Genomic DNA, 49,316 nt, shown 5'->3' with positions numbered 1-49,316 from the left:
CCCGACGCTGCCGCGTCCACCGCAAGCCCGGCTCGCGAACATGACGACCACACGACCGCCCCTCAAGGATGAGCCGGGATGGCCGACACATACGTCAATTCCGAATTTCGGTAAAGTGGAATATTTTCGCGAGAAGGGCTTGACGCAGCGGCAAAACAGGGTCGATGTCTTGCCTGGCAGGCGCCGGGCGGCAGGCGCGAGATGCCCCGCAACATCTGTTTACATCCAGCAACATTCCGGCTGCCGAAAGGCCACGATCGCGCGGCTAGTGGGTCCTGTTCGTCGTACCCTTCCGAAGGCCATGGGCACCGCACGTCCCCGCGGCAAGGCTCATGGATCTCAGCCGATTTGATGCCGTCACACTTGTTCGTCGCAGTTGCCACGCCACCCGCAGAGGAGAACCATCACCCGACGCCGCCCCCACTGCGCGCCGCCCTGTCGCGCGCCGGATCGGCCTGCGTCGCGCTGATGTTGGGTGCCACATTGGTCGGCTGCGCCGTCGGGCCGGATTATGCCGGGCCTCCCAGGCTGGACATGCCGTCGCACTGGAGCGCGCAACCCACGTCCCGGCGGCAAACCGGCACGCTCGATCGCTGGTGGCTGCGCCTGCGTGACCCCCTGCTCAACCGTCTGATCGAACAGGCCGTCGAAGCCAACCCCGATGTCGCCAAGGCCAAGGCGGTCGTGCGCGAGGCGCGCGCAACGGTGCAGCAGACCGGCGCCGGCATGCTTCCCTCCGTCAGCGGCTCGGCCTCGGTGACCGACAACAAGACCAGCGCGGGCTCCGCCTCCGCCGTCGTCGACACAGCGCCCTACACGCTGCACCAGGCGAGCTTCGATTCGAGCTGGGAGCTCGACCTGTTCGGCGGCACGCAACGGAGCATCGAAGCAGCGGTGCGTGGGCAGCAATCGGCAGAGGAAGATCTGCGCGACAGCCTCGTCACGCTGATCGGCGACGTTGCCGCCTATTACGTGGAGGCGCGCGGCTACCAGGCGCGGATCGCGCTGGCGCGGCGAACATCGATCTCGCAGCGCGACACCGAAAAGCTCACCCGCAGCAAATACGAGGCCGGCAGCGGCAACGCCGTCGATCTCGCCAAGGCGACGGCACAAGCGGCGAGCACGGAAGCGAACGTTCCGACCTATCAGGCGGCGCTTGCGGCCGACATTCACCGGCTCGGCATCCTGCTCGGACGGCCGCCCGATGGCGTCGCTTCGCTGATGGCAACGTCCGCGCCCGTGCCCGCACCGCGCATGCCGTTGCCCACGGGCCTGCCCGCCGATCTCCTCATGAGCCGCCCCGACGTCGCCAGCGCCGAGCGCAAGCTCGCCCAGGCCACCGCCAAGATCGGCGCCGCCGAGGCCGACCGCTATCCCGCGGTGTCGCTGACCGGCTCGGTCGGCACCTCTGCGCTGCGCGCCGGCGACCTCGCAAAATATTCCAGCGTGAGCTGGTCGGTGGGGCCCTCGGTCACGGTGCCGGTGTTCGACGCGGGCAAGCGCCTGGCGACGGTCAAGATCGCGGAGGCGCAACGCGACCAGGCGTTCGCGACGTTCCACTCGACCCTGCTCACCGCGCTTGAAGACGTCGAGAACGCGCTGGTGTCGATTTCGCAGGAGCGTGTTCGCGGGGTCAAGTTGGCCGAGGCGGCGAAGAACTATCGCGAGGCCGCCCGGCTGTCGCGATCGCTGTTCGAGACCGGCAGCGCGAGCTTCATCGACGTGCTGGACGCCGAACGCTCGCTTTATTCGGCTGAGGATTCGCTGATCCAGAGCAAGGTGTCCGCGGCCAAGGACTACATTTCCCTCGCGAAGGCGCTCGGCGGCGGCTGGTCCGATCCGGTCGACATATCGACGCCGATCATCGTGGACACCAATACAGGACCACACTTCCGGGAGACGGTGAAGTGACTGATATCATCACCGCCAAGCGCGTGAAGATTGCCGCCGCGGTGGTTGCCGTCGTGGCAACCGGGGTGGTCGCCGCCATGCGCTTTCCGGCGACGTCGAGCAAGGCGCAGTCCTACATCACTGCGCCGGTCACCGTCAGCGATCTGCGCGAGGAGGTGCTCGCCAGCGGCACGCTCAAGCCGACGCGCCTGACCGCCGTCGGCGCGCAGGTATCGGGCCGGATCACCGCCCTCAATGTCCGCGTCGGCGACACGGTCAAGGCCGGCGACGTCATCGCCCAGATCGACCCTGTCACCAAGCAGAACGATCTGCGCAATTCGGAAGCTTCGCTCAAGAACTACCGCGCTCAGAAACTCGAGAAGGAAGCCGCGTTGGTGCTGGCGGAAGCCAACCTCGCGCGCCAGCAGGCGACGCTGGCGCAGCGTGCCACCTCGCGCAGCGATTTCGACAGCGCGGATTCGACGGTGCGGCAGACCCGTGCCCAGATTGCCGCGCTCGAAGCCCTGATCGTGGGAGCCGAAGCCAGCGTCGAGACGGCGCGCGTCAACCTCGACTACACCAGGATCACCGCACCCATCGACGGCACGGTGCTCGCCACCGTGGTACAGGAGGGACAGACGGTCAATGCGGTGCAGTCCGCCCCGACCATCGTCGTGCTTGGCCAACTCGAGACCATGACGGTGCGGGCGGAGATCTCCGAGGCCGACATCGTCAAGGTCAAGCCGGGACAACCGCTCTACTTCACCATCCTCGGCGACCAGGATCACCGCTACGAGGCCAGGCTGGAGCAGATCGAGCCGGCCCCCGAATCGATCAAGAGCGACGCCAGCTTCTCCTCGACCACCACGTCGAGCTCGAGCTCGAGTTCATCGAGCTCCACCAGCACTGCCATCTACTACATCGGCGTCTTCAACGTCCCCAACAAGGATCTTTCGCTGCGGACTTACATGACCGCCGAGGTGCACATCATCACCGGTGAGGCCAAGCGCGTGAAGGTCATCCCCGCGCTCGCGCTGATGCGGAAATCCGACGGCCGCAGCACCGTCCGCACCCTCGACGCGTCGGGTGACGTGCACGAGCGCGAGGTCAAGACCGGACTTAATGACCGCACTACGGTCGAGATCAGGTCCGGCCTCGATGAGGGCGACCGGGTCGTCACCGGAGAAGCCAGCGAGCAGACCGCATCGCGCGGCATGCCCGGCGGCCCGCCCGGAGGTCCCTGAGATGGCCGACCCCATCATTGCGCTCGAGAACGTCCGGCGTGAGTTCAGGGCCGGCGACAGCAGCGTGGTCGCGCTCGACGATCTCTCGCTGAGCATCCAGCCCGGCGAGATGGTGGCGATCATCGGCTCGTCGGGCTCCGGCAAATCGACGCTGCTCAACATCCTCGGCTGCCTCGACCGCCCGACCTCCGGCACCTATCGCGTCGCCGGCAAGACCGTCTCCGAGCTCGATGCGGACGCGCTGGCAGCGCTGCGCCGCGAGCATTTCGGCTTCATCTTCCAGCGCTATCATCTGCTCGGCGACCTCTCGGCTGCCGAGAACGTCGAGATCCCCGCCATCTATGCCGGGATGAAGGCCAGGGAGCGCCGCGCGCGCGCCGAAAAGCTGCTGGCGAGGTTGGGCGTGAACGACCGGCGCGGCCATCGCCCGAACCAGCTGTCGGGCGGCCAGCAGCAGCGCGTCTCGATCGCACGCGCGCTGATCAACGGCGCGGAGGTCATCCTGGCAGACGAGCCGACCGGCGCGCTCGACCGCCGCAGCGGCGAGGAAGTCCTCAAGATTCTGAAGGAGCTGCACCGCGAGGGGCGGACGATCATCATCGTCACCCATGATGCCGACGTCGCGGCAAGGGCGGAGCGCATCATCGAACTGCGGGACGGCAGGATCGCAGCCGACCGCCGAACCGAGACCGCGGACAGGTCCGAACCGCCGCCTCCGGTCTCGCGGAGTTCGCGGGAGAGCGGTCACGGCTGGCCGGGTGCATTGCGGCGCCTGCGGGAAGCCTCGCGGATGGCGCTGGTGGCGATGGCCGCACACCGGCTGCGCGCGTTCCTGACCATGCTCGGAATCATCATCGGCATCGCCGCGGTGTCGTCCGTGGTCGCGCTCGGCAACGCCTCCCAGCGCAAGGTGCTGTCCGACATATCGAACCTCGGCACCAACACGATCGAGGTGTTTCCGGGAAGGGACTTCGGCGATGCGCGCGCCGGCAAGATCAAGACGCTCGTCCTCGGCGATGCCCGCGCGCTCGGCCAGCAGAGTTTCATTGCCGGGGTCACACCGACGGTCTCGACCAGCACGACGGTCCGCTACCGCGGCAACGAATCGAACGTGCTGGTCAACGGCGTCGGCGAGAGCTACTTTCTGGTCAAGGGCGCCAAGCTCGCGAAAGGGCGGCTGTTCGACGCCGATGCGGTTCGCAACATCGAGCGGCAGGTCGTCATCGACGACAACACCCGCAAGACCTTCTTCGCCGACGACCAGACCGCAGGGATAGGTCGCGTCATCTGGCTCGGCAAGGTGCCCTGCCGCATCGTCGGCGTCATTGCCCAGCAGCAGGGCGGGTTCGGCTCGAACCAGAACCTCTCTGTGTATCTTCCCTACACCACCGTACAGGCCCAGTTCACCGGCGACCGCGCGCTGCGCAGCATCCTGCTCCGGATCAGCGACGAGATCTCGACCACGCTGGCCCAGGATGCGGTCACCACGCTCTTGACGCAGCGGCACAATACGAGGGATTTCGTCATCCTCAACACCGACGACATCCGCCGCACCATCACCAGCACGACACAGACCCTGGCCTTCCTCGTGGCCGCGATCGCGGTGATCTCGCTGGTCGTCGGCGGCATCGGCGTGATGAACATCATGCTGGTGTCGGTCTCCGAGCGGATCGGCGAGATCGGCGTGCGCATGGCGGTGGGCGCAAGGCGCAGCGACATTCTCCAGCAGTTCCTGGTGGAGGCGACGCTGATCTCGTCGATCGGCGGCATCGCCGGCATCCTGATCGCGCTCCTGCTCGGCACGGCGATCAATTTCGCGATCCCGGGGTTTCAGGTCACCTATTCGATGTTCTCGATCGGGGCGGCGTTCCTGACCTCGACGGGTATCGGGGTCGCCTTCGGTTTCTTCCCCGCGCGCCGCGCCGCTTTCCTCGACCCCGTAGTGGCTTTGAGCCGTGACTAATTCTAGGATTGCACCATGACCGTAGTTCTTCGGACGAGACAATCGTCCGCAAATCGACCAACGATCGGTACCCCCGATGCGATATCAGCCATGACCAACGGCACGCAGAACATCCTGATCGTCGAAGACGACCGGCAAACCCGTGACCTCATCTCGCGCTATCTGAGCGAGCATTCGTTCTCGGCCGGCGCGGTCACCAACGGCAAGGAGATGGACCGCTACCTCTCGCAGAACAAGGTCGATTTGATCGTGCTCGACCTGATGCTGCCGGGAGAGGACGGCCTCAGCCTGTGCCGCCGCGTGCGCATGGAATCCATGACGCCGATCATCATCCTCACGGCGAAGGGCGAGGACCTCGACCGGATCCTCGGCCTCGAGATGGGTGCCGACGACTATCTGCCGAAACCGTTCAACCCGCGCGAGCTGGTTGCCAGGATCAACGCCGTGCTGCGCCGGCAATCGAGCGAGCGTGCGACCAGCTCCACGGCGACGCGGCTCAAATTCCAGGGGTGGACGATCGATCTTCGCCTGCGGGAATTGCGCGACCCCGAGGGCGCGCAGGTGCCGCTGACCAGCGCCGAGTTCGATCTGCTGCAGGCTTTCTGCGAACGGGCCGGCCGCATCCTGACCCGTGACAATCTCCTGAGCATGACGCGCGGCCGTCCCGGCGGCAGCTTTGGCCGCAGCATCGACGTGCTGGTCAGCCGACTGCGCCGCAAGCTCGACCGCACGGAGGAGACGTCCATCATCAAGACCGTCCGCACCGGCGGCTACGTCTTCACGCCGGTGGTGGAGGAAGCATGAGCCGCACCGCCGGCATCCTGGCGCTGTTCAGCTTCAGGCGGATCAGCGGCCAGATCGCGGCCCTGGTCCTGGTCTCGCTGGTCCTGATCCACGTCCTGATCGCCGGGTATTTCCTGCTCAGCCGTCCGAAGCTCTTGACCGATGCGCCGGTCGAGCAATTCGAGCTGATCGCCCAGATCATCGGCAATACGCCCAAGGCTGAGCGCGCGGTCGTCCTCGATAGCATCAGCCGGACCTTTCCGGCGCTCAAGCTGCAATTGCGGGAAGACGTTTCTACTTCCGTTACTCCGCTGCCGGCACGGACACCCATGGCCATCCCGTCAGCGCTTGGCGGCCGGGCCGAATTCATTCCCGGCACCGGCGCGCAGCAGGACCGGGTCTGGTTCTACCTCGCGGGCGACGACGTGCTCGAGGCAACGATCGGATGGTCCAAGATGCCGGCCTTCGTCAGCGGCCTCTGGACCTCCACGCTGCTGTTCCTGGTGGCGAGCGTCACGCTGCTCGGCATATGGGCCGGCCGCGCCCTGTCCTCGCCTCTGTTGGCTTTCGCGCGCGCGGCGGAGAATTTCAGCCTGAACCGGTCCTCGCCGCCGTTGCCGGAAAACGGGCCGGAGGAGATCAAGTCCGCGGCCAGGGCGCTGAACCGGATGCGCGAGCGCATCACGGCGCTGATGAACGAGCGAAACCGCATGCTCGCCGCCATCAGCCATGACCTGCGCACGCCGATCACGCGGTTGCGGCTGCGCTCGGAATATATCGAGGACGCGGCCCAGCGCATGCAGACCGTGCGCGATCTCGACCAGATGCAGTCGATGCTGGAGTCGGTGCTCTCCTTGTTGCGCAGTGAAAGTCCGGTCAAGCCGACGCTGGTGGACGTCGCCGCGCTGCTGCAGATGGTCTGCGAGCAGTTCTCCGATTGCGGCTATGCGGTGAGCTATTCGGGCCCCGACCGGGCGGCGTTCGTCCTGCGGCCGGACGAAATCATCCGCGCGGTCACCAACCTCGTGCAGAACGCGACGCGCTTCGGAACCGAAGTCGAGGTCACATTGTTGACGTCGGGGAACCGGCTCGTGATCGACGTCTGCGACAATGGACCTGGCATTCCCGACGAGAGGAAGGCGGCGATGCTGGAGCCCTTCGTACGCGGCGAGGACGCCCGGACCATGGACGAGACGGCGGGATTTGGCCTCGGCCTCTCGATCGCCCAGGCGATCGTGACCGCGCATGATGGAACGCTTCAACTGCTCGACAACGAGCCGAAGGGCCTGCGCGTCCGCTTGCAGCTTTCGAGGGCCGCCCGCGACGATCCGAGTCCCGCCCGGCCATAAAGCCGCGGCATTCGTCGGGTTACTCCTCCCGCCCCGCCATTGCTTTCCCCTGGAGTTCTCATGTCCTCTGCCGACCGGCCGGCCACGCGCCTTGCGACCCGGCTCGCCTTCCTCGTCGCCGGCTTCGGCATCGCGTGCTGGGCGCCGCTGGTGCCGTTCGCGAAAACGCGGCTCGCGGTCGACGACGGCGTGCTCGGACTGCTGCTGCTCAGCCTCGGCGTCGGCTCGGTCCTCGCGATGCTGCTGACCGGCGTCGTCAGCGCCCGCTACGGCAGCAGGCCGGTCGTCGTTGCGGGCGGGTTCGGTCTCGCGCTCGTGCTGCCGCTGCTCGCGATCGCAAGCTCTCCCATGTCGCTGGCAATGGCGCTGTTTGCGTTCGGCGCCGCGCTCGGCTCGATCGACGTCGCCATGAACATCCATGCCGTGGAGGTGGAGCGGGCCGCGGCACGCCCGCTGATGTCCGGCTTCCACGCATTGTTCAGCATCGGCGGCTTCGCCGGATCCGCGCTGATGACGGCGCTGCTGTCGCTGCAACTCGGCGCGCTCGCCTGCACGCTGATCTGCTCCGTCCTGATTCTGATCGCGATGTTCGTCACCTGGCCGCGCCTGCTTCGCTCCGTTCAGGTGCAGGAGGGGCCATTGTTCGTGCTGCCGCACGGATCGGTGCTGCTGCTTGCGCTGCTCGGCGCCATCACCTTCCTCGTCGAAGGCGCGATGCTCGATTGGGGCGCGCTGCTGGTGATCGGCGCGGGGCTCGTTACCGAAGCGCAAGGCGGAGCCGGCTACATCGTGTTCTCGATCGCGATGACGATCGGCCGGCTCGGCGGCGACGCGGTGGTGGCGCGCATCGGGGACCGCGCGACGTTGCTCTGGGGCAGCCTCATCGCGATCGCGGGCTTCGTGGTCCTGCTCACCGCGCCCGTTGCCGCGGTCGCCATCGGCGGATTCCTGCTGATCGGCCTCGGCGCGTCGAACCTCGTGCCGGTGCTGTTTCGCCGGGCGGCGCGGCAGACGGTGATGCCGACCGGGCTTGCGGTCGCCGCGATCACCACTGCGGGCTATGCAGGGATCCTGATCGGCCCTGCCGGCGTCGGCTTCGTCGCACGGCTTGGCGGATTGCCATTGGCGTTCTGGCTGCTGGCCGCATTGATGGGCCTCGTCACGTTGTCGGCGCGGATCGTCACGGCCGAGCAGCGCGAGGGATCGCGTGTCGATGCGTGAGCGGGCCTTGCCGCCGCCTACACCGGATCGAACGCGCGGATCGGCGGCAGATTGCCCGTGAACTTCTCCACCTCGACGGTCGTCAACTGACCGGTGCAGCCCTGCGCCAGGGATGAGGTGCCGATATCGCGGGTGAGCACGTTCGGATTGCCGTGAACGCAGAGCGGCGCCTCGTCTTCGGGATCCATCGGATCGTACCAGGCGCCCGTGGGCAGCTGGACCACGCCGGGCGCGATGCCGTCGGTGACGTGGACCGCGGCGAGGCATGCGCCGCGCTCGTTGAACAGGCGGATGATGTCGCCGTCCTCGATGCCGCGTGCATCCGCATCGACCGGGTTCATGCGCGCGACCTCGCGGCCGCGGTGCTTGGCGGCGAGCGAATGCCCGCCGAAATCGAGCTGGCTGTGCAGGCGCGTCACCGGCTGGTTGGCGACGAGGAAGCACGGCGCTCCCGGCCTGGGCAGATCGGTCTTGTCGAGCCAGACCGGATGGCCGGGACAATCCGGATCGCCATGGGCCGCAATCTTCGCCGAATATATCTCGATGCGTCCGCTCGGCGTCGGCAGCGCGTGATTGACGGGATCCTCCCGGAAGCGGCGCAGCCTGCCGCCGTCGTCGGGCTGCTGCGGCACGACCAGGCTGCCGCGTCGCCAGAACTCGTCGAAGCCGGGCGCCTCCAGGCCACGCCTGGCAAGCGAGGCGCGGGTCGGCTCATAGAGATGTTCGAGCCACTGGCGTGAGGTGCGGCCTTCCGTAAATGGCTCGCGCGCCCCGAGACGCTCGGCGAGGTCGGCAAAGATGTCGTAGTCGTCGCGCGAAAGGCCAAACGGCTCGGCGATCCGGTGCATGGCCACCATCAGGGGATCGTTGGTGGAATAGCCGATGTCTTCGCGCTCCAGCGTCATCGTCGCCGGCAGCACGATGTCGGCGTGACGGGCGGTGGCGGTCCAGGCGAGTTCGTGCACGACCAGCGTGTCGACTTTCGCAAACGCCTTGCGCAGGCGGTTGAGGTCCTGATGATGATGGAACGGGTTGCCGCCGGCCCAGTAGACGAGGCGAATGTCCGGATAGGTGCGCGTCTCGCCATTGTAGCGATACGTCGTGCCCGGATTGAGCAGCATGTCGGCGATGCGCGCCACCGGGATGAAATCGGAAACGCCATTGCGGCCCTGGCCCAGCGTCGGAGCCGGCACGTCGTTGACGCGGCGGCCGTAATAGCCGATCGCGCCCAGCGAATAGGCGTAGCCGCCGCCGGCAAGACCGATCTGTCCGAGCGCCGCCGCCAGCACCATGCCCATCCACACCGGCTGCTCGCCATGCTCGGCACGCTGGAGCGAATGGGAGACGGTGATGAGCGCGCGCTTGCCGGCAAGACGCCGCGCCAGCTTGCGGATCGTGTCCGCCTCGAGCCCGCAGATCGCGGCGGCCCATTCGGCGTGCTTGGCCTGCCCGTCGCTCTCGCCGGTGAGATAGCGCAGGAAGACCGGCCAGCCCTCGGTGTAACGATCGAGGAAGGCCTGGTCGTGGAGGTTTTCCGCGACGAGCGTGTGGACGATGCCCAGCATCAGCGCCGTGTCGGTGCCGGGCAGGCAGGTCATCCATTCGGCGCCGGCCTCGACCGGCAGGTCGTCGCGGAGCGGGCTGACCAGGACGAACTCGCAGCCGCGCCGGCGCGCCGCCGCCATCGCGCCGCGCTCGACATGCTTGCTGATCGAGCCGCCGGCGACCATGGAGTTCTTCAACGCCATGCCGCCGAACGCCAGCACGATCTCGGTGCTGCCGGCGATCTGCTCCCAGGTGACGTTGCGCCTGGTGATGTCCTCATAGCCGGCGAGGATCTGCGGCAACAGCACCGAGGACGCACCGGAGGAATAGGTGTTGACCGAACGCACATAGCCGCCCATCGCGATGTTGAGGAAGCGATGCACCTGGCTCTGGGCGTGATGAAAGCGACCGGCACTCGACCAGCCATAGGAGCCGCCGAACACGGCGCCCGGCCCGCGCGTGTCGCGGATGCGCGTCAGTTCGTCCCCCAGGAGATCGAGCGCCTTCTCCCAGCTGACGGAGACGAACTCGTCGCGGCCGCGGCGATCGTCCGGGCCGGGCCCCCGCTCCAGCCAGCCGCGGCGGATCGCGGGCTGGGCGATGCGCGCCTGGTGGCGGAGCGCGCCGGGGAAATTGTCTATGATGCCGTTCGGATCGGGATCGCCCGCATAGGCCCTGACCTCCAGCCCGGCCGCACCCTGACGCGCGGAGAACACCCCCCAATGCGAGGTGTGCGGCTTGAAGCCGTCCGACAGGTCGAGACCGGGGTCGGGGAAGCCAATCGTATCGTCCATCGTCTGATCCTCGTTCCGGCGCCGCTCTGGAGTCGGGCGGTAATACACCGATCCGCTGCGGACGTCGTCGAGATCAGGGTTGACGTAAACGCCGACCTGCCTTGCGCACGAGGAGCCGCGGACTGCTTCACCGCATCGACGACGGGAGCACGCCGAACGGCAATCCAGCTCGATACCCGCCGCGCACCTGCGCTCGGCTGAACCAAGGCGTCAGGCCGCCGGGATCGGCATCATCCACGTGCGCAGCAATCGACCAGCAGGTCCCAGATCCGCTGCGTCTCTGCTCTCTTGTGGGCTCCGGGCACCTTCTCTGCGCTCGACCGCTCAAGAGCGGCGATGTTGTGGGTTTGGCGAGGCACGATCCAGCGCTCCGTGAGCGGGTCGTACCACTTTCCGATGTTCATCTCAGTCACGTCGGTCGGCTCACAAATCGGACACGGTTGGGCAATGCGCCTCCCGGAGCTTCATTCGAGGCCGCTCGGAGGCGTGCGACCCATTTCACCAATCAGGAGCTCGCGCGATCGTTCCTGCGATGCTGCGTCAGGCTGGCGGGGCCGGATGAAGCGTGCGCGGGTGCCGCTCGTGCAGCAACCGGGCGAGCTCCTCACGCTCCGTCGGGCGCCCCTTCATGGCGGTCTCGAACAACGCTTCCTGGATGTCGCGGGGCATGTCGCCCCACACGTCCATCGCCGCACGTCCGAGCAGCCCCGCAAGATGATCCACTCCATCGCTCATTCGGCTCTCCCGATCTGCACACAGGATGGAACAGCCACGGCCGCACGGCGTTCCACCGCCATCATAGTGAAAAGGAGACGGCTTTTATGGGATTCTTCACCAAGGACATCAAATCGATGGAAGACCTGCTGCTGCACGGGCTCCAGGACATCTATTACGCGGAGCAGCAGATCCTGAAGGCGCTGCCGAAGATGATCGATAAGGCGACCAACAGGGACCTCGTCGCCGGGCTGAAAGCCCATCTGGAAGAGACCACCAAGCAGGTCGAGCGCCTCGACAAGGTGTTCGCGAAACTCGGCAAGGAGCCGAGCGGCACTCATTGTCCGGCCATCGACGGCCTCATCAAGGAAGCCGACGAGACCGCCGGCGAGATCGAGGACAAGGCCGTGCTGGATGCCGCGATCGTGGCGAACGCACAGGCCGTGGAGCACTACGAAATTTGCCGCTACGGCACGCTGATCGCCTGGGCCGAGGAGCTCGGCCACGACGACATCGTGCGCTTCCTCACCACCAACCTGAACGAAGAGAAGGCCGCCAACACCAAGCTGAACACGGTGGCGCTGCGCAAGGGCGTCAACGCCAAGGCGTCGACCGCGGCGTGATCGAGACTCTGCTTGAGACCTGGCGGCTCGCTCGCGGCGCCTCCAGGTTCTCATTTGCATCGCGAACGGAAACGTTCGATCAGATGAACGGCTTGCCGCCGGTGACGGGCAAGGAAGTTTAGCTCGAGCACCACTGACAAGATGATAAGGTCCCGAAGCTCGGTCTCGTGAACCGGGACAACCGCATAGTGCCTGACGTTACCGGTGCAGCAGCCTACGAGGTCCGATCATGGACCGAGAAGACCACTACCGGCCGGTGTCGGTTGCGCTCGAAATCCGAGTGCTGACGCGGGGGCAATCGGCCCTGCGCTTTTCCTCGTTCTCTTCATCCGCACAATCGACCCCGCCATTGGCGCTTGGAATTCCAGAGCTGCCACCGGTTGCGGAAGGCCCGTTGGCGCTTCCTCCGCCACCTCGGGGCCCGATGCTACCGCCGGATCCGCCGCCGGAGGTCCCTGCGGGACGGGATGACGTAGCGGGGCGACCGCCGGGCGCCCCCCCACCACCGCCTGACGCCCCGCCGCTGGAGCCTCCCGGCCCTGCCTCGGAAGACCGATCGTTATCGAAGAACGACCGCCCATTGTCGCTCTGCGACCTTGCATGCAGGCCGCCCGAACTTGCGATGGCTGTTGAAGTCAGGGACGTGGATAGAAGCAGGGTCATCGCGGGGGGTGTTACGACCGCAAATCTTCCGCATGTTTTCAAAAACGCCCGCCGGTCGTCGTCTTCGTTGCCGTCCCGGGTCACGATGCGCTCTCCTGGATTTAAAATTTAATTTCCAGCATTATATATTAAATAGGCTTTCAGCCAAGAATTTTCTTCACCCCGGCGGGAAATTCCGGAACGCGCGCGGCGACGGCTCGCGCGCAATTTCCCTGCCCTTTCCTCGACTTCCGAACGTTGCCGCCCGGATTTGAGTGACGATCCGCAACCTGACGCGTTCAATCCATACTTAATCCGGACAAGCGCAGGCTCGGTTGCGTCCGTGAAAGCCCGACCTCAGGGCATCCAGCCCCGATCAGGACGAGTTGGCGGCCGCCACAACAGCCAAGCCGTCAAGGTGGGCGGCTCAACCTCTCGAGGTTTGCCGAGGTCGAACGGGGCCTGACGCAACATGCCTGACGCGACATGGTTGAGCATCTGGCACCCGAGCGACCGTGCTTGCGTGCTCCGGAAGGCGCGAAAGCGTCGTCAATTCAGCCGGCTGGATACCGATGCTGCCCGATTGAACCCCGGCTCGCGAGACACCGCATGCAAACTCGGCCTGCAAAATCGCCAATGCCGCGAGGACTTTGCGAGGCCGCGCCGCACTGCGGAAATGCGGGTTCCCGCGTAAAATCCAAGACCGCGAGTTCCGAGAATGGAACCTTCTTGCGAGAGCGCCCGATGGATTGGATCGGCCAATTTCCTCAGGGAAACGTCATCGACGCCCCGATCTCCGACCTTGATATTATGGTCGACAGCGAATTAAATCGTTGCCGTCTCCATCACGAACGATATATTGGACGCTCACGATTTAAATCTAACATTCGACGGAATTTCGGTGAAAGGGAGGCCATCATAAGAGTTCGCCTCCGAGAGGGAGGACAAAGGTAATACTATCCATCGAAGCGAAGCTGGGATTCCAGCACGAGAATGGCTGCGTTTCGCAGTCCTGTAGCGCCGATGAAAACCGGTCACCCAGGTTGGAGCTGCATCTTCGTCAATTCAGCAACTTCAATGCGCGGTCACGGGAGGCATCGTTGGCAATGAGTAGGTGGTCACATGTATTCTTCGATTGTTTTGCGTGAAACTCATCAGGCTCTGATCGTTCAATTTGCCGAATTGCAGAACTTGCGTAGTCGCGTGTTGAAGGCCGAGCAGCGATTGCTTTCGCCCAGGCGACGAGCCCACAGGCGGAGAGCGCCAGGGAATCGACCGCCCGATCGGAGGCACGGGATGATCCGTTAACACCGAGCACCGCATTGCACACTGGCGCCGCCGCGCGAGTGGATCGTGCTTGCCGGACCCGGGCTCGACCTGATAATCCCCCTGCTGTTTTGGTTGGGGGGAGTTGGGACGGCTTCGATGGGGAACGACGACTGGGCATCCATGACCACAGCCGAGCTGTGGGGACTTTACGATGAGGTCACGGCTGTTCTTAGTCGAAGGATGACTGCGGAAAAAGCCAAGCTCGAAGAGAGGCTTCGCAGGATCGAGGGAACGGCCGCTCCGGCCCAGACCCAGGAACGTCCGCGCCGCCCCTACCCCCCGGTACTACCTAAATACCAGAACCCCAAGAATCCGTCCGAAACTTGGTCGGGGCGCGGCAAGCAGCCGCGATGGCTGAAGGCTCAGCTTCGAGCCGGCAAGAAGCTGAACGATCTCCTGATTGACCGCGCATCAGGACAAAGGCGCCGCCGAACCGGCTGAGCCTGCAATTGACCTAAGCCTGCATTGACCGACCGGCGTTCGTCGCCAGCGGGCAGGCTCTTCCTTTGCCTCCAGGCTCGACCTTTAACGGCTAACGTCCTGTTTCCCGTTAGGGCTGCCGTCATTTCCCCGGTTGCCGAAGCCATTGTTGCCCCGCACAGACCGTCCGCCGGAACCGGCAATGGCCGCAGAGGTCAACGAGGTGGAAAGCAACAGCGTCATCGCCGGAGGGGTTACGGCTGCGAACTTTCCGCAGCTCTTCAGGAATTCACGCCGATCTTCATTCTCGGTATCGAGCTGAGCCATCGACATCACCCTCCATGATCCAGCCATTTTCATGTTAACGCGCGCCAGCGCGTCGCGCAACTTAAATTGGTTAATTTTTACCCAAGTTATTTAATTTGACATTTTAGCTCCAGAATTTAATATGACATTCAATGAGAGGGCCGGTGGCTTGGGGCGAAAAGCAGCACAAGCCGCGGCAATCGGAGTCCGCGGAATTGCGTCGATTTCCAGCTTCACTCGTCGCGCGGCGGCCTTACCGAGGCGGCGCAGTGCGCAACGAATATGACAGTGGAATCCGGGCACCTGCCGCCTGCTCGCGCCTTCCTTGCATCCAATTTACGACACGACGACGCGCCGCGGTGTGGGCTATTGGGCCGCGAGGGCGGCAAGCTCATGGATCGGCGAATGAGCTGGCAGGATCGTCTTCGTGCACTCAGACCCGGCCCGCTCCGCAACGTGCTCCGGCAACGCATGATCGGATATCCGGAGCCCAGCGGTCGAAAGCCTCATGAAGCCGGCGTCTTCCAGCGACAACAACGGGATCAATCAATGACCGGGAGCGGAACAACCGTCGCGCAATTGCGATCCGGCGACGCGGATACGAGAGCTCCCCGCAAGCCAGGCTTCTCGTCTGTTCGGTTGCGAGCGCTGATGAAGCTCGCCGTCGCGGAGACGGGATTGGACATGTCGGGAATGACTGTGCTGACCGAAGCCGCGACCGGTGCTTATGCCGTGACCCCAGTCCTCGCTGCAATGGCCGGAGCCAAGCACGTCTACGCGTTCGCGAAACCGAGCCGCCACGGGACAGTGTCCGACGCCAAGAGGGAGACTTTGGAGTTGGCAATCCCCCTGGGCGTCGCTGATCGTATCGAGATCGTGGAGAAGATCGGTCCAGAGGTGCTTCACGAGGTCGACATCGTCACCAACAGTGGCCATCTTCGGCCTCTTACAGCTGCGCTGATCGCCCAGCTGCGCGACGACTGCGCGATCGCCTTGATGTTCGAGGCCTGGGAATTTCGTCGTGAGGACCTGGATATCGAAGCGTGCGCACGGCGCAAGATCCCGGTGGTCGGCGTCAACGAGCGGCACCCCGCCGTCAATGTCTTCTCGTTCCTCGGCCCGCTCGCCGTGAAGCAGTTGCACGACTGCGGTCTGGCCGTCCTCGGCAACAGGATCGCCCTGCTCTGCGACAATGACTTTCTTGCTCCGCTGCACGCCGGGTTGGCAAGCCTTGGGGCAAACGTCGAGACGTTCAACAGCGTTGCGGCGGTTCATCCAGGCGAATGGGATGCCTTCGTCGTCGCCTTGCAACCAGCGGACGCGCCGCGCGTCGGCCAGGCGGAGGCTGCCCATCTGGCCGCATGCGCGTCAGCCGGCACCGTCGTCGTGCAGTTCTGGGGCGACATCGATCGAGCGGCGCTGGCCGTGAATGAACTTGCGGTCTGGCCCACACTATCCGTCGGACAGGGCCATATGGGCATTCTGCTGTCGGAGATTGGTCCCGAGGCGATCGTACGATTGCAGACTGGCGGGTTGCGCGCGGCCGAATGGGTGCGCCGCGGCGGTGCCATTGCGCGGGATGGTTTCGCCCAGCTCGTACCATGGCAGGGGTGACATGACAGAGCGGCCGCAGCCCGATGTCGTGCTCCTCGCGGACGGACCGACGGGCTTCACGGCGCTTCGCTCGTTGGCAGCGCGGTGCCGCGTGGTCCAGATCTTCCGAAAACCGGGCCAGCCCGATACGGAGGAGTTGAGGGCTTTTGCGCAAGCCCGCGCCATCCCGCTCACGGAAATGCAGGAATTGGCCCAACTTCAGAACGTCATCGCGGACGCACGCCCGGCGGCCGTCGTGATTTCCTCGTTCGATCGGATCATCCCGCCGCACATTCTTGCATCGTGTCGCTTCGTCAACGTGCACTATTCGCTTCTGCCGCAATATCGCGGTCGCGCCAACGTCAACTGGGCACTCATCAATGGCGAGACGACTGCCGGGATCAGCATTCACCTCGTGATCCCGGATCTTGATGGCGGCAATCTGCTGTTTCAGCAGGCGATCCCGATCGGCGCGAACGACACGGTGACCTCGCTCTACGAGCGCCTCAACGCAATCCAGGAACGTGAGCTCGGCAGGGTCGTCATCGAAGCGATTGCCGGCTACCAGGGGACGTCTCAGAATGCCGACCACACCTCCTACGGCTGCGCTCGTGTTCCGGACGATGGAGAGATAGACTGGCGGCAGCCGACCGATATCATCGATCGGCTGATCCGCGCCCTGACGCCACCATTTCCCGGCGCCTTCACCCACCTTGACGGACAGCGGCTCACCATCGCCAACGCGTCGCCGCGGCTTGACGCTCCCCGCTTTATCGGCCGCGTACCAGGCCGGATCGCAGGGCGGTCACCTTCCGAGGGCTGGGTGGATGTGTTGACCGGCGACGGCGTCCTGCGCATCTTCAGCGTCCTTGCTCCCGACTCCGGGCGGCCGTGTGCTGCCGCTTCCGTCATCGGATCGACACGTGCGACCCTCGGGCTGTCGCGCCTCGACCTTCTTCGCCGGATCGTCGCGCTTGAAGACAGGATAGCTTCGCTCGAGCGGCTCAAATAAGCTCATGAGTAGGCGCAAGCCTTCCGGCAAGCCAAGGCTCAACACACCAGCCCTGATACGTTACACCCCTTCGCGCCCAACCGTGGCCCAGAGCCCGCCACGACCCGGGCTTTGCACGCGAAGCCAGCGATAGGGCGTCCGCGACCACGGCTTGACTTGTGGCGTGAGATTGTCGAGCACGAAGTCGCCGCTACTCGTGCGCACGAGCAGCACCAGATGATGTTCGCCGGAACCAATAGCCACTTCGCTCAACAGGAGGACGCGGGACGGCCAGCCGCGCCGGAGCAATTCGTGGCGCTTGCTCACGGCGTAATCGTTGCAATCGCCACGAGCGGGATTGATGGTCCATGCCTCCCCCTCTAGACCGTGCTCGTTGCGAGCCGGCTCTATCGCCAGATTGACGGTGCGATTGATCTCCCGCAGGTCTGTCCATCGCTTTTCGGTCAGCCGTATCGGCCCGCCGCGGAAGGAGCCCCGCGGGCGACATTCGGCCTCATAGCGCAGGCAGAACATCGTGTAAGTAAGGGGTGGAAGAACCGGGCGCCCGAGCTCGATGCGTGCAAGGTTCGCTTGGGGCCCCCTTGCCATGGGGAGCAATGCCGCTCGCGCCCACTGAACGCCCCCGATCACGATCAACATGGCTACCGCAATCGCCGGGCCCGAGGTTCGCTGCATCTGCCGATCCCCCTTCGAACGCCACACAGTGTCGGCCGGCCCGGCGCGGGCGCGCCCGCCAGCCCACAAAACCATTTAATTTATTTAACTCTGTTTTATTTAAATGGCAACGCCATTAAATAGGCCATCGCTGGAGACACGGCAGTCACGCCGGTAGCGCCTTGCAGACACGAATGGGGAAGGATGGATGCAGCGAAACCGCGATCGGCGCCGCTTGCTTCTGATGTGGAGGTGCGTCGAAACGCGGCGGGGCACAGGCCTCGCGCCGCGGAGTGGCGGATGATTATTCTATGCGCGTATAATTTATCGTTGATTTAATAATTTACTGGAGCGAGAAAGCGCCAGCGGGCTTTCTCGGGCAGGACCGATCACATGCCAGTCGAGCTACTCGTCATTCTGGGAGCTGAAGCTTCGATACTCGGCTTCGTGGTCGCAATGAGCCTTCACGCCAGGCGCATGGATGTCCTGAGCGGACGATCGTTCGAGCATCCCATCGTCTCTCCTGCCGGCAACGAGCATCCAGCGCGGTCGAGCCATCGAAGGGCGCGCGATCTACTACAGTTGATCGGGAGGACGATCTCATCACGTTCCTTCCACCCGATTTCCAGCGGCCCGTTGATGACCAGCATGCTGCGGCCAATCCTTCAAACCAGATCGCAGACACCGGCCCGGGTTGAGACAGGCCCCAGTCGGACCGGCAGGCCCACGCCCTTTGCCTGCGACCGCCCGGCCGAGCCGTCAGGGCCTGGTCGCAACACCGACGCCCAGGGGAAAGGCGCCGGTCCCGAACACATGCAGTCGAGCGCTGCAGCCATCCTGCACCAACTCAACGCTCCTTGAACGCGCGCCCCGCCTGATCCTGCAGCGGCTTGAGCAAGTATGAGAGCGCGGTCCGACCTGCCGTCTTGATGAAGACCTCGACCGGCATGCCGGGCAGCAGCTTGGCCGAGCCGAGTTTCGCCAGCTCTTCCGGCTTCAGCAGGACGCGGCCCGTGTAGTAACTGGTGCCGGCGCGCTGATCCTGCGTGATGTCTGCCGAGACCATGCTGACCTCCCCGTCGATTTCGGGCGTGGTCTTCTGGTTGAACGCTGCGAACCGCATGGTCGCTGTCTGCCCGACATAGACCTGATCGATGTCGCGCGGTGCGATCTTGACCTCGACCGCGAGCGAGTCCGCGTCAGGCACGATCAGCATGATCTGCTCGCCGGGCGAGATGACCCCCCCGACGGTGTGGACGCTAAGCTCGTGGACGCGGCCGGATTGCGGTGCCCTGATATCGATTCGGTTCAGCTGATCGACCGCCGCGGTTTTGCGTTCGCCCAGCTCGGAGAGTTTCGACCGCGTTTCTATCAGGTCCTTGCCGACCTCCGTCCGCAGATCCTGGTCGATCTGAATGATCTGAAGCCCGATTTCGGAGATCTTGCCCTTGGACTGCGCGATCATTCCTGCGAGCTGGCTGCGCTCGCCTTCGATGCGGGCGGAGTCGCGCTCGAGGGAGTTGAGCCGCGTGATCGGCACCAGATTCTTCTGCCAGAGGCTGCGCACGCCCTCCAGCTCCTGCCGAATGAATTCGACTTCCTTCTGCTTTGCCTCGGTCTGCCCCGTATAGCCCTTGATCTCGTTTTCCAGCTGCGCGCTCTTCTCCTGCAACTGCGCCTTCTGGCCGCTCCTCGCCTGACGACGAAGGTCGAACAGCTTCCGCTCCGCCGTCATCGCACGGCTCGCCTCGGAGTTGTTCTCCCTGGCGCGGTCGAGCAGCACCTTGGGAAACACGACCTGCTCGGCACCATCGCGCTCGGCCTCGAGCCGAGCCTGCCGCGCGAGCAGCTCATCGATGCTATTGGTGACGATCGTCGCATTCGCGAGCGTCTGGGTCTCGTCGAGGCGGATCAAGACGTCGCCTGCATTGACCCGATCGCCCTGGCGCACGCGCAACTCGCCCACGATCCCACCGGTGGCGTGCTGGACCTTCTTGACGCTCGAATCCACCACGACCACGCCTTGGGCGATCACCGCGCCGGACAATTGGCTCGTCGTCGCCCAACCGCCGATCCCGAACGTCACCACACCGAACATGATCATACCGACGAGCATGTAACGCTGGATGGATTGCATCGCCGGTGACACCTGGCTGCTCATCGGCCGCCTCCATGGGCTTCCGCCACGACCTTGAGCGGTACGGGATTCCGCAAGACCTTCCTGAGGACCTCCTCTCTCTTGCCGAAAGACTGAACCTTGCCTTCCCCGAGGCACAGGACATGATCGACGGCTTCAAGCGCCTTCGGGCGATGGGCGACAACGACGACGATCCCGCCGCGGCGACGCACGTTCAGGATCGCCTCTGTCAACGCCTCCTCGCCGTCGGCGTCGAGATTGGAGGAGGGCTCATCGAGCACGACCAGGAACGGTTTGCCGTAGAAGGCACGCGCGAGCCCGATACGCTGCCGCTGCCCTGCCGACAGCGCCAGCCCACCCTCGCCGATCTTCGTGCTGTAGCCGTCCGGAAGGGAGAGGACGAGGTCGTGCGCGCCGGCGGCACGCGCGGCCTCCAGGACGACGGCGGCGGTTGCCTGCGGGTCGAATCTCGCAATGTTCATCGCGATGCTGCCGTCGAACAATTCGACGTCCTGGGGAAGATAGCCAATGTGCTTGCCGAGGGCGTCGGAAGACCAGTGATCGAGCGCGGCATTGTCCAGCCGGATCCGGCCTCGAATGCCCGGCCACACCCCCACCAGCGCGCGTGCCAGCGTCGATTTGCCGGATCCGCTCGGTCCAATGATGCCGACCGCCTGCCCGCTCCGCAGCTGGAACGAGACGTCACTGACGGTGGGCCTCTCCGAGTTTGGAGCGCCAATATAGAGATTCTCGACCGTGAGAGTTTCAACAGGAGGCGGCAATGCCAACCGCTCCTCCTCGCCGGGCAGGAGCTTCAGCAACGAATCGAGCCGTTGTCCCGATTGCCGCGCAGCAACGAACCCTTTCCAGTTCGCAATCGCCATTTCGACGGGCGCCAAGGCCCGCGCGGTCAGGATCGATCCGGCAATGATGATGCCGGCCGTCGATTCCTGGTTGATGACGAGGACTGCGCCAACGGCAAGAACCAGCGATTGCAGGATCGCCCGGAAGATCTTGGAGGCGCCCCCGAGCCCGCTCGCGACATCGCTGGCTCGCTCATGGGCCGCGAGATACTTCGCGTTGACATCCCGCCAACGCAACGCCGCCTGCTGCCGCATGCCCATGGCTTGCAGAACCTCGGCATTTCGTCGGCCTTCGAGCGCCAGTGCCGTTCGCGAGACTGCGAGACGCGAGGACGCCTTCGCCGGTCCGCGCGTCCGGGCTTCCGTGAGGATCGTAATGCCGACGAGCACCAGCGCGCCGGCCAGCGCAGTGACGCCGATCCAGAAGTGGAAGAGAAAGCAAACGCCCAGATAGATCGGCATCCAGGGCAGATCGAACAGCGCAGTCGGCCCGCCGCTCGACAGGAAGCTGCGGACCTGGTCGAGGTCCCGCACCGGCTGCAGGCCGTCGCCATCGGCCCTGGTCTTCAAAGGCAGGCGAACGAGCGCGTCGAATATGCGAATGCCGAGCCTTTCATCAAAGTACCGGCCGACCCGCACGCAGATCCTGCTTCGGACCAAATCGAGCCCACCCTGAAACAGGTAAAGGACCGTGGCCAGAACCATCAAGGCCACCAAGGTCGGTATGCTGCGCCCGGGCAGCACCCGATCATAGACCTGCAGCATGAAGAACGAACCGGTGAGCATGAGCAGATTGCTCATTCCGCTGAAGGCCGCGAGAGCCCAGAATATCCTGCGGCAAGACCGCAGGAATGCCGACATCTCCGACTGCGGCCCCTCATAATCCTCCGTCGCCCGCAGGCGATCAGCGAATATCTTCTGCCGGAGGGCTTCAACCAAACGCCTCGCCCAACCGGCCAGCCGCCCCGTCGGCAATTCCGCGTCGCCGGCCCACTGCCGTCCGGCCGACCATAGTCCTGACAAATGCACAATAAGTGGGATTCGATAAAGATTCGCAGGCGGGGGGATCACCCCCCGCCGTCCAACGTCAGTCATGACACCCGCCCTTCAATCCCGCCTGCGCCGGGGACTCCCCCAAGAGCCCTCCGAGGCAGTTGTTGAATACTAGCCTGTGTGGTTCGCCCGACTCCTACGCGAAGTGGAAGTCCTGGCTGCTCAAGGAATCGAGCTTGGTGTTCTTCAGCGTGAGGGTATCACTCCCCGTCGCGATGACGACGTCCTGGCCCGATTGGGCCGCGTGGGAGAGAACGCTCGCAAAGCTGTCGAACACGCCCTTGCTGAACTCGATCGTGTCGTGAGCAGGTCCGCTGGCAGCGAAGCCCTTGATGACGTCATTGCCGAAATTCGCAGCAAACGAGAACGTATCGGCCTTGCTGCTGGCAACGAAGACTTCGTCTTTCGACGTGCTCGTCTGTACGTTGCCGGTCGGGCTCGACGTCGCGACGACCTGAGTGCTGGTCGTGGACAACGCGGTCGCGCTGGCAGTTACGCTGGAAGTGCCGACCTGTCCATCACCGTTCAGATCCTGCTGGAAGCTCGTCTCGAGCGATTTGAGGCCCGAGCTCGTGCCCGACACGGTGCCGCCCGACGTGGAGCCGGTGAGGCTGCTGACGTGGGAAACGTAGTTTCCGTTGTTGTCGGTGTTCCACGCCGTGTACTGACCCGTGCTCGCCTCCTTCCAGACGACCTGATAGCCGGTGGCCGTCTTCTCCGCACCAATCGGGGCCCAGGTGTGATCTGACCCTTCGACAAACTCCACGCCCTTATACTTCAGCGTCGGGCCCGTCCCGGTGCTGCTGTTGAGGTAGTATTTGTCCCCACTCTCAACGAGGCGCGTCGCACCGGCCGATTCGATCACCGTGCCGGCAGTCGGCGACGTCGGTGTGGTTGGCGAGGTCGGCGAGGTTGGCGTGGTCGGAGTGGACGTAGTGGACCCACCGATCTGCCCGTCGCCGTTGAAGTCCTGATGGAAGGTCGTCTCCAGCGATTTGAGGGCAGAGCTCGTACCTGACACGGTGCCGCCTACCGCGCCGCTCAAGGCCACGTGGGAGAGGTAGTTGCCGTTGTTGTCGGTGTTCCACGCCGTGTATCGACCCGTGCTCGCCTCCTTCCAGACGACCTGATAGCCCGTGGCTGTCTTCTCCGCACCGATCGGCGCCCAGGTGTGATCCGACCCCTCGACAAACTCCACGCCTTTGTACTTCAGCGTCGGGCCCGTCCCGGTGCTGCTGTTGAGGTAGTATTTGTCGCCGCTCTCGACGAGGCGCGTCGCACCGGCCGACTCGATCACCGTGCCGGCAGTGGGCGACGTCGGGGTGGTGGGCGACGTCGGCGTGGTGGGGGACGTCGAGGTGACGCTGGCCGTGACAACGGTTGACGCCACGCTGGTGTTGCCTGCCGCGTCCGTTGCCTTTGCCGTGAGGCTGTGCGCACCGACCGCAAGGGCTGCGGACGTATAGGCCCACACGCCGCTGCTGTTGGCGGTCGCAGTCCCGATCTGGGTCGCGCCGTCGAACACCTTTACGACGCTGCTCGCTTCCGCATTGCCCGACATCACCACCTGATTGGCGCTGTTCACCTTGTTGCTGGCAATGGTCGGTGCAGTCGGCGCCTTGGTGTCAATGGTGACTGCCAACGCAGCCGACGCCGCGCTGGTCTGCCCGGACGAATTGGTCGCCGTTGCGGTGAGCGTATGCTTGGCGTCAGTCAGGACCTTCGTGATGTAGTCCCAATTCCCGCTCGAATCCGCAGTCGTCGAGCCGATCTGGGTCCCGCCGTCATAGACCTTGACCGTGCTTCCGGCAGCCGCCTTGCCCTTCAGCTCGAGGGTGCTGTCGTTCGTGATGCCGTCGCCAGCGATGCCGCTATCGTTCGAGAAGGAGGCGATAGTGGGTGCAGCCGAGCCGGACGGGGGTGTGGGTGTCGGCGATGTCGGCGCATTTGCATCCTGAAGGACGGCACCGTTCTTCATGTTGACGTTGTGGATATAGATCGACTTGGCGCTGGAGTCGTTGGGACCGCCCCGGACACCGCCGAACGCCAGTCCCGAGGACGAGCTGGACGGATCGAAGTAGTTGTCGTGGATGGTGAACGTATTCTGGATGTCCGCCACCGTGACGCCGGTGAATGCGTTGACGCTGCCGGTGAGTGTATTGTTGCCGATTTCACCCGAGACGATGGTGCCGGCGCTGCTGCCGATGTCCGGCTCCACCATGAAGCCCTGGCTCGCGCCCCCGTTCTGGGTGGTGGTGTTGTACATGATGGTGGCGGTAAACGGTCCATCGATGAACTCGGTGTAGTCGCCGTGCGCACCAGGAGCCATTCCGGCGTTCTGAATCAGGTTATATTCCAGGACAAGGCCGGCCGACTTGCCGCCATTGTGCATTTGAACCATGTCGCCCCCGGCATTCTTGAGCCAGGAATACTCCACGGTCAGCGTGCCCGAACCACGATTTTCAATGAGGCCACTGACGCTGCCGCTGTTGCTGCCGTCAATCGTGACGGACATGACCGTCAGATTCGAAGACGACGCCGTCGCCAAAATCGGCATGTTGCCGTTGGACCCGACCTTGAAGTTGGAATCAAGAATCTTCGTATTGGCGCCCTGGACAACGACGCCCCACCCGCCGTTGAGCGAGAAGTCATAGCCGGACAGCGTGACGTTGCTGCCCGTCACCGTGACGATGTGGTTAGCCGTATCCACCGATACCCCGGCCATCGAGATCGTCGCCGGATTTTTCAGCGTCAATCCCTGAGGTACCCCCACGTAGTAATCCACACCTGCGACATTCCATCCGGGCCGGTTCGCACCGTAGGAATCGAGCAAGCTCGGAAGCTGCGGCGTTCCAATTGGAGCATTTGCGGAGCCGTCGTTAATTGCCATCTACCCTGTTCTCCTGATTTAATATCCGACAGCGTGCGCTCAACCACGAGGTCCCCCGAGCGGCACGCTATCCTCAGAAGCCGATTGCCTCGGCTCAGGCGACTCTTGACCGAGCACCACGGACTTTTTTTGGACTACAACGAGGCTGTGCTGGGGTCATGTTTGGCTCAGACCGCCACACTCACGCGACAGGAATTAAATACGCGGTTTGTCCAAACGCATTTATACCGCACCGCAAGCGTCGGACGAAACTCGTATTATTACCGGGCACACAGACACCGGCGGCCAAATTTGCCAATGATCGAATGGCCTGAGGAGGCCCAGCGAACTTGCGCCGCGAATCAATACTCGCTTCGCGATAATGAACTTAATGGCAATAAATAACAGGGGTCATTGCGACAAAGTAGACCGGCCGCCCTAACCAAAGCCACGACGCCAAGCCAACGCCACAATATTTGGAATATTTGAGCGAGTTCGACCAATTCCACCGGACTGTTCGGGGCCGAAGACTGCAAAGCGCGGATCGCTCCCCGGACTACTCGGACTCACACGCGGCCCCGTCCTGCGCGGCGCCGCCCAATTTGAGGTTGCCCGCCCGCGCAGAACATGCAGGCGTGAGCCTCGCCCCAAGATATCGAAGCTGGAAATACGCAGCGCCTATATGGACCGCGGCAATCGCATGAATGCGTCGGGCTTCCCGGACTTTCCTCGTACCCCGTCCATGAGGCCGACCAGGGTAATCTTGCCGGCCAGGGGGGCGCCGATAGCAGCGTACCTGACGGCGTGCAGCAAACCCCATCCAAGGTGAAGCACCCACCGGCGTCCGGCCCACCGGCGCGCGAACAGGATACTGTTGCGCGCGGACAGATAGACCGAAAGGAATGACTGCTTTCTGAAATCAGTCGCAGACCCGATAGCGGTGCCGCCAACGTGGCGTATGACCGCCCGTTCCGCGAAGCCGATCCTGTGCTTGCCGCGGCGTCGCCCCCAGTCCACATCCTCCATGTAGAGAAAATAGTCCTCGGCCATCAATCCGACGTCCTCGATAAACGCACGCGTGACCAGCACGCAGGCGCCACTAATCGAATCGATCCGTGAAAGCACCTCAGGCGCGGGAGATGTGCCCGCCGCCAAATTCCTGCCGACGGCGAGAACCCGGCCTGTGACGGGCGACCATTGAAGTCCATAGTTGATGATCTTGTCCGGCGCATGATCGAAAACCAGGGTGCCACCAATCATTCCGAAGCCCTGATCTGCCTTGGCCATCAATTCCGTCAGGCAGTTATCGTGGACCTCGGTATCGGGATTGAGAACGAGCACAGCTTCCCAGCCGCGCGTGCCGAGCAGGCGTTCGAGCCAGGCGTTTACCCCGCCGCCATAACCGAGATTATCCGTCGCGAGTCCAATTCGAACGATGATAGGCCGGTCCTGGAAACGGCATTTGACGACGGAGCCAAACCGTCCGCCGGGTGTATCCACGGCATCATCTTCATCTTGAATGCATGGCAGCATTCGCTCCTGACCGATAAGCGCATCTACCAGGGCCTCGAAAGCTTCCCGTCCACCGTTCTCGCAAACGAAGACTTCAAACTCCTGCCAATCGGACGCTGCGAGCGACCTCAAGCAGCGCTGAATGTCGTCGGGATTGCGGTACCCGACGATCAGCACCGCAAGCTTTGCGCGATCAGAGGCCATTGCCAAGACATTCCTTGATCTGCTGACGGCGCTGGCTGGCGACCTCGGCCCAGACGAAACGTTCTGCGCGCGCGACAGCGGCCTCGGACATTGTTCGTCGAAGCTCGAGGTCGCCGGCCAGCGAACGAATGGCCTCGACCCAACGCGGCGCATCGTAAGGATCGAGCACAAAACCTTCACGACCGTCGCGCACGAAGCGTCCTGCCCCCATCTCCGTCGTGATGACCGGAAGTCCGGAGCCGCACGCTTCGTACATGACCAAGGGACTCCCCTCCTCCAGCGAAGGGAATATGAACAGGTCGGCCGATCGATAAAGCGCGCCAACGTCTCTGAGGTAGTCGAATACGATCACATCATCCCTGGCAAGAAGGCCGGCGCACTTCTCCTTGATGGCAGGCTCCATCTCCCCTGCAAGCACGAGCCTTCCCTTCACCCCGCTCCGGGCCCAGTAATCCAGAAGCAGATGCGCCCCTTTCCTCACACAAATAGCACCGACGAACACCGCTGTGACGCCATCATGCGGTGCGAGTAACGGCCGCCTTCCGGAAAGCCGTGCCGGCTCCCAACCATAGCTCGCGTTCAAGAACTTGGATCGAGGTACGCCGTTCTCCAACAATGAGGCCTCGACCAGCGGACTGGGACAAAACACGTGATCCACCGCCGCCAGGACTTGTGCCTCACGATCGACCTTCTCGGACGTGATCCCATGCGCCGCACCGACCCCGAGCCGCTCGTACGCCTGATCAAGAATCCTCTTTGCGGTCCCGGTGTGGCAATTGAACTGTTCACGAAAGACGGTGACGCCGCGCCGTTTCAACTCCTGGATCGTATCCAGGCTTGCATCGGGCCAAAGATAGGCTGCAGCCCTGTTCGATTGCGATTCATCAATGGAAGAGAGAAATACACCCTCGATTTTGCGGCCGACCCAGCCTCGCACGTACCGGTACGGGATGTATCGCGCCCAGTTCGGCAGGACCTGGACGAGCTTTACCGATGGCAACGCCCACTGCGCCCGCGGCGTCACGAGCGTCACGTCGAAATTCTCGCCCGCCATCCCCTTCGCGAGGGAACCGCAGGTATAACCGACTCCCATTCCGTTGAGTGGCAGCGGCATGAGCACGCCGAGTGAGACGCTCATTGCGACCTCGCGCTCAAAAGCTCGATCCTCCTGTGACCAACACATCCAGGATCTCCCGCCATGACTCCGCGGAGCTTCCCTCGCCACAGGCCTGTTGCGGCGGGCTTCAAAGTCATGACGGCGGAACCCGATAGGACGGTTGGCCGCTAACCCCGGTACGCCACTTTCGCTTAATTCCGGCAAGCCATGATCGCCCCAGAAAACTCTTGGCCAGACGATTCATCTTACCAACGCCGGTGCGCAGGAGGTTGATGCAGACCGCCTTCAAGCGCGGGGCAAAGATGTAAACCGTCGACTCCTGTCTCGAGAGGTTGGCCAGCATCTCCTTGTAGGTGGCATCGCCGATGCCAAAGTCTATCAGCCGTGCCGGCCGGCTCGACGACGCCTGCAGCTCTTCCAGTACGCTTAGAATCAGGTGGAGACCGGGGCCATACTTCGCGTAGGCAGGATCGTAGGACACATACTCGCTGAGAAAGACTCCATTGCGCAGCGAGCCGATCCAGAGAGCGGCCGGCTGGCCGTCGAGGTAAAGAATGTATCCTCGCAGCCAGCCCTTGCTTGCCTCGAAACGGAGGCGCGATCGGATGATCGGCGTTTCCGAGAACCCGACACCCAGCCCCCGCTGATAGGACTTGGCCGCGATGGTCTCCGCGTCACGCATCAACTGATCCAGGTCGGCCGACGAGCCAAATCGCTCGATCCTGCTTTCCGCAAAAGCGCAGGCGATATCTTCGATGCGCTTGCGCTGGTTGTATCGTCCCTTCTTCGGAAGGCCAGCCAGGAACGAACCAGCTTTCTCCGGAAGTGCACGCAACCGGTGAGCTTGCGGGCTGATCAGATGATCGGCGCACCACCAGGTCGGAAGACCGCAGGCATGTTTGACGAGGGGGGAGCTGATCTCCGGAGAATGAAACGAGGCTGCATCGGCCTCCCCGGCTGCCAGCGACTCCATGATGCTCTCGAGCAGCATCCTGGCGTTTTGCTCGGAGATCTCGCCCAACCAGCCGCCGTGCACGATCTGCAGCACTCTCAACTCGGGAACGGGGAGAGCAAAATACCCGAGCTTGACCGGCACATGGCTCACCTCCAATCGACCGACGAGAAGCGCGCTGGGAAGCCCTCCTTCGTAGAGGACCACGACGTGCGGCCGTTGAACCTGCGGATATGTGTCCAGGATGAACAGGAAAAAGTCGATATCCGCGTCTCGAGGCGGATTGCACGAATTCCAGAAATCTCGAAGCGGCTCGATCTCGGAGCTCGTTCTGAGAACCCTGATTTGACGGCGCGCAGTGGTTTCATTCATGGCGTTGACCTGACGAAAACTCCCTTGGCTCTCTTTCCTGACCCTGCCCGACGCGGGTGAAGCCAGGCCGATACAGGGCCGCGCGCGATCAGCGATGAGATAGCCCACCTGCCTTGGCATCCTGCACGATGGCGCCCGTGAGCATGTTCACGTTGCGCAGATAGATCGACTTGACGCTGTTGTCGTTGGGTCCGCCGCGGATCGGACCGCCAAATGCCAGTCCCGACGAGGTCCTCGACGGATCGAAATAGTTGTCGTGCACCGTAAACGTGTTCACGATGTCGGCGACGGTGATGCCAGTGAATGCGTTGACCGTGCCGGTGAACGTATTGTTGCCGATTTCGCCCGAGATGATCCTGCCGGGGTTGGAGCCAATGTCAGGCTCCACCATGAACCCCTGGCTCGCACCTCCATTCTGGGCGGTCGTGTTATACGCGATGGTCACCGTGAACGGTCCATCGATGAACTCGGTGTAGTCGCCGTGCGCGCCAGGCGCCATGCCGGCATTCTGAATGAGGTTGTATCGCAGAACGAGACCTGCCGCCCGGCCGCCATTGTGCATTTGAACCATGTCGCCGCCGGCGTTCTTCAGCCAGCAATACTGCACCGTCAACGATCCTGAACCACGACTCTCGATAAGGCCGCTGACGTCGGGGTTGTTGCGGCCGTCAATCGTGCTGTAGGCGACCGTCACGTTCGACGACGACACGGCCGCAAGGACGGGCTTGTTGCCGTTGGAGCCAACAATGAAGTTGGAGTTCTGAATCTTCGTATCCTCACCCTGGACAACGACGCCCCAGCCGCCATCGAGAGAGAAGTCATAGCCATCCAGCGTGATGCCGTTTCCCGTTACGGTGACGATGCGCATCTTGCGATCCACCGATACCCCGCTCATCGAGATCGCGGCAGGGTCCTTGAGCTCGATCGCCGTTGGGCGGCCCACGCAATAGTCGACCCCGGCAACAGACCAGGAAGGACGAGCGCGATATCGGCTCAGCAGTTCGGGATACTGAATGTCGCAACGGGGCGCGCCGGACGCCCCGTCGCCTTGCTCGCTGGATGCCTGCGGCGCCCCCGTGTCGTTGGCCGCCCTAGCGAAAGAGTGAGCTGCGTGGAACGCCAACCCCGCAGCAAATGAGCAGGCAAGGAAACTCCGAACGGCAGCTCTCAAAGACGACTGCATGGGTACCTACCACCGACGCTCGGTTGCTGGAACATAGACCGGCGGAGCGTACCAGGCGGAGTAAAGTTCACTGATGTGTCTCGTTCCCAGAAAGTGTTCGTATAGAGAGGCTCGCACTCCGATATACGCGCCCCAGAGCATCCACATGGTGTTCCAATAGTGCACGGTCAGCCCGACCAGCACGAACGTCATCACCGCAAGCGTAAAGCCCGATCGCACGCTGTCCATGTAGGGATCGAGCGTCGGGCCAGCGGTCTTTCGTCCAAACCCGACGAAAAAGGAGGTCACATTGGCCAACAGCATGAAGACAACGATTGGAACACCAAACCGAAGCGCGATGACCAGCCAGACGGCGTCCACCGAGGCATTGTCGAAGAATTCCTGGCCTTCGCCGATATCGCCGAACCCAAAGCCCACCAGGGGAGAGAAACCGATGTTGTAGAACGCTCGATCCCATGTGGCCTGGCGAAAGTAGCCGGTCGAGGGATCGAGAGTGAGGTGCGCGACGATCCAAGACGTCGGATTGTTGGTAGTCGCGTAGATGAAGACGAGCCCGGCTCCGATGACCGCTGCCAGCGCCTTCCATCGCCATGGAGACGATTTCATGAGCCGGTCGTAGCTATAGACCGCCAGGACTACGAAGAACATCAACATGGGGGCTGAAGACATCGCCAGGAAGCATCCGACGAACGCAACGCCGACCCAACCTATTTGCGCCAATCGGCGTTGCTCCGAGTATAAAAATACGGCTGCGGCAGCGGTGCAGAATGTCCCGTAAGAAATCGCGTGCGGAAAGACGGACGCCGCCCTCATCAGTCCGTTCCTGTACTCCGGATCGCTGTTTAGCCCCAGAAAGCCGTTGACCACGAGCTTTCCCGACATCTGGTCGAGCATCGCGACTGCAACGATCAACGCTACAGCGACCTTCAAGGCCTTGACGAACTCGGCGACGGCCAGGTGCCCGAAAATGTATGCGCGCGCGACAATATAGCCGCCGAGGAGTTCGAGCGTCACCGCTCCAGCCGACGACAGTTCGGCGGAACGGCTCTCCTGTGCGGATACTCCCAGCATCCACATTGACGCCAGAAAGACGAACAGATCGCATGCAACGAACCGCCGCCCCTTCTGCAGCAACAGACAGAGGCCCGGAATCAGGAGCAGAGCGATAACGAACCGTTCGGGATTAAACTTTGCCCCCCCGAGCAGAAAGCTCATGTCGCCGGGCAATACGACACCGAGAAAGAACAGCCAGATGGCGAATGGATGAGCGCGTTGCGGAGCTGCACCGGCACTCGCCATCAGCCTGGGCTCCAGCTCCGCTGGACCCTTCGCTACCGCAACGTTGGGGAGGCGGTTCCTCGACGACATTAACCCCACCTGTTGCACCGACGGGCTCACAGTGCCTGCCCGAGAGCGGGCCCTTCACTATGCCGAAGCCATTGAATTAAAGATGATCAATGACAGCCCTCAAGTGCCGCGCCGCCCCTTGGGGCGACCATCCGAATATTAAATATTAATACGCTGCATTATTATATTTGGCAAGCAATTAAATGTATCGCGATAATTTACGATTAATGATCGCTCGGGAGGTCACTGACCTGCCCCAAGACCCCCACCTGCATCACGCTGGCGTCAGGCGGCGCATCTCCGGCAAGGAAGCAGCCAGCATCCGGTCCATTCCCAATTCCCTCGACTTCGCGCCGGGATCTGACGCCCGCTGAGTCGAATACGTTGACCGTCGGAAAATCGCCTTATAGCGCATCCGCAGGCGCCGCATCGGCAAAACCAGCGGATTTCGGCTGATGGTACCGCACGTGGTCTGGACAGGGAGGCGATCTCGCCATTTCCGCACCATGTAGCGATAGGATCGAACATAGTCGGGGCCCAGCGATAGCTGCGCCTTGGCGTTGTGGATCAACGGCATGTCCAGACCGTAGCAGGACCTGCCGAGCCTCTGTGCTTCGAGGACGATGTCGGCCCCGTAGAGATGAAATTCCGGCAGCAAGGGATCGAAGGATACGCCCGAGTCGCGGCGAACAATGATCGCCAATTCATCGACGCTGACCACCGGTACAGGTACCGTCAGTACCCCTCCATGAATGCCTCCGGTTTCCGGAAACAATGGGGCGAGCGAGGGATCCCACGCACGACCGACCACATCCCCCGCTGCCGTGACGCTGCTCGTTCCAGCGACGGCCCAACGGCCATCTTGCTGCGTGAGCCGTCGGATTTCCCAATCGAGCCGCTCAAACCAGTATTCGGGGAAGAAAACATCGCAATGGGCGAAGATGAGGATGTCTTCTCTCGCATCTGCGATCGCCCGCGCATAGGCGCTGGAAGCGCTAGGCTGATTCCACAGAACCGTGAGATTGACGTCACCTCTGGCAATCGCCGGCGAACGCCGAAGGTCGCGATCGAGCGTGCTGACGTCCGTCGATCGAGCACAGGTATACACATGGAAACTGGCGCCGGAAGACATCACGATTGCCGCCTCATTATAATAATTAAATCTACCTTTATATTGACCAGAGCGCCAGATCGCTATCAAGCCTCGACAAATAATTGTATCGGCACAAAGCTAATGGCCGGGGCAGTCTCCCGCTGGCACAATCCGAACATCGACGGTCCGGGCATGGCGCCGCTGTTACTCCGCTCTCACTTCGCGCTTGCCAGGCGGTGCATTCACTGAAGTTGCGCCACTCCTTCGTCCCATCGCCTCCTGGATGAGCGTTGCTATCGCTCGTCCGCCCTGCGCAGGAGTGTGACGCGTCTCAAATTTGCGTCTCGCCGCACGTCCCATTTGTTCCCTCAGCGAAGGGGACGAGAGGAACTCCATCACCCTCCTGCTCATCTCCCCGACATCGAATCTCGCTACGCTGAAGCCCGCGTCCGGCTCGACAAATCTCCGCGCTGCATCGCTCGCGTCGAAGCAGATGGTCGGCTTGCTGCGTCGGGCAGCTTCCAGAACCACGAGGCCGAACGCCTCCTCCCGTGAGGTCAGGAGAAAGACGTCCGATGCAGCGAAATATCTATCGACGTCGGCCTTTCGCCCGACGAAGCGCACCGGTGCGGTCGGCGCCTCACTTTTGAGCCTGTCCTGCATGCTTTTGACTTTGTCCGACGCGCCGCCAACCCACAAGAACTGGACATTCCGCCCATTGACGCCGCCGGCGACCTGCCGCGCGACCTCTATGAACAGGTCCGTGCCCTTTCGCGCCTCGATCGTGCCGCAACCGCACACGATGCTCACGTCCGGCGAGATATTCAACTCATGCGCGAGGCTGATACGCGCATCCTCTGCGTCAGCGCAACCGTCTTCGAGCTCGGGAATGAACGGCTCGACAACGTGGATCCTGTGCGGTGCGATGTCGAATTCCCCGATCAGGCAATCCCGCACGGCGTCGGACACCGCAATGTATCGGGGCCGCCGCCGTTCAAGCGCTGCGAGATTCTTCAATCCGACGCTTCGAATGGCTCCTGCCAGTTCGTGGACGTGACAGATGACTTCGCAATCCCCGACAGGCAATCGTTCGAGCAGCCGCCCGGAAGCGATCGAATTGACGTAAACGAGACCGAAACGCTCCCTCGAAAGACTCTCCTGCAAATGGGCCAGATGAATGGACCGCAAGAAACGGTGCATACCGACGCGTCTTGTGACACGATAAAGCACGTCGCCGGGTTCGGCGGAGTCGACCCTGCCAAGCATGGCGAATTCACCGGTGAGTTCGCCCGGACTGGCTGTCACCGTACGGAAGGAAACGGAATCGTTGCGACGAAGCCAGCGTTGTACGCTGAGGAGCATGATTGGCGCTCCCGTCCGCGACGCCTCATGGCTGAGGAAGAGCACCCTGTTCGTCATATCTAGCTCTGCCGATCCTCGTCGGCGCGCAGAAAGGGAATGGCTGCTGAAGCCTGCAACGCCTTCCGCCATGGCGCGTTCGACTTGCCCACCAGGGACAGGAGCCTTTGGCGCCCCTTTGACCCAGGCATCCGCAGAAGCCGCCATATCGGCGGAAGATAGCGCATTCGCGAGTCGAGGCTCATGGCCCAGCGCAGGAGCTCCAAGCCGCTCTCGATGCGGCCCTGTCGGATGTAGTTGATCCCGCTGTCGAAGGCCTGATCGGCGAGCGAACGCGCCACCTGCCGCTGCAACAGCGGTATGTCCCGGCGCAGGTCGCGACAGGTCTCGAAGAAGCTGTCGAACGCCGCTTTTCTCTGTCCATACTCCGCCATCATTTCCGCGAGATAGGCGTTCGACATGGCGGAATCGTGCTTTCGATAGATCCCCTGCACTGCATCGATTCTGGCGACCTCCGTGTGCGCCCCAAACCGGAGCCACATCTCGAGATCGCCGCTGTGAGGAAGCGATGGTCGATAGCCGCCGACAGCCTTCTGGACGGACGTTCGCGCAATCGCTGTCGCCACGGCCACGAAGCAGGAGCCGGTCCGGCACATGTCCGCCACCAGGTCCTGCCTGGTCCATCGCAACTCCTGGACAGGGCTGACGACCGGCCGAGGAGTGTCCCGACGCCACACCGGGCATTCGCCATAAGTCAGGCCGACTTCAGGGCAGGAATCCATGACTTCCGCCGCACGTTCGAGCGCCCCCGGCACCAGCAGGTCGTCCGCGGACAGCAGCAGAAAGTAATCGCTGTCCGCCCACGCGATCCCCTCGTTGTATGTTGCAATATGTCCCTTGTTGGCTGCGTGGGCCACAACCTGGACACGCGAATCGCTAGCCGCGAGGCCGCGCGCGATTTCGACAGAGGAATCCGAGGATGCGTCATCGATGATGAGGACCCGAACGTCCGAGATGGATTGATAAAGGACGCTTCGCACGCAGTCCGTCAGGAAGCGCCCGTAGTTGTGGCAGGGGACGACGATGTCGAACTTGGCCATCGCTCAGATTCTCCCGTGGTGGCGGCCTCTCGCAACAAGAGGCGACTGCGGCGACCGGCGCCTGCTGCGTCTCGACAACTCGACTACGCTTTCCCGGTCATCGGCGTCCATCTGCGGCCGGCGAAAGCGAGACCGCGTGAAGCGAGCAAGTGTCCGCCGGCTCTCGGCCTTGCAATGGCTATCCTCGCGCCAGTTCCGCTCTAAGACACTCTGCGACGCGAAGCTGCTCTGTCTCGCTCATCTGCGCATAGATCGGCAACAGGATCGAACGATCCTGTGCGAGTTCCGAGTGGCGAAGGTCATGCCGCTGCTCCGCCTTCGCGTAAGGCGGTTCGCGATGCGAGCACATGATGCCGCGACGCGTCGCGATCCCCTTGTCAAGCAGACTTTGCATGACCGAGCGCTGATCGAAACGGTTGGCAAGGCGGACGCAATAGCTTTGCCAGTTGGACCTGGCCCATTCGGGCTCTGCCGGCAGCCGCAAACCTTCGAGGTTGCCAAGCAGTTCAGTGTATCTGGCCGCCACGGCGCGGCGGCGGGCCACGAGGTCCGGAAGCCGCTCAAGCTGCTTGCGCCCGATCGCGGCCTGCATGTCGGTCATCCGATAGTTGTAGCCGGAAACAAGGTACTCTTCGAAGATCACCTGGGCAGAACCATGCCGCACCGTGTCGGGAACGCTCATCCCGTGTTGGCGCAGGAGCTTGAACTTGCGGTCGAGCCCGGCATCAGCAGTGGTAAGCATTCCACCCTCGCCGGTCGTGATCACCTTGCGGGGGTGAAAGGAAAAGCAGGCGATTCGACCGTGCGGCCTGCCGATCCGTTCCCAGTTCTCCTTGATCAGGATCTCGCTGCCGGCCGCGCAGGCTGCGTCCTCGATCAGGGGAATACCATGGCGATCCGCCAGCATGGTCAGGGCTTCCAGATCGCAGGGCATGCCCATCTGGTGAACCGCGATGATCGCGCGGGTGCGCGGAGTCATCGCATCCGCCAGTCGGCCGGGGTCTATGTTGTAGGTCTCCGGATCGACGTCTACGAAAACGGGAACGGCGCCTTGATTTCGGATCGAATTGGCCGTTGCAATGAACGAATGACTGGCCGTGATGACCTCGTCACCTGGTCCGATGTCGAGGGCCGTCAGAGCGAGTTGCAGGGCCGTCGTGCAATTGGACACGGCGCACGCAAAAGGCGCCCCGACGAAAGCGGCGAATTCACGCTCGAAGGCGGCCACCTGCGGTCCCTGCGAAACCCAGCCGGAGAGGACGGCCGCTCGCGCCGCGTCGGCCTCTTCCTCGGCAAGGACCGGCATTGCGATCGGGATCATGATGCCGCCGCCTGGCCCTGACCGACCGCACTGAGCTCGCGTTCGGCGAGCCACCACTTCACGAGATCTGCAAGTCCCTGCTCGAGCGAGACGGAGGTGCGGAACCCCAGCAGACGTTCGGCCTTTCCGGTCGAAGCCAGGCGGCGCGGCACCGGGTTGACCGAGCGCTCCGGCGCGAACTCGGGCGCCATTTTGGGGTGACCCATCACGGAGGCAAGGACTTGAGCAAGCTGCACCAGGCTCGTTTCGGTACCGCTCCCCACGTTGAACACTTCGTCGGTCACCTTGGCCCGAGCTGCCAGTATGTTTGCACGGGCGACGTCGCGCACATGCACGAAATCCATGGTCTGCTGGCCATCGCCGAAAATGACCGGTGGCAGACCGGCTTCGAGCCGCTCCATCCAGCGGATCAGCACCTCGGTGTAACGCCCGTGAATGTCCATGCGGCTGCCGTAGACGTTGAAGTAACGGAACGCCACGTAGTCGAGACCGTACATGTCGTTGAAGGTGCGAAACAGACCTTCGTTGAACGCCTTTGCGGCACCATAGAGAGTTCGGTTGTCGTAGGGATTCTGTCGCTCAGTGGTGGGAAACTCCTCCGCCATGCCGTACACGGATGCGGAAGATGCTGCGATCACCTTCTCGACGTCGTGCCTGACGCAGAGCTCGAGCAGGTCGTACGTGGCGTCCACCATGACTTCCTTGGCCAGGCGTGGCTCAGCGGCGCAGTGCGTGATACGCAGCGCGGCCTGGTGAAACACGATATCGGCCGCCTTGACCAGCGCTCCCATCAGCTTGCCGTCGCGAATGTCGCCGTGGACCAGCCGCACCGGGCCGCGCCCCAGCGCTCGCCGGAGATTCGCCGGTCGTCCTCGCACCATGTTGTCGAGGGCCACGATCTCGATGCAGCCTTCGTCGCACAAGAGGTCGATGATATGGGAGCCGATGAACCCCGCTCCGCCCGTAACCAAGATGCGTTTGCCCTTGAGATCGATCAAGACGCCCTCCTATTGTTGGGCTCTGCTGAAACATGATCCTCTTCGCGGCCAATAGCCCGAGAGAACTCCAGCGGCGCGGCCGTCTTCAACGTGGAGACGACTTCGGCCACCTGCTCCGGCAACAGCTCCGGATAAATGGGAAGCGAGAGAAACTCGTCGGCGAGCATCTCCGTGACGGGGAGATCGCCAGGTCGATAACCAAGCTCCGCGTAAGCCTTTTGCAGATGGACCGGAACCGGATAGTGAATCCCGGTGTCGATGCCGGCATCCCTCAGCGATCTGAGCGCCTCGTCGCGCCGCGATAACCTGACGGCATACACGTGATAGACGTGGCGGCTGTACCAGGGCGGCCGAGGGCAAGCCAATTGAAGATCCGACAACAATTGATCGTATCGCCCGGCGAGCGACCGGCGCGCCTCCGTCCAGGACTCAATATGATTCATCTTGACGTTCAGCACCGCACCCTGGATGCCGTCCATGCGGTAATTGTATCCAGCGACAACGTGCTTGTACTTGGCCTCCTGCCCCCAGTCCCGCAGCAGCGACACGCGGCGCGCGAGGTCCGGTCGGTCGGTTACGACTGCCCCACCCTCGCCAAACGCGCCGAGATTCTTGCCGGGATAGAAGCTGAAGCACCCGAGATCGCCGATCGAGCCGGCGCGGCGGCCCTTGTATTCCGCCCCGTGGGCCTGCGCGGCATCCTCGATGACGATCAGACCGTGACGGCGGGCAATCGACATGATCGGATCCATGTCGGCCATCAGTCCATGCAGGTGAACCGGCATGATCGCCTTCGTCCGCGGCGTGATCGCAGCCTCGATCAAGGAGGGATTCATCGTCCATGTAACGGGATCGACGTCGACGAACACCGGCTTGGCGCCGCTGTAGAGAATGGCCGCCGTCGTCGCAACGAACGTCATCGAGACCGTGATGACCTCATCGCCCGGGCCGATACCGGCCGCGAGCAGCGCGAGGTGAAGCGCCGACGTGCCGCTGTTAACCGCGCGGCAGTGAGCGGTGCGGCAATACTCGGCAAAGCGTTGCTCGAACGCCGTCACCTCGGGGCCGAGGATAAAATTCGCGCTTCCGATGACTCGCGCCACCGCTGCGTCGATCTCCGGCTTGATCTGGCTGTATTGGGCTTTCAAATCCAGGAAAGGTATCAAGGTGAAAAACCTTCGGGTGGCCGGCGTTATGATTTAAATATTAAAAGATCATTATCAGATTAATTCAAGAGTAAATATGCATTCGATCGTTTAAATGGTTTATGGCGTTCCCGCCCCGCGCTCACGTCGCAAGGCCGGCTGTTCTTCAGCGAACAAACATCGCGCCGGCACTCCCGCCACGACCGCGCCCGGCGGCACGTCCCTGGTCACCACCGCCCCGGCGCCAACTGAGGCGCCAGCGCCTATTGTCACACCGCACAGAACGGTTGCATTCGAGCCGATGGACGCTCCTCTGCCGACACGGGTGCGCTGCAACGTCCAATCCGAGGCGCCTTGAGGCCGGCCATCCGCCGTGGTTGCGCGCGGATGCTTGTCGTTCGTGAACATGACCCCATGGCCGACGAACACCTCGTCCTCAATCGTGACGCCCTCGCAGATGAAGCTATGGGAGGAGATCTTGCAGCGTGCGCCGATCGTGGCGCCCGCCTGGATTTCGACGAAAGTGCCGATCCGGGTCTCGTCGCCCACCGTGCAGCCATAGAGATTGACCAGCTCCGGGTGGAAGATTCTGACATCGCGGCCAAGCCGTACGTCACTTGTAATCGGCATCTTCGTCTCCACAGTAACCGCGAGGCTCTACAGGGCCGTGCGCGACAGTCGAAACCTTGGCGCAATGCGGGCAAGACCGGCTATCGCCTGATGAAGGTGATGGAGCAAGGGGTGGCCGGTCAGCAGCAGCCCCAGCCACCAGCAAATGGCCGCAGCACACGTCGCCAGGGCGAGCCCGGCGAGGGGCGTCAGCAATCCGGCTTCCATCAACGCCACGCAGCTTGCGACGCCCAATCCAGTTGTCGCCGTCACGAGTACGCTCCTCATGAGCGCTCGTACGAGATCCCTCGGCCCGAAGCGGAGGTGCCGTCCGATGAAGTAGATCGCGACCGCAGCCTGAAAGGGCAGCGTCAAGAGTGCGGATGCGGCGACGGCCTGCACACCGAAGAAGGATGCGCCTAGAATGATGAGAAGCGACGGCGGTAGCGAGATGAAGGAGGAGATCAGTGCATCCCGGACGCTTCCAACGGCTACGAGTACCGGAAAACTCAGGCACGCCGCAAAGAGCGCCATGTTCGCGATGCACAACAGGCGCACGAGTGGAACGATCTCCAGCCAGGTCGGACCGAGCCAGATCGCAATGATCGGCTGGGCCATCAAGGCCACGAACACCAGGAAAGGCCATTGGGCCACGGAAAGCAGTTGGATCGCGTCGAGGTAAACGGCCTTCAGGTCGTCCCCGGCTTGGCGCTTTGCGACGATCGCCGGCATGATGACGGGGTTCAGGACCTGGGTGACAAGCCTGTCAAAAACCTGCGTCAAATTGATCGCGCGGCTATACAGACCGACGGACGCCAAGTCGAGAATTCTGGCCAGAAACAGCTGGGGCGCCAAATTGTAGAAGACATTGATGACGCTGACCCCGCTTGAATAAAGGCCAAAGCTCACGATGTCGCGGCATGCCGAAAGCGAAGGACGCAGAACGCCGGGATTTCGATGGCCCATCAGCAGCGCCAGGGTCAGGATCACGTTTCCTGCCAGTCCCCCCCAGATCGGGGCCATATAGCTCCATCCTGCCATCGCAAGCCCGATGGAGACCAGAGCGACCGCCACACCAGACGCAAAGTTGCACACGGCCAGCGTTCCGAACTTCATGTCCCTCCGCAGCAAGGCAGATATCGTTCCGGAGATCGGCAGGAGCAGAAAATTCAGGGCCGAGGCCTCGATGGCTCGCTTCAAGCTGTCCTGCGCAAACAAGTGCGACAGACTGTCAGCGAAGACGAACAGAAGAGCGGCAATCGCGCCCGAAATGCCGAACGTCAAGGTGAAGGCCGAGCGGACATCCTCGGCCGACAAATCACGCTTCTGGATCAGATAGTTTCCGCCCCCGAACTCCTGAAAGGAGGACGCAATGACGAGCGAGATGGCGTTGACGACCGCAAAGACTCCAAATTCCGCCGGCGACAACAAACGAGAAAGCACAGCGGTGGCGACAAAGAACAGGACGAGACTGCCATAGCGGTCGGCCGCCGAGAAAAGAATGGAACGTTCGACCGAATTCATCGCGAAACCGTCGCCTTTCGGCTGCTAGCAATGCCCGCCGACATCACATCTAGGCCGTGGCCCGGGCGCGTTCCCGGACCGGATGCGGTTGCTTGAGGAGGACCGGCTTCCCCTGCGCGGCTATCGAGCGCGACGCCGCCTCCAGCACTTCAACCACGCGCAATGCGGAGATGCCGCCGGAAATCGGCTGGCTTCCGGTGCGTACGCAATCGACGAAATGCTCCACCTCCGTCTGCAGCGCCTCCGTGGGGGCGATATGCGGGGCCCACATGTCGCCCGCGCGGTATCCGATCCGAAATTGATGTGCATCCTCGGGAGGCCCGTCGAGCGTAATTCCCTTGTCGTAGAGCTTGATCTTTTCGGTCGGCTCGAGATCGTCGTAGACGATCATCTTCTTGCTGCCACCGATGAACGTCTGGCGCACCTTGACGGGCGAAAGCCAGTTGACGCTGACATGGGCCACGCACGCGTTGGCGAAAAACAAGGTGATGTGGGCCATATTCTCCGGCGAGCCGGCGACATGGCACGATCCGGTTGCCGAGACGGCAACCGGCGCTTCATCGAGGATATGGTGGATGATCGAGATGTCGTGCACGGCCAGGTCCCAGATCACATTGACGTCCTTCTGGAACAACCCGAGACTCGCGCGTGTGCTGTCGTAATAGTAGATGTCGCCGAGTTCCCGGTTGAGCAGGAGCTCCCGGATCTTCTGGACCGCCGGCGTGTAGAGGAAGGTATGATCGACCATGAGCGTCAGTCCGCGCCGGTCCGCCTCGTCAATCAGGCGGGTCACGAGCTCGGCACTCGCCGCAAGGGGCTTCTCCACCAGCACATGCTTGCCGGCTCTCAGTGCTGCCATCGCCAGCTCGTAGTGCGTATGCACCGGCGTAGCGATGGCGATTGCATCGATGCTGCCGTCCTTCAGCAGATCTTCGTAGCGAGTGGTCGTTTCCACCGCCGGGTAAAGCTGCTTCATCGCCCCGAGCCTGCCTGGGCTCAGGTCGCTGACGCTGACGACGCGAGTGGCAGGATTGACCGAGAAATTGCGAACGAGATTGGGGCCCCAATAACCGTAGCCCACGACCCCGATTCCCAGTTGACTATCGCGCATGCTGACCTCGATGCAATCCAGAGAGAACGCTTCCAATCATCCCGTCGCCGACGATCACTGCACGCCGGGTATCAGGTTCGTGCCGGCATGTCCTGCCATATGCCCCGTGTATCAATGACGTCGAGATGCCGACGATCCGAGAGGGGCACCATCTTGAACTCATCATGATCGACGAGGAGAATCGCGATTTCGCAACTGCGCAGAGCTTCATCAATGCTCACGAATGCGACGCGATGATCGGCCAACTGAGGCGGTAGACGGCGCAGATTCGGCTCAACGACCTTGATCCGCTCTCCGTATTTCGCCGCGAGATGCGTGGCTATCTCCATGGCCGGGCTTTCACGCAGGTCGTCGACGTTGGCCTTGAAGGTCAATCCGCAACAAGCGATGCTTGCATAGGGATGATCGTCGATCAGCGCCTCCGTGCGCTCGATGATCTTCTGCGTCTTGGCATTATTGACTTCCCGGCTCATCCGCATCACGCGCGCGAGATCCGGCGCGGAGTCGATGATGAACCAGGGATCGACCGCGATGCAGTGCCCGCCTACTCCCGGTCCCGGCCGCAACACGTTTACGCGAGGGTGGCGGTTGGCGATATCGATCACTTCCCATACGTTGATGTCGAACCTATCGCAGATCAGCGAGAGCTCGTTTGCAAACGCAATGTTGGTATCGCGGAACGCGTTTTCCGTCAGCTTGACCAATTCGGCTGCGCGCGCCGTCGTGCCGACGCAAGCGCCGCGAACGAACATCTTGTAGAAACGTTGAGCGCGCCGCGTGCAGGTGGGCGTAATTCCCCCGATGCACCTGTCGTTGTTGATGAGCTCGGTGAGGATGCGGCCCGGCAAAACGCGTTCCGGGCAATAGGCAACGTAGATCGCGCCGTCTTCCTTGCCGTTGACGCCTATGTGCAGATCCGGCCTGCGCTCAATGATCCGCTTTGCGATGGCCTCGGTGGTCCCGATCGGCGACGTCGATTCGAGGATGACGAGATTGCCCGGCGCAAGGATATCGACGATATGGTCGACTGCCGCATTCACGCTCGACAGATCTGGATGGTTTTCGCGATCGATCGGCGTCGGCACTGCAATGATGAAGACGTCGGCCGGCTGTGGTTTGGTCGACGTCGTCAAGGCACCGCTCGACACGACCTTGGACACGAGGCCATCGAGATCGGGCTCCGCAATGTGGATTTTTCCGGATGCAACCGTATCGACGATGCGCTCGTTGGTGTCGATACCGAGCACCTGAAGGCCCCGGCTCGCAATCAGCGCCGCGGTCGGCAGTCCGATATAGCCAAGTCCAATGACGTTGATCTTTTGGAATTCAGGCATCGAGAAGAACCTTCACGATACGCTCGCTCGCGTGCCCGTCACCAAACGGGTTGTGCGAGCGGGCCATGGCCGCATAGGTCTCGTCATCGTCGAGCAGGCGAAATGTCTCGGCAACGATCTTGTCGTGGTTCGAGCCGACGAGGCGCGCCGTCCCGGCTTCCACCCCCTCGGGGCGCTCGGTCGTATCGCGCATCACCAGGACTGGTTTGCCGAAAGTGGGGGCCTCCTCCTGGACGCCACCCGAGTCGGTCAGAACCAGATGCGATAGCGAGAGCAGGCTCACGAAGTCGGTGTATTCCTGGGGGGAGATGAGGACGACCCTCGGGTGATCGGACAAGCGGGACGCAAACAAGTCGCGGACATTCGGATTCGGATGCACAGGGAGCACCACGGCAACGTCTTCCCTGCGCAGGATCGTTTCCAGCGCGTTCACGATGTTGATGACGCCACCGCCGAAATTCTCCCGACGGTGGCAGGTCACCAGGATGATGCGCCGGTTACCATGGCGCTTCTTGATGCCGTCCCAGCGGCACGAGAGTCCGGGATCGGATTCGACCATCGCTTTCGCGAGGATGAGAGCGTCCACAACCGTGTTTCCCGTGACGTGGATGCGGTCATTCGAGACGTTCTCCGAACGCAACGCGCGTGCAGCGCGCTCGGTCGGGGCAAAATGCTGATCGGCGATCGAGCCGACGATCTTGCGGTTCACCTCTTCGGGCCATGGGGAAAAGATATCGCCGCTGCGCAGCCCCGCCTCGATGTGGGAGACCGGTATCCGGTGATAGTAGGACGCCAATGCTCCCGCCATTGCGGTCGCTGTATCGCCCTGGACGATGACCCTTGTCGGCTTCACTTTCTCGAGGAGCTCACCAATTTGTCCGAGCAGCCGAGCGGTCAGATCATCCAGCGTCTGATTGGCCGTCATGACGTTCAGATCGAAATCAGGAACCACCTTGGCGAGCTTGAGGACCTGATCAAGCAACTGTCGATGCTGTGCCGTCGCGCAAATCGTGATGGAGATGTCCTTGCCCTTCTCGGCCTTGAGGCGGTTGATGACAGGGAAGAGCTTGATTGCTTCGGGCCGGGTCCCCAGAAGGATGAAGAAATGCTTGTGCACGTCTCACCCTCCAATCCGACGCGGGCCCGGCGGCACAGTGCCGGGTCCACGAAGCGTGTGATGAACCGCCTGCTTGACGAGCGCTTGCGCCAGGATGCCAGCGAACAGCGCGTTGGTCGCGGCGTATCGCCGCCACATCCGCCGGGGCTCCTGATAAATGCGGTACAGCCATTCGAGGCCCAGCCTCTGAATCCGATCCGGTGCGCGCCGAACGGTGCCTGCAAGAACATCGAACGCGCCACCCACACCCATGATGAACGGTACGCCGAGATCGTCACGATGAGCGGCGAGAAAGCGCTCCTTCCGTGGTGTCGGCATGCCGATGAAGAGACAATCGGCCGCGCTGGACTGGATGTCCCGAACGACGTCATTCTCCTGCTCGGGTTTGAAGTAGCCGTCGTGCCAGCCCGCGAAGACCAGTGAGGGATGCCGCTCGCGCGCGCGTTGCATGGCCTGCTGCAGTACGGCGGGGGTGGCGCCCAGGAAATAGGGCTTGAAGCCTTCCTGCGCACATACCGCGAGCAACTCCACCAGAAGATCGACGCCGGCCACTCGCGAGGTCGCTGGAAGCCCCAGCGCTCGAGCGCCCCAAAGAATCCCCATGCCGTCGATGCCGACAATGTCACTGTTGGCGACATCGGCGGCGAGCACGGGATCGGATCGCATATTGACGAACTTGGCGACGTTTAACGCGACATGCTGCAGCCGTCGGCGGCTACGTATGGCGCTTCGCGCCAACTCGACCGTCTCTGCCATCGTCAGCAGGTCGATAGGGCACGCCAGGAACGATGCACGCATTTGAAACGAACTCCGAAAATGCAATTTGGTTTAAGTTGCATTTAAGATTATAATAGAGATAATAATCATCGAATATTTAATTGCAAGGATTAAATTGAACTTCTGGCAAGGCCAAAACAGGTAGCGCCGCGCTTGTGCTACGCAGCACACCAACCTGAATTAAATAGGATCATGTCGAATGATTTCGGTCATTATTCCCCACCTCAACCAGGCCGGTGCGCTGGAGGCCTGTTTGAAAAGTCTGGATGCACAGACCCTCGCCCGGGACTTGTTCGAGGTCATCGTGGTGGACAACGGCTCCGCCGTTTCCCCGATCGACGTCGTTGCCGGCCATCCTGACGTAAGTCTGAAATACGAACCGCGTCCCGGTCCGGGGCCGGCGCGAAACGCAGGTGTTGCCGCTGCCAAAGGCGAGATCCTCGCCTTCATCGACGCCGATTGCAGAGCTCATCCGGACTGGTTGAGCAGCGTGATGGAGCGGTGCTACTCGTCGCCGGCTGGCACGGTTCTCGGGGGCGACGTCCGCATTTGGCAACCGGACAATACAGAGCTGGACGCCATCGCGGCTTACGAGAGCGTGTTCGCTTACCGCTTCAAGCTCTATATCGAGCGTCACGGCTATTCAGGCACCGGCAATATGGCGGTGTTTCGCCGAGACTTCGATCGCGTCGGCCCTTTTGCCGGCATTGACGTAGCCGAAGACATGGAGTGGGGACAGCGTGCGCTGCGCGCCGGACTTCGATTTCGGTACGCACCTGAAATGGTCGTCTTCCATCCGGCTCGGGGCTCTCTCCAGGAGCTCTACGCCAAATGGGATCGGCACATCGCGCATTATCGCAAGATGGCGGAAGGTCGACCTGCCTGGCAGTTGCGCTGGACCGCCCAGGCGTTGCTGGTTTTCGCATCGCTCGTGCCGAACGCCGTGACTGTGCTGAGCAGCGAGCGCCTGCATGGTACCCGCGTCCGCCTCAAGGCTATTGCGGTCTTGTGTGCCATCCGAACGCACCGTGCATTGACGATGCTCTCGCACCTGCGAGGCCAGCGAGCGGTCGCCTGGAATCGGTAGCGAAACGAGGATTCCGTCAGACGGGGCAGAAGGCAGCATTGTGGGTCAACTCCGGCAAGTCGGTACGCCGGCCGAACGACCACAGGATCCAGCCCAGTTCGTAGCTGCGGCACTCGAGCCGCAGCTCCACATTGGCGCCATCGATCAGCCGCTCCCCTCTGCTCAGCCAAGCGTTCTTGACCGCGCGCAATACGCGCGGAGCCCTTGTTGCGAGTTCACCCTTTCGAACCTGCGAGCGGAGGGTCAGACTCAGTTCAGGTACCAGCATGGTCCGGCCCAGCTGGTTGTGGCCGAGGACCCAGTTGAATCCCCTGATCAAGGCGTCCCGCGACTGTCTCTGCCCGAAGCGCTCGGCCCATTCCAGCAGCGCCGGGGCCATTCCATACTGATGGACCGAATAGACTTCGTAGAAATCAACGACGCGGCCGCTCGACGCATCGAAGAACCATGGCCATTCGCCTTGCGGGCCTTGAAGCGCGATCAGATTGCGCACGCATGTATCGGCCATGACGAGCGCGGACGCGTCGCTGGCGAATTCGCCATATTGATAACAGGCGATCGAGAGATAGGTCTGCGTCGCAAAGGACGAGAAACGGCGACGAAGGCCAAACGGCGCGTCGAAGAACAATCCCGATTCGCTGTGAAAGCGTTCCTTCAGGAAACGATAGAGCGGCCTCGCGTAGTGCAACCACTCTTTCTCCCCTGCCCTCGCCTGGGCAACGACTCCCGTGAGCAGCATGCCAAGATCCTGCGCACGGAAGCTCTTCCATTGGCTCTCATCGGCAAGAATGGCTCTCAGCTCGCATTTGACCGGGTCCGGTATCTCCAACCCCAGCTCGGCGGCACTCCATAGCGCCATACCAAAGGCATATTTGCGTACGGGAAGCTTCGTGAGTTGCAGGACGTTGCGACGGAATATCTCGGGGATATCGATGCCATCCGGAATTTCGGCAACGCGGGACATCCCGAGAAGAACGTTGAGGGTGTAGAATACGTCGCTGCTCGGTACCGACTCGTTAGGCGAAGAACGTCCATCGAGATGGTAAATGTGCGACCACCGGCGGTGCTCAGGCAACCAACAACGTTCCAGCCCGTTGAGCGCGTAATTCACCAATGGAGCATTTTGCGAGAGCTTGCTCGCAGCCGTCGGCACCACGAGCTTCACCCCAAGATTCGAACTAATGATCATGATCAATCGCCATCTCAAGCCGGGTCAATATTCTCGGATGCCTTCATCCAGTCCGCGCAGCAATGGATAGAGGAAGTAGGAAATCACCGTACGCTTGCCGACCTTCAGTTCGGCCGTCACCGCCATGCCCGGGATCAGCTGAGTGCGCTCAGGCGGCAGCCGAAGGTGCGTGTCGGACAAATCGACCAGTACGCGGTAATAGGGAGCTGGCACACGGCGCGCACCTTCGGCTTTCGGATCTGGAGAGAACGTGTCCTGACTGATGACCCGGACTTCTCCCGTGGCGGTTCCGTACTTCTGGAAGGGAAACGCTTCGAACTTGATGCGGACCGGTTGTCCAAGCGACACCTGACCGATATCCCGCCCCTCGACATTGACCTCCGCCTGAAGAGGCACGTCGCGCGGAACCAGCACGAACAGTGTCTCCGCTTCACGAACCACTGAACCAACGGTGCGGTTTGCAATTTCCAGCACTACGGCATCAGCCGGCGCCTGCAGGACGATCAACTGTCGACGAAGCTCGGCTTTCTTCAATTCCTCTGCCGCGCTATTTCGCTTCGGCAGCGTCTCCACCAGCTCCTGATAGCTGGTACGACGAAATTCCTCGGCGAAGACCTTCTGATCAGCGTTGGCCTTGTCCACCCGATGCGCACTGTCGGCGATACTTCCACGGACACGCGCCAAATTGCTCTCGACCTCGAGCCGTGCATCGCGAGATAGCAGGAAGTTCAGCCTCGAACCGACCTCCTTGTCCATCAGTGCGGATCGCATGGCCTCTATTGAACGCATCGTTTCGAGCCGCTGCAGAAGAACTGCCTCTTCGTTCTGCGCCGTCTTGAGATTGGCTTGAGCGGAGGCGATCTGCGTGTCGTAGTTCTGGATCTGCGCTTCATAGGCGGCCCTCCTCTGCAGGAACATCTTGCCCTGCAGGATCTGGTCCGCGTTCGTGAGATCCTTGACCGTATACTCGGTTCCGTTCAGTTCGGCGCCCAGGCGGTTGATCGATGCTTCGAATCCAGCCAGCCTCCCGCGCAGTTGATCGAAGTCCGCCTGCGAGAAAGTCGGATCGAGGGTCGCCAGAAGGTCGCCGCGGTTGACGCGATCACCGGCCTTGACGTGGATCTCGCGGATGACCGACGTCTCCAGCGGCTGCACGACGAGGTTGGGGCGTGTCGTGGTCAATTTTCCCTGCGCCGTAACGATCATCTCCACTTGCGAGACGGAGGCCCAGGTCACCGCAAAGGCGATTAGTGCAAGAATGCCGTAGAGTGTGACACGCGCCAGCCGCGGCGGCGCCTGCTGCTCCACCTCCGTGGCATCGCACTGGAATTCGGCGATCACCCGCGCTCGCCCCGGCAACGGCCTGAACTTTCGCCGCCGCTCGACCGTTCTGGCCACGACCGGACCGTCCGGTTTCGCATCCGCGCGTGATTGCCTCGTCTGCTTCATGCAGTCTGCTTCATCTGTTGGTTCCACAAATGTCGGTAGATCGTGCATTTCGACAGGAGGTGGTCGTGTCGGTCCATGTCGACGATCCGCCCGCGGTCCATCACCAGGATCTGGCTTGCTTCGGTCAGCATCGAGAGCCGATGCGAGACGATGATGACGGTACGCCCTGCCGCCAAACGGCGGAGATTGCGCCTGATGATCATTTCGCTTTCGGAGTCGAGCGCGCTCGTCGCTTCATCGAAAATCACGATCCGCGGATTGACGATCAGGGCCCTCGCGATCGCAATCCGCTGCTTCTGGCCGCCGGACAGGTTCGAGGCGTCTTCCTCGAGCATGGTGTCGAAGCCGCGGGGCAGCTGCGGATTCCGACGAAGTCGCCCGGGTGTACCGATATGAAGTCGCCCGGGGATTC

Annotated in this window: 38 protein-coding genes; 11 read left to right on the top strand and 27 right to left on the bottom strand. The window is 62.5% G+C overall.

Going from position 1 to position 49,316, the window contains the following annotated elements:
- Positions 1–351 precede the first annotated feature (351 nt).
- The 6 genes from AX729_RS29270 (at position 352) to AX729_RS29245 (ending at position 8,450) form a co-directional block, all read left to right on the top strand.
- Positions 352–1,911, top strand: a complete 1,560-nt coding sequence (locus AX729_RS29270) for an efflux transporter outer membrane subunit (protein WP_245325444.1) — start codon at positions 352–354, stop codon at positions 1,909–1,911.
- A complete protein-coding gene (locus AX729_RS29265) occupies positions 1,908–3,134 on the top strand; it encodes an efflux RND transporter periplasmic adaptor subunit (protein WP_061027654.1) in 1,227 nt (408 codons plus the stop codon). Before AX729_RS29270 ends, AX729_RS29265 begins: the two co-directional genes overlap by 4 nt.
- 1 nt (position 3,135) lies before the next feature.
- Positions 3,136–5,097: a MacB family efflux pump subunit gene (locus AX729_RS29260; RefSeq protein ID WP_061027653.1), complete on the top strand. Its 1,962-nt coding sequence runs from the start codon at positions 3,136–3,138 to the stop codon at positions 5,095–5,097.
- A 90-nt stretch (positions 5,098–5,187) separates the two neighbouring features.
- On the top strand, positions 5,188–5,901 hold the full coding sequence (locus tag AX729_RS29255) for a response regulator (protein ID WP_061027652.1): 714 nt from the start codon (positions 5,188–5,190) through the stop codon (positions 5,899–5,901).
- Positions 5,898–7,229 (top strand): ATP-binding protein, encoded by a 1,332-nt coding sequence (locus tag AX729_RS29250; protein WP_061027651.1) that lies wholly within the window; start codon positions 5,898–5,900, stop codon positions 7,227–7,229. Before AX729_RS29255 ends, AX729_RS29250 begins: the two co-directional genes overlap by 4 nt.
- A gap of 60 nt (positions 7,230–7,289) precedes the next feature.
- Entirely contained in the window at positions 7,290–8,450 is a 1,161-nt protein-coding gene (locus AX729_RS29245) for an MFS transporter (RefSeq protein WP_061027650.1), read from the top strand.
- A 17-nt stretch (positions 8,451–8,467) separates the two neighbouring features.
- Here AX729_RS29245 and AX729_RS29240 read toward each other — a convergent pair whose 3' ends face one another.
- Entirely contained in the window at positions 8,468–10,789 is a 2,322-nt protein-coding gene (locus tag AX729_RS29240) for a molybdopterin guanine dinucleotide-containing S/N-oxide reductase (protein WP_061027649.1), read from the bottom strand.
- Between the two features lie 540 nt (positions 10,790–11,329).
- Positions 11,330–11,524: a hypothetical protein gene (locus AX729_RS29235; protein ID WP_061027648.1), complete on the bottom strand. Its 195-nt coding sequence runs from the start codon at positions 11,522–11,524 to the stop codon at positions 11,330–11,332.
- Positions 11,525–11,610: 86 nt separating this feature from the next.
- Between AX729_RS29235 and AX729_RS29230 the strand changes: the two genes are divergently transcribed.
- The gene (locus AX729_RS29230; RefSeq protein ID WP_061027647.1) at positions 11,611–12,126 is read left to right on the top strand and encodes a YciE/YciF ferroxidase family protein; all 516 of its coding nucleotides are present in this window, start codon (positions 11,611–11,613) and stop codon (positions 12,124–12,126) included.
- Positions 12,127–14,193: 2,067 nt separating this feature from the next.
- A complete protein-coding gene (locus tag AX729_RS29225; protein ID WP_061027661.1) occupies positions 14,194–14,538 on the top strand; it encodes an H-NS histone family protein in 345 nt (114 codons plus the stop codon).
- Between the two features lie 84 nt (positions 14,539–14,622).
- On the opposite strand, the gene AX729_RS29220 is transcribed toward AX729_RS29225, so the two are convergent.
- Entirely contained in the window at positions 14,623–14,850 is a 228-nt protein-coding gene (locus AX729_RS29220) for a hypothetical protein (RefSeq protein WP_245325446.1), read from the bottom strand.
- 624 nt (positions 14,851–15,474) lie between these two features.
- Between AX729_RS29220 and AX729_RS29210 the strand changes: the two genes are divergently transcribed.
- Both AX729_RS29210 and AX729_RS29205 read left to right on the top strand, forming a co-directional pair.
- On the top strand, positions 15,475–16,437 hold the full coding sequence (locus AX729_RS29210) for a hypothetical protein (protein WP_061027645.1): 963 nt from the start codon (positions 15,475–15,477) through the stop codon (positions 16,435–16,437).
- 1 nt (position 16,438) lies between these two features.
- The gene (locus AX729_RS29205; protein ID WP_061027644.1) at positions 16,439–17,428 is read left to right on the top strand and encodes a methionyl-tRNA formyltransferase; all 990 of its coding nucleotides are present in this window, start codon (positions 16,439–16,441) and stop codon (positions 17,426–17,428) included.
- A gap of 60 nt (positions 17,429–17,488) precedes the next feature.
- Here the strand turns inward: AX729_RS29205 and AX729_RS29200 are convergent, their stop codons facing one another.
- The 21 genes from AX729_RS29200 to AX729_RS29100 form a co-directional block, all read right to left on the bottom strand.
- A complete protein-coding gene (locus AX729_RS29200; RefSeq protein ID WP_245325443.1) occupies positions 17,489–18,067 on the bottom strand; it encodes a transglutaminase-like cysteine peptidase in 579 nt (192 codons plus the stop codon).
- Between the two features lie 862 nt (positions 18,068–18,929).
- Positions 18,930–20,243 (bottom strand): HlyD family type I secretion periplasmic adaptor subunit, encoded by a 1,314-nt coding sequence (locus AX729_RS29195; protein ID WP_061027643.1) that lies wholly within the window; start codon positions 20,241–20,243, stop codon positions 18,930–18,932.
- A complete protein-coding gene (locus AX729_RS29190) occupies positions 20,240–21,943 on the bottom strand; it encodes a type I secretion system permease/ATPase (RefSeq protein ID WP_061027658.1) in 1,704 nt (567 codons plus the stop codon). The genes AX729_RS29195 and AX729_RS29190 overlap by 4 nt, the downstream gene beginning before the upstream one ends.
- Before the next feature lie 328 nt (positions 21,944–22,271).
- Positions 22,272–25,025, bottom strand: a complete 2,754-nt coding sequence (locus AX729_RS29185; RefSeq protein ID WP_245325442.1) for an Ig-like domain-containing protein — start codon at positions 25,023–25,025, stop codon at positions 22,272–22,274.
- 657 nt (positions 25,026–25,682) lie between these two features.
- Positions 25,683–26,720, bottom strand: a complete 1,038-nt coding sequence (locus tag AX729_RS29180) for a glycosyltransferase family 2 protein (protein ID WP_061027642.1) — start codon at positions 26,718–26,720, stop codon at positions 25,683–25,685.
- Entirely contained in the window at positions 26,710–27,858 is a 1,149-nt protein-coding gene (locus AX729_RS29175; protein WP_197433700.1) for a glycosyltransferase family 4 protein, read from the bottom strand. The genes AX729_RS29180 and AX729_RS29175 overlap by 11 nt, the downstream gene beginning before the upstream one ends.
- 112 nt (positions 27,859–27,970) lie before the next feature.
- Entirely contained in the window at positions 27,971–29,269 is a 1,299-nt protein-coding gene (locus AX729_RS29170) for a GNAT family N-acetyltransferase (RefSeq protein ID WP_197433699.1), read from the bottom strand.
- Positions 29,250–30,344, bottom strand: coding sequence for a hypothetical protein (locus tag AX729_RS29165; protein ID WP_156457273.1), 1,095 nt, complete (start codon positions 30,342–30,344; stop codon positions 29,250–29,252). The genes AX729_RS29170 and AX729_RS29165 overlap by 20 nt, the downstream gene beginning before the upstream one ends.
- A gap of 6 nt (positions 30,345–30,350) precedes the next feature.
- Entirely contained in the window at positions 30,351–31,643 is a 1,293-nt protein-coding gene (locus tag AX729_RS29160) for an O-antigen ligase family protein (RefSeq protein WP_156457272.1), read from the bottom strand.
- Between the two features lie 322 nt (positions 31,644–31,965).
- Complete coding sequence (locus tag AX729_RS29155) at positions 31,966–32,823, bottom strand: glycosyltransferase family 2 protein (protein WP_061027637.1); 858 nt, start codon at positions 32,821–32,823, stop codon at positions 31,966–31,968.
- A gap of 165 nt (positions 32,824–32,988) precedes the next feature.
- Entirely contained in the window at positions 32,989–34,146 is a 1,158-nt protein-coding gene (locus tag AX729_RS29150) for a glycosyltransferase family 4 protein (RefSeq protein WP_197433698.1), read from the bottom strand.
- A 59-nt stretch (positions 34,147–34,205) separates the two neighbouring features.
- The gene (locus AX729_RS29145; RefSeq protein WP_061027635.1) at positions 34,206–35,243 is read right to left on the bottom strand and encodes a glycosyltransferase family 2 protein; all 1,038 of its coding nucleotides are present in this window, start codon (positions 35,241–35,243) and stop codon (positions 34,206–34,208) included.
- Between the two features lie 178 nt (positions 35,244–35,421).
- Positions 35,422–36,564, bottom strand: a complete 1,143-nt coding sequence (locus AX729_RS29140) for a DegT/DnrJ/EryC1/StrS family aminotransferase (protein ID WP_061027634.1) — start codon at positions 36,562–36,564, stop codon at positions 35,422–35,424.
- Entirely contained in the window at positions 36,561–37,562 is a 1,002-nt protein-coding gene (locus AX729_RS29135) for an NAD-dependent epimerase/dehydratase family protein (protein ID WP_061027633.1), read from the bottom strand. Before AX729_RS29135 ends, AX729_RS29140 begins: the two co-directional genes overlap by 4 nt.
- Positions 37,559–38,728 carry a DegT/DnrJ/EryC1/StrS family aminotransferase gene (locus tag AX729_RS29130; protein WP_061027632.1) on the bottom strand — a complete coding sequence of 390 codons (1,170 nt, stop codon included), beginning with the start codon at positions 38,726–38,728 and terminating at the stop codon, positions 37,559–37,561. The genes AX729_RS29135 and AX729_RS29130 overlap by 4 nt, the downstream gene beginning before the upstream one ends.
- 99 nt (positions 38,729–38,827) lie before the next feature.
- Complete coding sequence (locus tag AX729_RS29125; protein WP_061027631.1) at positions 38,828–39,337, bottom strand: acyltransferase; 510 nt, start codon at positions 39,335–39,337, stop codon at positions 38,828–38,830.
- A gap of 27 nt (positions 39,338–39,364) precedes the next feature.
- Positions 39,365–40,840, bottom strand: coding sequence for an oligosaccharide flippase family protein (locus tag AX729_RS29120; RefSeq protein WP_061027630.1), 1,476 nt, complete (start codon positions 40,838–40,840; stop codon positions 39,365–39,367).
- 49 nt (positions 40,841–40,889) lie between these two features.
- Positions 40,890–41,951, bottom strand: a complete 1,062-nt coding sequence (locus tag AX729_RS29115; protein ID WP_061027657.1) for a Gfo/Idh/MocA family protein — start codon at positions 41,949–41,951, stop codon at positions 40,890–40,892.
- Positions 41,952–42,022: 71 nt separating this feature from the next.
- Positions 42,023–43,285, bottom strand: a complete 1,263-nt coding sequence (wecC, locus tag AX729_RS29110; protein ID WP_061027629.1) for a UDP-N-acetyl-D-mannosamine dehydrogenase — start codon at positions 43,283–43,285, stop codon at positions 42,023–42,025.
- Positions 43,278–44,402: a non-hydrolyzing UDP-N-acetylglucosamine 2-epimerase gene (wecB, locus tag AX729_RS29105; RefSeq protein ID WP_061027628.1), complete on the bottom strand. Its 1,125-nt coding sequence runs from the start codon at positions 44,400–44,402 to the stop codon at positions 43,278–43,280. Before wecB ends, wecC begins: the two co-directional genes overlap by 8 nt.
- Before the next feature lie 3 nt (positions 44,403–44,405).
- Positions 44,406–45,200, bottom strand: a complete 795-nt coding sequence (locus AX729_RS29100; RefSeq protein WP_061027627.1) for a WecB/TagA/CpsF family glycosyltransferase — start codon at positions 45,198–45,200, stop codon at positions 44,406–44,408.
- Between the two features lie 178 nt (positions 45,201–45,378).
- On the opposite strand from AX729_RS29100, the gene AX729_RS29095 reads away from it, so the two are divergent.
- Positions 45,379–46,266 (top strand): glycosyltransferase family 2 protein, encoded by an 888-nt coding sequence (locus AX729_RS29095; protein WP_061027626.1) that lies wholly within the window; start codon positions 45,379–45,381, stop codon positions 46,264–46,266.
- A 16-nt stretch (positions 46,267–46,282) separates the two neighbouring features.
- Here AX729_RS29095 and AX729_RS29090 read toward each other — a convergent pair whose 3' ends face one another.
- The 3 genes from AX729_RS29090 to AX729_RS29080 all read right to left on the bottom strand — a co-directional run.
- On the bottom strand, positions 46,283–47,455 hold the full coding sequence (locus tag AX729_RS29090; RefSeq protein ID WP_245325445.1) for a hypothetical protein: 1,173 nt from the start codon (positions 47,453–47,455) through the stop codon (positions 46,283–46,285).
- Positions 47,456–47,479: 24 nt separating this feature from the next.
- Complete coding sequence (locus tag AX729_RS29085; protein WP_245325441.1) at positions 47,480–48,904, bottom strand: HlyD family type I secretion periplasmic adaptor subunit; 1,425 nt, start codon at positions 48,902–48,904, stop codon at positions 47,480–47,482.
- On the bottom strand, positions 48,901–49,316 hold a 416-nt coding region (locus AX729_RS29080; protein ID WP_156457271.1), incomplete at its 5' end, for an ATP-binding cassette domain-containing protein. The genes AX729_RS29085 and AX729_RS29080, both read right to left, overlap by 4 nt.

This window comes from Bradyrhizobium sp. CCH5-F6, assembly GCF_001556045.1.
Lineage (GTDB): Bacteria > Pseudomonadota > Alphaproteobacteria > Rhizobiales > Xanthobacteraceae > Bradyrhizobium.
This window is presented reverse-complemented; position numbering and strand designations above follow the sequence as displayed.

Excerpts from the sequence above, each read along its gene's own strand:
- AX729_RS29270 (WP_245325444.1), top strand. The coding sequence starts at position 352 with ATGCCGTCACACTTGTTCGTCGCAGTTGCCACGCCACCCGCAGAGGAG.
- AX729_RS29260 (WP_061027653.1), top strand. The coding sequence starts at position 3,136 with ATGGCCGACCCCATCATTGCGCTCGAGAACGTCCGGCGTGAGTTCAGG.
- AX729_RS29255 (WP_061027652.1), top strand. The coding sequence starts at position 5,188 with ATGACCAACGGCACGCAGAACATCCTGATCGTCGAAGACGACCGGCAA.
- AX729_RS29250 (WP_061027651.1), top strand. The coding sequence starts at position 5,898 with ATGAGCCGCACCGCCGGCATCCTGGCGCTGTTCAGCTTCAGGCGGATC.
- AX729_RS29245 (WP_061027650.1), top strand. The coding sequence starts at position 7,290 with ATGTCCTCTGCCGACCGGCCGGCCACGCGCCTTGCGACCCGGCTCGCC.
- AX729_RS29240 (WP_061027649.1), bottom strand. The coding sequence starts at position 10,789 with ATGGACGATACGATTGGCTTCCCCGACCCCGGTCTCGACCTGTCGGAC.
- AX729_RS29235 (WP_061027648.1), bottom strand. The coding sequence starts at position 11,524 with ATGAGCGATGGAGTGGATCATCTTGCGGGGCTGCTCGGACGTGCGGCG.
- AX729_RS29230 (WP_061027647.1), top strand. The coding sequence starts at position 11,611 with ATGGGATTCTTCACCAAGGACATCAAATCGATGGAAGACCTGCTGCTG.
- AX729_RS29225 (WP_061027661.1), top strand. The coding sequence starts at position 14,194 with ATGGGGAACGACGACTGGGCATCCATGACCACAGCCGAGCTGTGGGGA.
- AX729_RS29220 (WP_245325446.1), bottom strand. The coding sequence starts at position 14,850 with ATGTCGATGGCTCAGCTCGATACCGAGAATGAAGATCGGCGTGAATTC.
- AX729_RS29210 (WP_061027645.1), top strand. The coding sequence starts at position 15,475 with ATGAAGCTCGCCGTCGCGGAGACGGGATTGGACATGTCGGGAATGACT.
- AX729_RS29205 (WP_061027644.1), top strand. The coding sequence starts at position 16,439 with ATGACAGAGCGGCCGCAGCCCGATGTCGTGCTCCTCGCGGACGGACCG.
- AX729_RS29200 (WP_245325443.1), bottom strand. The coding sequence starts at position 18,067 with ATGTTGATCGTGATCGGGGGCGTTCAGTGGGCGCGAGCGGCATTGCTC.
- AX729_RS29195 (WP_061027643.1), bottom strand. The coding sequence starts at position 20,243 with ATGAGCAGCCAGGTGTCACCGGCGATGCAATCCATCCAGCGTTACATG.
- AX729_RS29190 (WP_061027658.1), bottom strand. The coding sequence starts at position 21,943 with ATGTCGGCATTCCTGCGGTCTTGCCGCAGGATATTCTGGGCTCTCGCG.
- AX729_RS29185 (WP_245325442.1), bottom strand. The coding sequence starts at position 25,025 with ATGGCAATTAACGACGGCTCCGCAAATGCTCCAATTGGAACGCCGCAG.
- AX729_RS29180 (WP_061027642.1), bottom strand. The coding sequence starts at position 26,720 with ATGGCCTCTGATCGCGCAAAGCTTGCGGTGCTGATCGTCGGGTACCGC.
- AX729_RS29175 (WP_197433700.1), bottom strand. The coding sequence starts at position 27,858 with ATGAGCGTCTCACTCGGCGTGCTCATGCCGCTGCCACTCAACGGAATG.
- AX729_RS29165 (WP_156457273.1), bottom strand. The coding sequence starts at position 30,344 with ATGCAGTCGTCTTTGAGAGCTGCCGTTCGGAGTTTCCTTGCCTGCTCA.
- AX729_RS29160 (WP_156457272.1), bottom strand. The coding sequence starts at position 31,643 with ATGGCGAGTGCCGGTGCAGCTCCGCAACGCGCTCATCCATTCGCCATC.
- AX729_RS29155 (WP_061027637.1), bottom strand. The coding sequence starts at position 32,823 with ATGTCTTCCGGCGCCAGTTTCCATGTGTATACCTGTGCTCGATCGACG.
- AX729_RS29150 (WP_197433698.1), bottom strand. The coding sequence starts at position 34,146 with ATGCTCCTCAGCGTACAACGCTGGCTTCGTCGCAACGATTCCGTTTCC.
- AX729_RS29145 (WP_061027635.1), bottom strand. The coding sequence starts at position 35,243 with ATGGCCAAGTTCGACATCGTCGTCCCCTGCCACAACTACGGGCGCTTC.
- AX729_RS29140 (WP_061027634.1), bottom strand. The coding sequence starts at position 36,564 with ATGATCCCGATCGCAATGCCGGTCCTTGCCGAGGAAGAGGCCGACGCG.
- AX729_RS29125 (WP_061027631.1), bottom strand. The coding sequence starts at position 39,337 with ATGCCGATTACAAGTGACGTACGGCTTGGCCGCGATGTCAGAATCTTC.
- AX729_RS29120 (WP_061027630.1), bottom strand. The coding sequence starts at position 40,840 with ATGAATTCGGTCGAACGTTCCATTCTTTTCTCGGCGGCCGACCGCTAT.
- AX729_RS29115 (WP_061027657.1), bottom strand. The coding sequence starts at position 41,951 with ATGCGCGATAGTCAACTGGGAATCGGGGTCGTGGGCTACGGTTATTGG.
- wecC (WP_061027629.1), bottom strand. The coding sequence starts at position 43,285 with ATGCCTGAATTCCAAAAGATCAACGTCATTGGACTTGGCTATATCGGA.
- AX729_RS29100 (WP_061027627.1), bottom strand. The coding sequence starts at position 45,200 with ATGCGTGCATCGTTCCTGGCGTGCCCTATCGACCTGCTGACGATGGCA.
- AX729_RS29095 (WP_061027626.1), top strand. The coding sequence starts at position 45,379 with ATGATTTCGGTCATTATTCCCCACCTCAACCAGGCCGGTGCGCTGGAG.
- AX729_RS29090 (WP_245325445.1), bottom strand. The coding sequence starts at position 47,455 with ATGATCATTAGTTCGAATCTTGGGGTGAAGCTCGTGGTGCCGACGGCT.
- AX729_RS29085 (WP_245325441.1), bottom strand. The coding sequence starts at position 48,904 with ATGAAGCAGACGAGGCAATCACGCGCGGATGCGAAACCGGACGGTCCG.